The organism is Trinickia sp. Y13 (assembly GCF_029522115.1).
Lineage (GTDB): Bacteria > Pseudomonadota > Gammaproteobacteria > Burkholderiales > Burkholderiaceae > Trinickia.
In genome coordinates this window covers 57,672-115,342 of sequence record NZ_JAKWFK010000006.1, presented here as the reverse complement: position 1 = coordinate 115,342, position 57,671 = coordinate 57,672, and the positions used below count along the sequence as shown (strand labels likewise).

Sequence of the window (57,671 nt, the reverse complement as noted above, 5' to 3'; positions counted from 1 at the left end):
CACGGGCTTCCGTATCCGTCCCACGCTCGCCGTGCTGCGTCATGCCGCGGCGCGGGGCCTGATTTCACCCTCCGTGTGCGCCGATCTGTCCAACGCCTATCGTTTCTTGCGCGAAGTGGAGCATCGCCTTCAATACCGTAACGATGCACAGACGCACGCGCTGCCCGTCGATGACGATGAACGCGCTCGCTTGGCCGCCTCGCTGGGCTTTGCCGATTACGCCGCGCTGCGTGATGTGCTCGACGGCCACCGCGAGCGCGTCGAGGCGCAATTCGATCAGATCTTTGCCGACAAGGCGCGTGCGAACGGACTCGCGGCCGGTGCCGGCGGCCCGGACGCCCGGGCGGGTGAGCTGTGGAATAGCGCGCTCGAGGACGAAACGCAGGACGAAACGGCAGTCGCACGTTTGAGCGCGGCCGGTTTCGGCGATGCAAACGAGGTGTATGCGCGCTTGAGCGCGGTGCGCCGCTCGTCGCGCTACCAGCGGCTGCCCGAGCGCAATCGCGAACGCTTCGACAGAATCGCAGCCCGCGCGCTGGACGCCTCGGCTGCGATGGAGCCGCCCGACAAGCGCGGTTCCACGCTCGCGCGCATGCTCGATTTGCTCGAAGCGGTGAGCCGCCGCGGCGCATACCTGGCTCTGCTCAACGAATACCCGGCCGCGCTCGATCGCGTGCTGGCCGTGCTCTCGGGCTCGCGCTGGGCGGCCGGGTACCTGATCCGGCACCCGCAGTTGCTCGACGAGTTGCTCGACGACGAAGCGATCGGCAGCCCGTTCGATTGGCCCGAGTTCAAGACCTCGCTACGCGCTCGCTTGGCCGCCGCCGACGGCGTCGAGCAGCAGATGGACTTGCTGCGCCATGCGCATCAAGCCGAAGTCTTCCGCATCTTGCTGATCGATTTGGCCGGACGGCTAACGGTGGAGCAAGTGAGCGATCGCCTGTCGGAGTTGGCCGATTCCGTGCTGGATGTGGCGATCGAGACGGTCTGGCAGCAGTTGCCCAAGCGCCATCGCGAGGCGCCTCGCTTTGCCGTCATCGCCTACGGCAAGCTGGGCGGGAAAGAGCTCGGCTATGCCTCCGATCTCGACCTCATCTTTCTGTACGACGACCCCGACGACGCGGCGGCGGACACCTATTCGACCTTCACGCGCCGGCTCATTACGTGGCTGACGACGGCGACGGGCGCGGGCACGCTGTTCGACGTCGATCTACGGTTGCGGCCAAACGGCGAATCGGGCCTGCTGATCACCGATCTCGACGCGTTCCGCCGATATCAATTGCGCGAGGGCGACGCGGCCAACACCGCGTGGGTTTGGGAACACCAGGCGCTGACCCGGGCGCGCTTTTGCGCGGGCGAGCCGGAGATCGGCCGCGAATTCGAGCGAATCCGCGAACGCGTATTGACGATGCCGCGCGAGGCCGCGCCGCTTGCGGCCGAAATCGTCGCCATGCGCGAGCGCGTGGCGGCGGGTCACCCCAACCGCAGCGAGTTGTTCGACGTCAAGCACGACCGCGGCGGCATGGTCGATATCGAGTTCATCGTTCAGTACTGGGTATTGCTGCACGCGGCGCAGGACCGCGAACTCGTGCGCAATACCGGCAACATTGCGCTATTGCGGGAGGTCGCTCGCTTCGGGCTCATGAGTCCGGAGGAAGCCGATACGGTGGGCGCCGCCTATCGGACCTATCGCAAGCTGCAGCACCAATTGCGGCTCGACGGGATGGAGACGGCGCGCGTGCCGCATGCGCTCATCGAGCGTGAGCGCGAGGCGGTGCTCAAACTCTGGCAGCGCGCGTTCGCGTGAAGCGGCATCCAACGATCAAGCCGCGAGCATTTCCTTGGCGTGCCGGCGCGTCGTGGCGGTGATCTCAAGGCCGCCGAGCATACGGGCGACCTCCTCGATGCGGCTCGTGTGATCGAGCGCGACTACGGTCGATAGCGTCGCGCCTCCGTCGTCGGCCGCTTTGACGACTTGGAAGTGATGATCGCCGCGCGCCGCGACTTGCGGCAGATGCGTCACGCAGAGCACTTGCCTATCGCGTCCCAATTGATGCAACAGGCGTCCGACGACTTCCGCCACGCCGCCGCCGATGCCGGTATCGACCTCGTCGAAGATCAACGTGGGCGTGGGGCTAGCGGCGCTGGCAATGACCGCCAGCGCGAGGCTGATGCGGGCGAGTTCACCGCCCGAGGCGACCTTGGCGAGCGGCCGCAGCGGAACGCCGGCATGGCCGGCGACGCGAAACTCGACCTGTTCGAGCCCATGCGCGCTACCTTCGGCGAGCGGCACGAGGGCGACCTCGAAGCTGCCGCCAGCCATCGATAATTCCTGCATGCCGGTTGTAACCGCCGCGCCGAGCGCCTTGGCAGCCTTCGCCCGCGCCTTCGACAACTGCTTGGCCTCGGCCATATAGGCTTGCCGCGCTTTGTCGACGGCGGCGGTGAGCGCGTCGAGATCGGCTGCCGCATCGAGCGCCGCCAGTTGCGCGCGGCGCGCCTCGTGTTCTTGCGGCAATGTTTCCGGTTGCAGGCGGAATTTGCGCGCGAGCGAATGCAGCGCATCGAGGCGTTGCTCGACTTGGGCGAGACGGTCGGGATCGAGGTCAAGGCGCTGCGCGTAGTGCGTGAGCGAATAGACGCCTTCGCGCAGTTGGATTTCGGCCGGCTCGAGCGCGGCCAGGGCATCGCCGAGCGCCGGATCGATCTCGGCCAGATCGCGAAGCTTCGAAATGATCGAGCCAAGCTGGCCCACCATCGCGCCGTCGGCCTCGGACAGCGCGTCGAGCGCGCCGCGCACGCCTTCGATCAGATTGGCCGAATGGGCGAGCCGCCGGTGTTCGGCGCTGATCTCCTCCCACTCTCCGGCTTGCGGCGCGAGCTTGTCGAGTTCGGCGAGCTGCCAGGCCAGGCGCTCGCGCTCGAGTTGCAGTTCCCGGTCGCGCGTGGAGGCGAGTTCGAGCGCTTGCGCCGCGTCGCGCCACGCTCGGTGAGCTCGGGCGACGCCAGCAGCGATCGAGGTCAAGCCTGCATGCGTGTCGAACAGTGCGCGCTGCGCGTCGGGCCGCATCAGCAGTTGGTGCGCATGCTGCCCGTGGATGTCGACCAGCATCTCGCCAACCTCGCGCAGTTGCGCAAGCGTTGCCGGGGTGCCGTTGATGAAAGCGCGCGAGCGTGCGTTGGCGTCCACCACGCGGCGCAGCAGCACGCGGCCCTCGTCGTCGGCGCCGGCCGGCTCGCCGCCGAGTGCGTGATCGTGCAGCCAGCGCGCGACCTCCGGGCCCGTTTCGAACTCGGCCGTCAGATCGGCGCGGGCGGCGCCTGTGCGGATGACGTCGGCATCCGCGCGTGCCCCGAGCGTGAGGGCTAGCGCATCGATGAGAATCGATTTGCCTGCGCCGGTTTCGCCGGAAAACACGGTGAAGCCGCGGTCGAACTCGAGATCGAGCGCGGCGACGATAACGAAGTCGCGTATCGAGAGGTGGCGGAGCATGGGAGTCGGATTAACGGCTTTTTTTTCAGAGAGCGCCAGGCAGCGTCGAGGCGGCGCGGCTACACGGTGTTCGAATCGTTGCCTTCCTCGTCGGAGGGGTGCTCGTTCCAGTGGAGCTTTTGCCGCAGCGTTGCATAGTAGCTGTAGCCGACGGGGTGGAGGAACGGCACCGTATGCCGCGAGCGGCGCACTTCGATCGTGTCGTTGAGCTTGAGCGCGGTGAACGACTGCATATCGAAGTTCACGTTCACATCGCGCCCGCCGATGATCTGAATGCCGACGTTGCAGTCGTCGGGCAGCACGATCGGACGATTCGACAGCGCGTGCGGCGCGATGGGCACCAGCACGAGGCCTTGCAGCTGCGGGTGCAAGATCGGCCCTTGCGACGATAGCGCGTAGGCGGTCGAGCCTGTCGGCGTGGCGACGATGAGCCCGTCCGAACGTTGGTTGTACATGAAACGACCGTCGACCGACACGCGCAATTCGGCCATACCGGAGAAGCCGCTGCGATTGACGACGACGTCGTTGAAGGCGAGCGCGTGATAAATCGGCTCGCCGTCGCGCACGATGCGCGCCTCGAGCAGCGTGCGTTCCTCGCGCTCGAAGCTGCCGGCCAGCATTTGCGGCACGCGCTGGCTCATTTCGGCCACCGGGATGTCGGTGATGAAGCCCAAACGCCCCAGGTTCACGCCGATGAGCGGCGTGCGATACGGCGCGAGCTGGCGGCCGATGCCGAGCATCGTGCCGTCGCCGCCTAGCACGACGGCGACGTCGGCGCGGGCGCCGATTTCGGCAGCCGTGAGCGCCACGTAATCGGTCACCCCGAGATCTTTCGCCGTGTCGGCCTCGAATACCACTTCGAAGCCACGCTTGGCGATGCAGGTGGCGAGCGCCGTCAGCGGCTCGCCGATGCCTGGGGTGTTGCTGCGCCCGACGAGCGCGACGGTCTTGAATTGGCTGCCAATTTCCATGCCGGCATTACACCATAGCTGGGAGTCGAAAAGAACCTTCGTCGTCGGGGGTGTGGCCGGCACAACGGGGCGCTCGTCCCGCACCGGCGATTTGTCGCTAGAATGGCGTTGTCCCGAAAAGACGCCGGCGGCCTGGCGCGCCCGTCGCCGGTGCGGCGTTGCACGCGTGCGGCTCATCGATCGAGCGCGGTGCGCGGGCGAACGTTCGAGCGTCGCCCAACGCTCGCCGGGGGGCACGCCGTTTGGCTAAAATTTTGCGTCATGCTAGAACCCCGCGCACAAACTCTCCTCAAAACGCTGATCGAGCGCTATATTGCCGAAGGTCAGCCGGTCGGCTCGCGCACGTTGTCGCGGTACTCGGGGCTCGAACTGAGCCCGGCCACGATTCGCAACGTGATGTCGGATCTCGAGGAGCTCGGGCTCGTCGCGAGCCCGCATACGTCGGCCGGGCGCATCCCGACGCCGCGCGGCTACCGGCTGTTCGTCGATACCATGCTGACCGTCGAGCCCGTAGCGGACGAACAAGCGGTCGAACGCGTGGTGCGCAAGACGCTCAAGCCTGGCGAGCCGCAGAAGGTGGTGGCGGCCGCCGCGAGCGTCTTGTCGAACCTGTCGCAATTCGCCGGCGTCGTCATGACGCCGCGCCGCAGTCACGTGTTCAAGCAGGTCGAATTCATGCGCCTGTCGGACAAGCGCATCTTGCTCATCATCGTGACCCCCGAAGGGGACGTGCAAAACCGCATGATGGCGACCCAGCGCGACTATTCGCCTTCGCAACTCATCGAGGCCTCCAATTACATCAACGCGCATTTCGGCGGGCTTTCGTTCGACGAAGTGCGCCGGCGCCTGCGTGAGGAAATCGACCAGTTGCGCGGCGATATGACCGCGCTCATGCATGCGGCCGTCACGGCCAGCACGGAGGAAAGCGACGATAGCGAGACCGTGCTGATCTCGGGCGAGCGCAACCTGCTCGAAGTGGCCGATTTGTCCTCCGATATGGCGCGCTTGCGCAAATTGTTCGACGTATTCGACCAAAAAACCAGCCTCCTTCAATTGCTCGACGTATCGAGCCACGCACAAGGCGTGCAGATTTTCATCGGCGGCGAATCGACGCTCGTGCCGATCGAGCAAATGAGCGTCGTGACGGCGCCCTACGAGGTGAACGGCAAGATCGTCGGCACGCTCGGCGTAATCGGGCCTACCCGCATGGCCTATAACCGCGTGATTCCGATCGTCGACATCACGGCGCGCCTGCTTTCCACCGCGCTCAGCCAGCAATAAGCGGCGCTGCGGGCATGCGGGCGCGCCGACACGTTCGGCCGCGCTTCGCCGGCCCTTGCGCCGGTTCGATCTTTGCGTATGGTGCGCTCGTTCGAGCGCGCCGGCCATCGGCCGAACGGCTGAAGGGACCGCGCATAGGGGCGCCGCTATAATGGCCCTCACGTTCACTTGACCAGAGCCGGGCGGCTACATGGCCGCGCGTCGCCTAGCCCTCGGGCGCCTTATATCGCACATGCGTTTCGATCTCGAGTTGCCGTCGCAGCCCGCCACTTCCCATCGCGTCGCGGTGCTATTGATCAATTTGGGCACGCCCGACGCGCCCACCCCGCGTGCCGTGCGGCGCTATCTCGCCCAGTTCTTGTCCGACCCGCGCGTCGTCGAAATCCCCGCGCTGGTTTGGCAGCCGCTGTTGCGGGGGGTGATTTTGCCGCTGCGCGGCCGTTCGTCGGCGAAAAAGTACGCCTCCGTCTGGATGCAGGAGGGCTCGCCGTTGCGCGTGTACACCGAGAAGCAGGTCGAGGCGTTGCGCCAACTGCTCCATGTCAACGGTTACCCGGTGATCGTCGATTACGCCATGCGCTACGGCACGCCCAGCATCGGCGCGATGCTGGGACAGCTCAAATTGGCCGGCGCCGAGCGCGTGTTGTTGATGCCGATGTATCCGCAATACTCGTCTTCCACCACGGCCACGGCTTTCGACGCCGCGTTTGCCGCCCTTGGGCGCATGCGTAACCAGCTCGAAGTACGCACGGTGCGTCACTACGCCGATCATCCGGCGTACATCGCGGCGTTGGCCGAGCAGGTCCGGCGTTACTGGGCCGCGCACGGCCAGCCGGATTTCGCGGCGGGCGACAAACTCGTATTGAGTTTTCACGGCGTGCCCAAACGTACGCTCGACTTGGGCGATCCTTACCACGATCAGTGCCGCACCACGGCGGCGTTGTTGATGGCGGCCCTTGGCCTGACGCCTACCGAGTGCCGCGTGACGTTCCAGTCGCGCTTTGGCCGCGCCGAGTGGCTGCAACCGTACACGGCCCCGACCTTGCGTGAATTGGGCGCGGCCGGCGTGCGCCGCGCCGACGTGTTTTGCCCCGGCTTTACGGCCGATTGCCTCGAGACGATCGAAGAAATCGGCCTGGAAGTGCGCGATGAATTCTTGCACGCGGGGGGGAAGGAATTTCACCGCATCGCGTGCCTGAATGCCTCGCAGGCATGGATTGCCGCGCTGGGGGAAATCGTGCTCCACCAACTGCAAGGCTGGCCGGTGCAGGCGAGCGTTCCGGTCGGGACGCCGGCGTGATCGGCGTCCCGACGCCGAGCGTAAAGAGGGCGGCAGGCGCGATCGCCAGCGGCCGCTCCCATAATTGGGGGCGCGGCGCAGCTCGCCACGGGCGCAGTGCAGGCAAGCTCGTTGCGTGCCATCGCGCGCGCATGGGCGGTTTCCTTTTCGTTCTTGCACTTTCATGAATTACAAGATTTCGACTGAACCCGACGCTCGCATGCGTATAGACAAGTGGCTATGGGCTGCGCGCTTCTTCAAAACGCGCTCGCTGGCGGCCGATGCTGTCGAGAAGGGGCGTGTGCGCATTGCCGGGGCGACCGTCAAGCCGGCAAAGGACGTACGGGTAGGCGATCTCGTTCAGGTCGAGATCGAGCGAATCGTGTGGGAAGTGCGGGTCCTGGGGACCTGCGATGTGCGCGGCCCGGCGGCCGTTGCGCACACGCTTTATGCGGAAACGCCGGAAAGCCAGACCAAGCGAGCCGCGGAGGCCGAGCGGCGCAGGACCTACCGCGAACCCGCAGCGGCGCTGCAGGGACGCCCGACCAAGCGCGACCGGCGCATCATCGACAAGCTTTCGGGTGGGGATTGAACAGGCTGTCGATGGTTGCGTGGGCGCCGCCGTATTCCGTCATACAGTCGGTCAGCGCGCCGGACAGGCAGATGGTCGTGGTTCCCGCAACGAGTACCAATGCGACCACCGCGACGGCAAAGGTCAGTTTCACGGTACTCCCCTTCGGAAGAAGGCGATACGGGCACGCGCGTTTCGGATGGGCGGGGCTGGCGCATTTCGCCGCCGGCTCGGCCAACGCGCGAAACGCTTGAAGCCAGTTTAGGGCAAACCAGGATGGCGCTCAACGCCCATTTGCGGCTGACGCCGTAACCGGTGTTACCGTTCGTTTCCGCCAGGCTCAAATGGTGCAAAAAACGGGGGTAGGGGCTTGAAAAGCCCCGCGGGCGTCCCCACTTGCCCACGCGACGCGCGGTAGTGCGGTTGTTTGCGGTTGTATGTCGGCAACGGTCGTCGGGCATTTGAGCTGCGGCGGCTTGCTCGGCCCGAACCGCGGATCGACCGGCTACCGCTTCGATTTCACTTTTTGGACGATTTCAGCGACATGGAACCTACGCAAGACAATCCGGCCAGCCACTCGCAGCAAGCTCCCGAAGGAGCAGCGCAACAATCGGCGGCCGAGAACGTCGCAGCGCAAACTGCCGCTGCGCAAGGCGAGCCGCTCGACGCTGCCGGCACTGCCGACGCTGCGCTGGCCGATGCCCAAGCGAAGCTCGCGGCGCTCAACGAGGATTTTCTGCGGGCGAAGGCCGAGACGGAAAACGTGCGCCGCCGCGCCGCCGAAGACGTGGCCAAAGCGCGCAAGTTCGCGATCGAGAGCTTCGCCGAGCACCTTCTGCCCGTGCTCGATAGCCTCGAAGCCGCGCTGGCGGACACCTCCGGCGATGGGGTCAAACTGCGCGAAGGCGTCGAATTGACGCTGCGCCAGCTGTCGAGCGCAATGGAAAAAGGGCGCGTCGTTGCGGTCAATCCGCTCGGCGAGAAATTCGATCCGCATCGTCATCAGGCGATCTCGATGGTGCCCGCCGAACAGGAGCCGAACACGGTCGTTTCGGTGCTGCAAAAGGGTTATGTGATCGCCGATCGCGTGCTGCGTCCCGCGCTCGTCACGGTCGCGCAGCCGAAGTAGGTGCGCCGCGCCGGGCCGAAGGACCGATGATGAGCGCGCACGAGGTCGACGCCACCGCTTTCTCGGTATTCGAGATGCGGGAAGTCACGGCGGAGACGATCGACGAGGCGCTCGCCTCGAGCGGCGATGCGCTGGCCGTGGTCTTCTTCTGGGGCGGGGATTGCTTCAATTGCGAGATCGCGAAGAAGGCGATGCTGGCGCAACCGGAGGCGATCCGCTCGCTGGGCCTGACGTGGTTCCACGCCAACGTCTACGAGCATCGCGAGCTGGGGCGCCGGTTCGTGCAGCACGGCGTGCCGATCTGGTTCTTCTTTCACCGGGGCAAGCGGCTGGGGCGTGCGACCGGTTGGCACGGGCTGGCGCAATTTGCGGCGGCCGTGGATGCGGCAAGGGCAAAAATCGAGAAAAACGGATGACCGCCTGGGCCTTAGGGGCTTGAAATCGATGCGGCGGCACTCACCTTGAGTGCAGGTATGAATTGAGCGGGGCGGCTGCGCGAACGAAGCGCCGTCTCGTCGAAGCGATCGGATATCTAGGAGATTACGAAAAATGGGCAAGATTATCGGTATCGACCTCGGCACCACGAACTCGTGCGTGGCGCTGATGGAAGGCAACCAGGTGAAAGTGATCGAGAACTCGGAGGGTGCGCGCACGACCCCGTCGGTCATCGCCTACATGGACGACAATGAAATTCTCGTCGGGGCCCCGGCCAAGCGTCAGTCGGTCACGAACCCGAAGCACACGCTGTTCGCCGTCAAGCGCCTGATCGGCCGCCGCTTCGAAGAAAAAGAAGTGCAGAAAGACATCGGCCTGATGCCGTACAAGATCATCAAGGCCGAGAACGGCGACGCCTGGGTCGAAGCGCACGACCAGAAGCTTGCGCCGCCGCAAATTTCGGCGGAAGTGCTGCGCAAGATGAAGAAGACGGCTGAGGACTACCTTGGCGAGCCGGTCACGGAAGCCGTGATCACGGTGCCGGCCTACTTCAACGACAGCCAGCGCCAAGCCACGAAGGACGCGGGCCGCATCGCGGGCCTCGAAGTCAAGCGGATCATCAACGAGCCGACCGCGGCCGCGCTCGCGTTCGGTCTGGACAAAGCCGAAAAGGGCGACCGCAAGATCGCCGTGTATGACCTCGGCGGCGGCACGTTCGACGTTTCGATCATCGAGATCGCCGACGTCGACGGTGAAATGCAGTTCGAAGTGCTGTCGACGAACGGCGACACGTTCCTTGGCGGTGAAGACTTCGACCAGCGCATCATCGATTACATCATCGGCGAGTTCAAGAAGGAGCAGGGCGTCGATCTGTCCAAGGACGTGCTCGCGTTGCAGCGTCTGAAGGAAGCCGCGGAAAAGGCGAAGATCGAGCTGTCCTCGAGCCAGCAGACCGAAATCAATCTGCCGTACATCACGGCTGACGCTTCGGGCCCCAAGCACTTGAACCTGAAGATCACGCGCGCCAAGCTCGAAGCGCTCGTCGAGGATTTGATCGCGCGCACGGTCGAGCCGTGCCGGATCGCGATCAAAGACGCCGGCGTGAAGGTCAGCGATATCGACGACGTGATTCTCGTGGGCGGCATGACGCGTATGCCGAAGGTGCAAGACACGGTCAAGGAATTCTTCGGCAAAGAGCCGCGCCGCGACGTGAACCCGGACGAAGCCGTGGCTGTCGGGGCCGCGATCCAAGGGCAAGTGCTCTCGGGCGATCGTAAGGACGTGCTGCTGCTCGACGTGACGCCGCTCTCGCTCGGCATCGAAACGCTGGGCGGCGTGATGACGAAGATGATCAACAAGAACACCACGATTCCGACGAAGCACTCGCAGGTGTATTCGACGGCGGACGACAACCAATCGGCCGTGACGATCAAGGTGTTCCAAGGCGAGCGCGAGATGGCCGCGGGCAACAAGCTGCTCGGCGAGTTCAACCTCGAAGGCATCCCGCCTGCGCCGCGCGGCGTGCCTCAGATCGAAGTGACGTTCGACATCGACGCGAACGGTATCTTGCACGTCGGGGCGAAAGACAAGGCGACGGGTAAGGAAAACAAGATCACGATCAAGGCCAACTCGGGTCTGTCCGAAGCCGAAATCGAGAAGATGGTGAAGGATGCCGAGGCGAACGCCGAGGAAGATCACCGTCTGCGCGAGTTGGCCGATGCCCGGAACCAAGGCGATGCGCTCGTGCACAGCACGAAGAAGGCGCTGACCGAGTACGGCGACAAGATCGAGGCTGGCGAGAAGGAGAAGATCGAGTCGGCGCTCAAAGAGCTGGAAGAATCGCTCAAGAGCAGCTCGGCCGATAAGGCCACGATCGAGGCGAAGATCGAAGCCGTCGCCACGGCGTCGCAAAAGCTCGGCGAGAAGATGTACGCCGACATGCAAGCGCAAGGCGCCGCGGGTGCGGCGGCCGGCGGAGCGTCGGCGGGTGCGGCCGGCGCGGCCGGTGCGAGCGCGGGCCAAGGCGCGGGCAAGGCCGAAGACGATGTCGTCGACGCCGAGTTCAAGGAAGTGAAGAAGGACTGACCGACGGCTGCGGTATCGCGCCGTGAGGCGGCGGGCGCTTCATTCTCGATTCGTTCTCGATCGAGAGAAGCGCCTGCCGGACCAACGCCTGGCGGGCCTTCGGGTTCTCCGGGCACATTTGTTTTATGGAGGGCGGGGCTTGAGGCCGGTGGATGCGGCCGCGTGGCGCCCGCCTAACGAGTCGCAAGACTCCACAGTATGCAAAAGGAGCGGTCGCGCCCCAAAGCGCGAGCCGGCGGTATACCGATGGCGAAACGGGATTACTACGAGGTTCTGGGCGTTGCGAAGAACGCGAGCGACGACGAGATCAAGAAGGCGTATCGCAAGCTCGCGATGAAGTACCACCCCGACCGCAACCCGGACAACAAGAATGCGGAAGAGCATTTCAAGGAGGCGAAGGAAGCCTATGAAATGCTCTCCGACGCGCAAAAGCGCGCAGCGTACGACCAATACGGCCATGCGGGCGTCGATCCGAACATGGCCGGTGCGGGTGCGCAGGGTTTTGGCGGCTTCGCGGACGCGTTCGGCGACATCTTCGGCGACATCTTCGGCCAGGCGGCCGGTGGCGCGGGGCGCGGCCGTGCCGGCCCGCAGGTGTATCGCGGCGCCGATCTGCGCTACAGCATGGAGATCACGCTCGAGCAAGCTGCGCACGGTTGCGAAACGCAGATCCGCGTGCCGAGCTGGGTCTCGTGCGAGATTTGCCACGGCTCCGGCGCGAAGCCAGGCACGAAGCCCGAGACTTGCCCGACCTGTGGCGGCTCCGGGGCGGTGCGCATGTCGCAGGGCTTTTTCAGCATTCAGCAAACCTGCCCGAAGTGCCACGGCAGCGGCATGTACATCCCCGATCCCTGCACGAATTGCCACGGCGCGGGCAAGGTGAAAGAGACGAAGACGCTCGAGGTCAAGATTCCCGCCGGGATCGACGATGGCATGCGCATTCGCTCGTCGGGCAACGGCGAGCCGGGCGTGAACGGCGGGCCGCCGGGCGATCTGTACGTCGAAATCCACATCAAGCAGCATTCGGTGTTCGAGCGCGACGGCGACGATCTGCATTGTCAAATGCCGATTCCGTTTACGACGGCGGCGCTTGGCGGCGAGATCGAAGTGCCGACACTCGCCGGGCGTGCGACTTTCACGGTGCCGGAAGGCACGCAATCGGGCAAGACGTTCCGCTTGCGCGGCAAGGGCATCAAGGGCCTGCGCGCGAGCGTGCCGGGCGATTTGTACGTCCATGTGCAAGTCGAAACGCCGGTGAAGCTGACCGAGACGCAGCGCGACCTGCTCAAGCAATTCGAGAAGTCGCTCGTCGAAGGCGGCCCGCGCCACAGCCCACAGAGCAAGAGCTGGTTCGATCGCGTAAAGAGTTTCTTCGATTGACGGGTTTATCGACCGAGCGAGCCGTTGCATGATGCGCCTTCGCACAGCGCCGATGGAAGGGTAGATGAACGCAGGAACACGCAGCGCGCTTTTCGCGCTGCTCGACGATTGCGATGCGAGCGAGGCGGCCGCCACGAGCCGCCTTTACACGGGGTTCGTCCGCGAGCACATCTGCACCGACATCGCGATGCTCGATGCCGTCTGCGCGGCGGCTGAAGGCGACATGCGCGCGGGCCTGCACGCGGTCGTGTTGGGGGACTACGAATTCGGGCGCGATCTCGAATTCGGCGGGCGAACCGCCGCACGTGGGGCCATTCCCGGGCAGCGGGGCGATGCCTCGCTACGCTTCTTGTTGTTCGAACGGTGTGAAAAGCGCTCGCGCGATGAGGTCGATGCATGGCTGGCCCGGCTCGACGCGCAGGCGCAGCACGCTCTCGATACCGCCCAGTCAGCCCCTACGGCTCCATCCACGCCGGCGCCCGACGATGCGCCATTGGCCGCGCCGTCGGTGGCCGGTGCGGGCAATATCGTCGAAAGCGTGACGCCGGAAGCGTTCACCGCCGCAATCGCCGCAGTGCATGACGCGCTGCGTGCCGGTGAGTCCTACCAAATCAACTACACCTATCGCCTGACGTTCGATGCATTCGGATCGCCCGTCGGGCTGTATCGGCGGCTGCGTGCGCGGCAACCCGTGCGCTATGGCGCGCTCATCGCACTGCCGGGCGACGAGTGGGTGCTCTCTTGTTCGCCCGAACTTTTCGTGGAGAAAGCAGGCGAGCGCTTGCGCACGCGGCCGATGAAAGGCACCACGGCGCGCGGGTCGTCCCCTGCCGACGATGCGCGAGCGAAGGCGTTCCTCGGCGCTGACGCGAAAAACCGCGCCGAAAACCTGATGATCGTCGACCTGCTGCGCAACGATGTTTCGCGCGTCGCCCAGACGGGCTCGGTTTGCGTGCCGGCGCTGTTTTCGGTCGAAGCGTATCCATCGATCTGGGCGATGACGTCGACGATCGAAGCCAATCTGCGCGAACGGACCTCGTTTGCAGACATCTTGCGGGCGCTGTTCCCCTGCGGATCGATTACCGGTGCGCCCAAGCATCGGACGATGCAACTCATCGACGAAATCGAGACGACGCCGCGCGGGCTCTATACCGGGATGATCGGCTGGGTCGAAGCGCCGGGCGCATCGCCCGAGGGCGAGCCGTGCTGTGGCGATTTCTGCCTATCGGTTGCAATCCGCACGCTCACGCTCGGCGGCGCGCCGCACGACGATGCCGGTGGAACGCGGCGCGGGACGATGGGTGTCGGCGGCGGCATCGTGCTCGATAGCGTGGCCGCGGACGAATACGCGGAATGTCGGCTCAAGGCAACCTTTCTGACCGCCGCCGACCCGGGCTTCCAGATTTTCGAGACGATGCATGGGACCCATGAACACGGTGTTCGCTATCGGGATCTCCATCTCGCTCGGCTGGGCCGCAGTGCGGCCGAGCTCGGGTTTGCGTTCAACGCCGATTCGCTGCGCGAACGCCTCGCCGTGCATTGCGGGAATTTGCCCAAAGGCACGGCGCATCGCGTGCGGCTCGCACTGAGCAAGAACGGCGAGGTCGAGATCACGGGCGGCCCGCTCGGCGCCGTAGCGCGCCTTGCGCAATCGGCTGCAGGGCGATTCGATGAATCGGCGCCGGTCGGGGTCCTACTCGCGTGCGATCACGGCTTCGCCGCGACGCGCTCGCGGGAGTTTTTGCTGCGGCACAAGACCACCGCGCGCGCCGAATACGACCGGGCGTGGCGGCTAGCGGAAGCCAAGGGCGGCTTCGACATGCTGTTCTTCAACGAGCGGGGAGAGCTGACCGAGGGCGGGCGCTCCAATATTTTCATCAAGCTCGACGGACATTGGTACACGCCGCCGCTTGGCGCCGGGCTGCTGCCGGGTGTGATGCGGCACGTGTTGCTCGAGGATCCAGCCATGCAGGCGCGCGAGCGAACGCTGAGGCGCGAGGACTTGCTATCCGCGCAAGCGCTCGTGATTTGCAATGCGCTGCGGGGTGCATTGCCCGCGCGACTCATCACCGGCCGCGCGTAGCTGCACGGCCATCCGGCGCCACGCCCCGAAGGCGTTTGGGTGTTCCTGCGCGAGCGTCGCCGCGGCAAGCGCGCGGCGACGCCGTTCTAACAGCCTTAGAAAACGTGCTCAGGCCCGGGGAACGTGCCGTCTTTAACCGCCTTCACATAGGCCTCTATGGCGGCTGCGATGCTCGGTGCGCCCGCCATGAAATCCTTTACGAAGCGAGCCGGCTTGCCGGGAAAGATGCCGAGCATGTCGTGCAGCACGAGCACTTGGCCGGAGCAGTCGACCCCCGCGCCGATGCCGATCGTCGGAATGGCGATGGCGTCCGTGACGTTCGCCGCGACGGCCGGCGGCACGGCTTCGAGCACGAGCAACTGCGCGCCGGCGTCTTGCATCGATAGGGCGTCGGCGAGCAGGCGCTTCGCCCCTTCGTCCGTTCTGCCCTGCACTTTGAAGCCGCCGAACGCATGCACCGATTGCGGCGTGAGGCCCAGATGCGCACACACGGGCACGGAGCGCTCGACCAAGAAGCGGACGGTTTCAGCGAGCCATTCACCGCCCTCGAGCTTGACCATATGCGCGCCGGCCCGCATGAGTTCGACGGAGCTGGCGAACGCGTCTGCCGGCGTGCCGTAGGTGCCGAACGGCAAGTCGGCGACGATCAGGCCGCGCGGCTGCGCGCGTGCGACACAGGCGGTGTGATAGGCGATATCGGCGAGCGTCACGGGCAGCGTCGTGCTTTGACCTTGCAAGACGTTGCCGAGCGAATCGCCGATCAGCAGAACGTCGACGCCGCAGCGGTCGAGCAGCGCCGCGAAGCTTGCGTCGTAGCAGGTGAGCATCGCGATCTTTTCGCCGGCTTCACGCATTGCTTGCAGTTTCGGCACGGTGATTTTCGGCCGATTGGAGTCCTGCAAATAAGTCATCGGAAGTCTCGTATTCGGGAAGAGGACATCGGCGCGGGCGCGCCCTCGGGCCGGATATTACTCGGCTTTGACGAAGCTCGTCTTGCGCCCGCGCATCGTCTCGATCTGCTCGAGCAGCAGCGCGAAGTCGGCGTCCGATTCGAGCAAGTTCAGATGCTCGGTGTTGACGGTCAACACGGGGCTTTCGTCATAGTGATAGAAGAACAGGTCGTAGGCGTCGCTCAATTGGCGCAGGTACGCTTCGGAAATTCGACCTTCTTCGGCACGGCCGCGCTTTTCCACGCGGGCGTGCAGCGTCGGCGCGCTCGCTTGCAAATGGATGACGAGATCCGGGGCGCCCGCCGCGGTCGTATCGATCCGCGCCGTCAGCGACTGATAGAGCCTCCATTCGTCATCCGAGAGCGTAAGACGCGCGAATACGGCGCTTTTCTGAGGAATGAAATCGGTAATGACGGCCACGCCCTGGGCGAGCAAGTCCGCCATTTGGCGGCTTTCTTCGGCGCGCTGCAACGCAAATTGCAACTCGGTCGCGAGTGCGTAACGCGGCATGTCGCCGTAAAAGCGCGCTAGGAACGGATTGGCCTCGGGGCGCTCGAGCAGCGTGCGCACCGGCCAGCGTTCGGCGAGCCGGTGCGCGAGCGACGTCTTGCCCGCGCCGATCGGCCCTTCGATCGCGATGTAGCGGTGCAAGGCGCGCAGATCTGGCGCGGTCACGGTCACAGGCGTTGCGTTCATCGACCCCCCGTCTTGCCGGCGCCCGTTGCGGCCCCGCTCGTCACCGCATCGATCTTCGGGCAGCAACAGGTCTTCACTTTCTCGATGCGCTGATGCGCCACCGCGGGCAGCAGCGCATCGGCGCGCCCGCGGCCGGGGATCGAAATGTCCGGATCGATCTCGACCAGCGGCACGAGCACGAACGCACGCTCGAACGCACGCGGATGCGGGACGACGAGATCGGGGAAGTCGATGCACGCGTCGCCATAGAGGACGATATCGAGATCGAGCGTGCGCGGCGCATTATGGAACGGGCGCTCCCGCCCGAATTGATGTTCGATGCGATGACAGAGCGCGAGCAGCGCTTGCGCGCTGAGCGAGGTCTCGAGCTTGACGACGAGGTTGTAGTAATCGTCGCCGCCCGCATCGATCGGCGCGGTGCGGTAAAGGCTCGATTTCGCGAGCACGGTGATGGTGTGCTGCTGGGCGAGGCAGACGACCGCATCCTTCAGGGATTGGCGAGCATCCCCGAGGTTCGCGCCTAGACCGAGATAAGCAACCGTCATGGCATGGCTTCCTACGACTTCATGACTTGGCAATTCTTCGCAATCGCCCGGCGCGCCGCCGCCGGGTCAGTCCTCTTGCTGGCGCGGCGCGCTCTCTGCGCCCGCCGGTTCCGCTTCCCCGGCCGAGCGAGCGCGTCCACCGCGCCGCCGCCGTTTGCGCGGCGCCCGCTCGCGGCCGCCTTGCGATAGCAGTGCTTCGCGTTCGGCCGCAGTGCCTTCGATGAAGGCGCCCCACCATGCTCCGATTGCGGGATCGAGTTCTCCCGATTCGCACCGTAATAGGAGGAAATCATAACCCGCTCTAAATCTTTGGTGTTCGATGAGCTTGAGCGGGCTGCGTCCGGAGCGTTTTTCGAGGCGCGACTGCAAACCCCAGATTTCGCGCATGTCGGCCGAGAAACGCTTGTGGATCGCAAGCTTCTCGGTCTGCATCTCGAGGACGTCGTCCATGGCGTGATGGAGCGCGGGCACCGCATATTCGCCACCGGCCTCGTATTGCTGCGCGCGCTGCTGGACGTCGTGCCAGAGCAGCGTCGCGAAAAGGAAGCCCGGCGAGATCGGCTTGCCGGCCTTGACGCGCGCGTCGGTGCTGTTCAGTGCCAGCGTAATGAACGATTCGCCATGCGGCTGCTCCAGCACGACATCGAGCAGGGGCAGCAGGCCGTGATGCAGCCCTTCCTTGCGAAGCTGCTTCAGGCAGGCCAACGCATGACCCGACAGTAGCAACTTGAGCATTTCGTCGAACAGGCGAGCGGCCGGCACGTTGTGGACGAGATCGGCGAGCGGTTGGATCGGCGCACGCGTGGCCTCGTCGATTTCGAAGCCAAGCTTGGCCGCGAAACGCACGACGCGCAGCATCCGCACCGGATCCTCGCGGTAGCGCGTGGCCGGATCGCCGATCATGCGCAACACGCGGGCGCGCATATCGGCCATGCCGTTGTGATAATCGAGCACCGTTTGCGTCGCAGGATCGTAATACATGGCGTTGATCGTGAAGTCGCGGCGCGTGGCGTCTTCATGCTGCTCGCCCCAGACGTTGTCGCGCAGCACGCGCCCGCTCGCATCGACGGCATGGGTGCGGCGATCGAGCTCTTCGCGGCGCAGGCGCTTGGGCGGCGCCGCCGCCGCTTCGCCCTGCTCGGCGGGGGCCTGCTTCGGCGCATCCATGAGCGCGCGGAAGGTCGAGACCTCGATGATCTCTTGCCCGAACTGCACGTGCACGATCTGAAAGCGCCGGCCGATCAACCGCGCGCGGCGGAACAGGCGCTGCACTTGTTCGGGCGTTGCGTCGGTGGCGACATCGAAATCCTTCGGCGCGATGCCGAGCAGCAAATCGCGCACGGCCCCGCCGACGATGAACGCGCGGTAGCCCGCCTGTTGCAACGTATCGGTCACGCGTACGGCGTTGCGCGAGATCAGCGAGGGATCGATGCCATGAATGTCGGACGACAGAATGACGGGTGCATCGGGGCCAGGCGCGGCTGCGCGCTTGTCGGTGCGGGCCTTTTTGCGGCGCGGCGGCTCGGGCGCTTGATCGGCGAGTTCGGCGGCGGCGTCGGTCCAAACCGCTTCCTCGGCGAGCGAGTCGTCTCGGGCGGCCGCATCCGTGTCTTGGCCGAATAGCTTGCGAATGAGTTTCTTGATCACGACGGTTGGAAAAGATCGAGGATGCGCCAGCCCTTTGCTTGCGCGTGGGCGCGGAGCGTGGCGTCGGGGTTGGTCGCGATCGGATCGGTGACTTTCTCGAGCAACGGGATGTCGTTGTGCGAATCGCTGTAGAAATAGCTGTGCTCGAAGTCGGCCCAGGTCTTACCCAGCGAGGCCAGCCACGACTCGACGCGCACGATCTTGCCTTCGCGGTAGCTCGGCGTGCCCATGCCACGCCCCGTGAACGCCGAATGCGGCTGGCCGTCGACGGTTTCGACTTCGCAGGCAATCAGCATGTCCACGCCGAAGGCATCGGCGATCGGACGCGTGATGAACTCGTTCGTCGCCGTGACGATGCAGCACAGATCGCCCTTGTCTTGGTGCTCGCGCACGAGTTCGAGCGCGACGGGGACGAGGGCGGGCCGGATGACCTCATGCATGAATTGCTCGTGCCAGGCCGCGAGTTCTGCGCGAGAGCGGTGCGCGAGCGGCGCGAGGATCGTCTCGAGATAAGCATGGATGTCGAGCTGGCCACGCTTGTAGTCGGCATAGAAGCGATCGATGTCCCGCAGATAGCTTTCGGCATCGACGATGCCGAGCTTCACGATGAAGCGGCCCCATTCGTGGTCGCTGTCGGTCGGGATGAGCGTGTGATCGAGGTCGAAGAGTGCAAGGTTCGTCATGGAGCGCATTTTACTTGAAGCGGCTCGGCGCGGTCGGCGAGCCTTCGGGGGCGGCGTCGGCGCCCGGCAAAGCGAGCATCGTACGCAGTAGCGGCAGCGTAATGGCGCGCTTTTGCTCGAGCGAGAAGCGGTCGAGCGCGTCGAGCAGCGCCATGAGGCTCGGCATGTCGCGCCGGAAGTGGGTGAGCAGGTAGGCCGGGACGTCGTCGGCGAGCGCGATCCCGCGCTCCTTGGCCGCGTGCTTGAGCACCGCGCTCTTGCGCTCGTCGGGGAGCGGCGCGAGGTGAAACACGAGGCCCCAGCCAAGGCGCGTGCGCAAATCTTCGCGCACGGCGAGCCCGATCGGCGCGGCGTTGCCGGTGGCGACGAGGGCGCTCGTCGGATGGGCGCGCACCTCGTTGAACAAATTGAACAGGGCGATTTGCTGCGCGCCCGAGAGTTTGTCGCAGTCGTCGACGGCGTAAATGGCCACGCTCGGATCGAACGCGAACGCCGTCAACGCGCTTTGCGGCCCAAGGAACGAGGCGCGCCCGGGGGCGGCGCTATGCACGAGCGCCGACAGCAAATGGCTGCGGCCGCTGCCGGGCTCGCCCCAGACGTAGAAGGTGCGATCGGCGAGCGGACCCGCCGCGAGCGCGCTGTCGAGCTCGGCGAGCCGCGCCACGAGTTCGGCATTGGCGCCGGCGAAGAAATTGTCGAATGTCGACGGCGGCGGCGTGCCTAGGTCGAGCGTCAATTGGCGATGCACAGTCACGATGAAAAACGCAATCGGTCGGTTTTTTTCGAATCAGTTCTTGTAGAGCGCGCTCGCGAGGTATCCACGGCGCATCTCGCGCAGCGCGGTGGAAATGATCGCGCTGACGGGCAGAGCGAGCAGCACGCCGAAAAAGCCGAATAGTTGGCCGAACGCGAGCAATGCGAAGATCACGGCGAGCGGATGCAGGCCGATGCGTTCGCCGACGAGCCGCGGCGTGAGAAACAAGCTCTCGAGGATCTGCCCGACGCCGTAGATGATCGCCACGGCGACGAACCCGTAGAGACTGCCGAACTGCAGCAGCGCCGCGAGCAGCGCGAGCGCGAGCCCGGTCGCGAAGCCCACGTAGGGGATGAATACGGCGAGCCCCGTGAAAATACCGATCGGCAGGGCGATCTCGAAGCCCGCGATCGTCAACGTGAGCGCGTAGAACACGGCGAGGACGGCCATCACGAGCAACTGGCCGCGCAGATACTGCGACAGCGTGCGGTCCATTTCGACGGCGAGTTCCAAGGTCTTGGGCAGCCAGCGTCGCGGGACGATGGCGGCGAGCCGCGCGAGCATCTTGTTCCAGTCGTAAAGCAGGTAGTAGAGCACGAGCGGCACCATGACGACGTCGCCGATCACGGTGATCATGACGTTGCCGCTCGTGCGCAGCGACTTCCATGCCGCCAGCGCGACGGTTTGCGCGCTGCTTTCCAATTGCGTCGTCAGCATGTCGCGCAGGCTCGAGAAATCGAACACGTCGGCAAACCCGAGCAAGGCGAGCTTGGGCTGGGCCCAGTCGTGCAGATGCGAGATCAGCGCGGGAATTTGCGCTTTCAACTGCGGACCTTCCTTTTGCACGACCGCGAACACGAGCAGCGCGAGCAGCGAGACGAGGATCGCGAACAGCAGCATCATCAGCAGGGCAGCGAGGGCGCGCGGGACGCGATGGCGCACGAGCCAGGCGACGCCCGGCTGCAGGATGTACGCGAGGATCGCGCCGAGCAAAAACGGCGTGAGCACGGGGCTGAGCAGCCAGAGCAGGATGCCCAGGCTGAGCGCGACGGCGCCCCAAAAGAGGGCTTGGCGCTGATAGGGCGTAAGAAGCGGAGAACTCTGCGACAAGGGGTGTCCCTGGTGTTATCGGATCGACGGAGAGGGAGCCGGCCGCCCGGCTGCGCTGTGTCGAGCGCGGGAAGCGAGCGGCCGCGCGAGCGCCAACTCTGGATCGGCAATCGACATCGGTTAAAATCGCATTTTACCGACCTTCTCGCCCTTCCCCATGAATCAACCGAAATCCGCTCCGGACGCCCAGGCTGGCGCCCAGGGTCTGTCCTACCGTGACGCGGGCGTCGATATCGACGCCGGCGATGCGCTCGTCGACGCCATCAAGCCGTTCGCGAAAAAGACGCTGCGCGAAGGCGTGCTCGGCGGTATCGGCGGTTTCGGCGCGCTGTTCGAAGTGCCGAAGAAGTACCGCGAGCCCGTGCTCGTGTCGGGCACGGATGGCGTCGGCACGAAGCTGAAGCTGGCGTTTCATCTGAACAAGCACGATACGGTCGGCCAAGATCTCGTGGCGATGAGCGTGAACGATATCCTCGTTCAAGGCGCCGAGCCGCTGTTCTTCCTCGATTACTTCGCCTGCGGCAAGCTCGACGTCGGCACGGCGTCGACCGTCGTCAAAGGCATTGCGCAAGGCTGCGAGCTGGCCGGGTGCGCGTTGATCGGCGGCGAAACGGCCGAAATGCCGGGCATGTACCCCGACGGCGAATACGACCTCGCGGGCTTTGCGGTGGGCGCGGTCGAGAAGAGCAAGATCATCGACGGCAGCACGATCGGCCCGGGCGACGTCGTGCTCGGGCTCGCATCGAGCGGCATCCATTCGAACGGCTTCTCGCTCGTGCGCAAGATCATCGATCGTGCGAACCCCGACCTATCTGCCGACTTCCATGGGCGCTCGCTGGCCGACGCGCTGATGGCGCCCACGCGCATCTACGTGAAGCCGTTGCTGGCGTTGATGCAAAAGATCGCCGTCAAAGGGATGGCGCACATCACGGGCGGCGGCCTAGTCGAAAACATTCCGCGCGTGCTGCGGGAAGGCCTCACGGCCGAGTTGCAGCAATCGGCTTGGCCGATGCCGCCGCTGTTCGCCTGGTTGCAGCAGCACGGCGGCGTTGCCGATGCCGAGATGCATCGCGTCTTCAATTGCGGCATTGGAATGGCCGTCGTCGTGGCGGCGGCCGATGCCGACGAAGCAGTGCGCGAGTTGACGGCGGCAGGCGAGCAAGTCTGGAAGATCGGCGTCGTGCGTGCGAGCCGCGAAGGCGAGGCGCAGACCGTGGTGGTGTAAGGATGTAAGCGCTCCGACTACCGGCGAGGGCGCGCGCCCTCGGTTCGATAGACACGTTTGCGTTGCCCTCGAAGAAACCGCTTGGTATAGCGCCTAGCGGTTTTTTTATTCGGTTCGATGCGATGCGGATGCGCTGCCCGCGTTTTCCTGGACGATGGCTTCCAACGCCCGCACCGCGTCGTCGGTCGCGCCCGGCGCGCAGCAGTCGATCGGAATCCGTTCGGGCATCGAGCGCAGCCACGTCAGTTGCCGCTTGCAGAGCTGGCGCGTGGCGAAGATGCCTTTATCGCGCATCGTCGCGTAATCGATCGAGCCGTCGAGATACTCCCAAACCTGCCGGTAGCCCACGCAGCGCATCGAAGGCAGGCGCGGATTCAAATCGCCACGCGCGCGCAACCGGCGAACTTCATCGACGAAGCCCGCCGCGAGCATGGCGTCGAACCGCTGGGCGATGCGCTCGTGCAGCACGGCGCGATCGCTCGGCTCCAACGCCACCGGCACGAAGCGGTAGGGCGTATCGGCGCCGCGTTCGTGCGCGGCCAGCAGGACCGACATCGGTTGGCTCGTCAGCATGAAGACTTCGAGCGCGCGTTGAATCCGCTGCGCGTCGTTCGGCGCCAAACGCGCGGCCGTCGCGGGGTCGACCCCCGCCAGCCGGGCATGCAGCGCCGGCCAACCGTCGCGCGCGGCATCGGCCTCGAGCGTGGCCCGAACCTCGGCATTGGCACAGGGCAAGTCGTTGAGCCCTTGCGTCAGCGCTTTGTAGTAGAGCATGGTTCCGCCGACGAGCAGCGGCACGCGGCCGCGTGCGAGGATCGCCTCGACAGCCGCGAGCGCATCGGCGCGAAAGTTCGCCGCGCTATACGCTTCGGTCGGATCGCGGATGTCGATGAGGTGATGCGGCACGCGCGCGCGCTCGTCGAGCGTCGGCTTGGCGGTGCCGATGTCCATCTCGCGGTAGACGAGCGCCGAATCGACGCTGACGATCTCCGAAGCATGCTTGGCCGCGAACGCGAGCGCGGCAGCGGTTTTCCCCGATGCGGTCGGGCCTAGCAAGCAGGCGATGGCGGGGCGGCGCGACGCAATCACTCGCTTACTGCCCACGCAGGAAGAGCCGGTCCAGATCGGCCAGCGTCAATTGATACCAGGTGGGCCGCCCGTGATTGCATTGGTCGGCGCGCTCGGTCGCTTCCATTTGGCGCAGCAGCGCGTTCATCTCGTCGAGCGTCAGGCGCCGGTTCGCACGCACCGCGTGGTGGCAGGCCAGCGTGCCCAGCAATTCGTGCTGGCGCTCGGTTAGCACGCGCGAGCCGCCGTAGGCGTGCAGATCGGCCAGCACCGCGCGCGCCAGCGCGGGTAGGTCGGCGTCCTTGAGCAGCGCCGGCACCGCGCGGATCGCGAGCGTCGTCGGCGAGAGCGGCGCGAGATCGAAGCCGAGCGCATCGAGCGCCTCGCGTTCTTCCTGCGCGGTGCCGATTTCGACCGAATCGGCGGTCATCGATACGGGAATCAACAGCGGCTGCACGGCGATCGTGCGTTCGGCGAGCGCCCGCTTGAACTGCTCGTAGAGAATGCGCTCGTGAGCGGCGTGCATGTCGACGATGACAAGGCCGCGCGCGTTCTGCGCGAGTACGTAGACGCCATGAATCTGGCCGATGGCGAAGCCGAGCGGATGATCGACATCGGCCGGCAGCGCATGCGGCGATGTCATCCCGTAGCCGGGAGCGGCGCTCTCGCGCGCTTCCAACGTCGAGGCGCCGCCGTCGGCACGGGCGGCGTCCTTGCGGCCGAACAGAGCGTCGTATAGCGCGAGCGGTTGCGCGACGGGCAGCGTGCCTTGCGTCATGCGCGAGTCGCGCATCCAGGTGGAGCCGCTGCGATTTGCCGCCGAAATCGACGCATTGCCGTGTGCAGGGGCGGCGCTTGCCGCGCCGCTCGCGTTCGCCGCGCCTTCGCCGAAGGCGGCGCCCGCGCGCGGCTCGATCTGGGCGGCGTGACCTAGCGCGGTCGTCTCGGGCGACGCGCCCGCGTGGCGAGCGAGCGCGCGCTGCAGCGCGTGGAACACGAACTGATGGACGGCGCGCGAATCGCGAAAGCGCACTTCGATCTTCGACGGATGCACGTTGACGTCCACCGCTTCGGGCGGCAAGTCGAGAAACAACACGTACGAGGGATAGCGATCGCCATGCAGGACGTCTTCATAGGCGGCGCGCACCGCATGCGTGAGCAGCTTGTCGCGCACGAAGCGGCCGTTGACGAAGAAGTACTGCTGGTCGGCGCGGCCGCGGCTTGCCGTGGGCAGTCCGGCACAGCCGTACAGGGCGATTTCGCCGGCGACTTCCTCGAGCGGCAAGTGAGCGCTCGCGAACGCTTCGCCCAGGATCTTGGAGACCCGCACGGTCGGTTCGCTCGCGTTCCAATGCTCGAGCGCACGGCCGTTGTGCATCACGGAGATGGCGACATCGGGACGCGCCAGTGCGGCGCGCCGAATCATCTCGACGCAATGGCCAAGCTCCGTTTGTTCGCTTTTGAGGAACTTCCGGCGCGCTGGCGTGTTGAAGTAAAGCTCGCGTATCTCTATCGTCGTGCCTACGCCGCCCGCCGCCGGCGTCAATGCGCCCGTTTGCGCATCGATGCGGGTGGCATGCGCAGCGTCATGGGTGCGGCTCGTAATGAACGTTTCGGCCACCGAGGCAATCGAAGCGAGCGCTTCGCCGCGAAATCCGAGTGTGGCGACCGCTTCGAGCTCGGCCAGCGAGCGGATTTTGCTCGTGGCGTGGCGCATCAGTGCGAGCGGCAGTTCGCTGGCGGGAATGCCGCAACCGTCGTCGGCGATCGAAATGCGTTTCACGCCGCCCGCGTCGAGCAGAATGCGCAGCGTCTTGGCGCCCGCGTCGAGCGCGTTTTCGAGCAATTCCTTGACCACCGAGGCCGGGCGCTCGACCACCTCGCCGGCGGCGATCTGGCTGATCAGTTGGTCGGGCAGCGGCGCAATGGCGCGGCGCGCACTCGCCCTGGCTGGCGTGGCGCGCTCGGCGCCGGCTGGCGATTCGGGGAATTGGGACATGGCGGGATTATAGCGATTCGGCGCGCCCCCAAGACCGTCGGCTCAGGCTCGCCCCGGGTCGTTTCGAGATCGGTCATGGGGTTTCGGTATGATGGCGCGATGGCGCCCCGGGTGGGCAGGCGCGGCCGCGCGCAATCTTGAGACGTTTTGCTCGTTGCTACTTTTTTTGTAAGGAAAGCCTTTGGACACGCTGCTTCATTTCATCGCCTTGATTTTGCACATCGACAAGTTTCTCGGCGATTTCGTCCATCAATACGGCGCTTGGGTGTACGCAGTGCTGTTCGCGATCGTGTTTTGCGAGACGGGCCTTGTGATCTTGCCTTTTCTGCCTGGCGATTCGTTGCTGTTCATCGGCGGCGCGTTTTGCGCGACCGGCCAGATGAGTCTGCCCTCGCTCATCGCACTGTTGCTGGTCGCGGCTGTCGGCGGCAATACGGTCAATTACATCGTCGGCCGCGCGATCGGACCCAAAGTGTTCAATACACACGTTCCATTCTTGGAGCGCTTTCTCGATCGCGCGGCATTGCAAAAGACGCACAATTTCTACGAGCGGCACGGCGGCAAGACGATCGTGCTCGCACGCTTCATCCCTGTCGTGCGCACCTTTGCTCCGTTCGTGGCGGGCGTGTCCGAGATGCGCATGGGACGGTTCCAGTTGTTCAATGTGACTGGCGCCGCACTATGGGTGCTGCTGCTAGTGCTGGCCGGCTATTTCTTCGGCAATATTCCGTTCATCCGGCAATATCTGAACCTGATCGTGCTGGTCGGTGTGGGCGCCGCCGTCGTGCCCGTCGCGCTCGCTGCGCTTTGGAAGCTCATGCGCAAGAAGTCGGCGGCCGGTGTGCCGCGCAACAGCGGCACGCATTAGCGGCACATTCGCCGCGCTATTTGCGATACGCGCCGGGTTGGCCGAGCCTGCGCACCGGTCGCGCGGCCGATCGAGGAAAACGAAGAGGGGTGCACGGTGAATGGTCCGACCGCTGACGTCCGCTTGATCTCGGCCAAGCTCGAAGCGCTTCGGTCCACACAGATCACGGTGGGCTATCACGAGGTGCGCGCCAAGCGCGCCCATTGGCGATCGCTCGGCAAGAGGGCGCGCGGCGAGGCCATTACGACGCACGGGTTTGCGGTCGTATTGGGGCCGGGCTGGTCGGGCGAGTGGCCGGCGGGTTAAGCGCGCTCGACGCTATGACGATCGATACCGGACACGCGGCCGCCGCTCACCTGCAAGACCCGGCGCACTACGCCACGAGCCGCCCGCCGAAGCCACCCGCGCTGCGCGCCGCGAGGGATGCGCTTGCCGGCATATCGATCGCGGGCCTGCTGCTGCCGGAGGCCGTCGCCTATGCGGGCATCGCCAATTTGCCTCCGCAGGCAGGCCTCGTCGCTTTGCTGGCAGGGCTCACCGTCTACGCCATCCTCGGCAGCAGCCGCTTTGCCATCGTCTCGGCCACGTCGTCGTCGGCAGCCGTGCTCGCTGCGACCGTCAGCGCACAGACCGGCGGGGACGGCGCGCAACTCGCGTATGCGGCGGCGCTCGTCGCGGCGACGGGCATCTTGTTTGCACTGGCCGGCTTTGCCCGCCTCGGCGGAATGTCGGATTTCGTCGCCAAGCCCGTGCTTCGCGGCTTCGCGTTCGGCCTCGCCTTGACGATTGCCGTGAAGCAACTGCCGAGCATCCTAGGCGTGACGCCGCACTTTGCCGACGTGCCTCGCATCGCATTCGATCTTGCCCGCCAATGGGATCGATGGAATGTGCATAGCGTTGCGCTCGGCGGTCTTGCGCTGACGATCCTGTTCGCGCTCGGCCGTCGTGCGCGCATTCCCGCGACGCTCGTCGTGATCGTGCTCGGCATCGGCGCCGGGTACTTCGTCGATTGGCATCGTTGGTCGATTGCGATGGTCGGGACGATCGACGTGCGCGACGTGCGCGCCGGGCTGCCCGCGTTGGCGCGCACGCAATGGCTGCAAACGGTGGAACTTGCTTTCGCGCTGATGCTCATCCTCTATGCCGAGTCCTACGGCTCCATCCGTAGTTTCGCGCTCAAGCATGGCGACGCGGTATCGGCCAATCGCGATCTCGTGGCGCTCGGCGGCGCGAACATCGTTTCGGCATTGCTGCAGGGCATGCCCGTGGGCGCCGGTTACTCGGCGACATCGGCCAACGAAGCGGCCGGGGCGCAAACGCGTTGGGCGGGGCTGGTCGCCGCGGCGGTCGTCGCGCTGATCGTTGCCTTCTTGCGTCCGCAGCTTGGACGCATCCCGGAGCCGGTCTTGGCGGCGATCGTGATTTACGCCGTCAGCCATTCGCTGCATCCGGACGTGTTTCGGCCGTACTGGCTATGGCGACGCGATAGGCTCGTCACCGTCGCATCGCTCGCGGGTGTGTTGCTGCTCGGCGTGCTGCATGGCCTGCTCGTCGCGATCGGTGTGAGCCTGCTCGTCACGCTGCGCGATTTTTCCGAGCCGATGGTGAGCGTGCTTGGTCGATTGCGCGATAGTCACGATTTCGTCGATCTATCGGCACATGCCGATGCGCAGCCGATCGAGGGCATCATGATCGTGCGGCCAGAGGCGCCGCTATTTTTCGCCAACGCCGACCGCGTGTTGGGCGAGGTGAGCAAGCTTGCGGCCAGCCAGACGAGCACGCCAGGTACGATCATGCTGAGCTTGGAGGAGACGCCCGATGTCGACGGTACGGCCATCGAGGCGCTGCGCGTCTTCGCCGCCGAATTGCGGGCGCACGATCAGAGGCTCGTGCTGGTGCGCCTGAAGCCGCGCGCGCTCGCGGCGCTCAGGCGAGCCGTCGACGATACGCTGCCGCTCGACGCGCTGCGCGAACTGAGCGTCGACGAATGCGTGCAATCGGTCCTCGCAGACTTGCAGCATTCGCGATAGCGCCGCCGCGATGCTTCCGGCCGGTTTATAAGAGAAGCGGATTGCGCGCGGCGTCGTTCGTCGCTATGGTCATGCGAGCGACGCGTGTCGTTTCCCCGATTTAAACAGGACCTCGCCTTCAATGAAAATAACCGAGACTCCGTTTGGCGTGACCGATTGGTCCGACGTCGAACCGCAAGCGCATCCCGGCGAGACGGGCACGGCCTTCTGGCGTGCGCGTCAATTCGGCGATATTCGCGTCCGCCAGGTCGAATACACCCCCGGCTACCTCGCCGATCATTGGTGCGTGAAAGGTCACATCCTGTATGTGCTCGAGGGCGAACTGCATACGGAGCTCGAGGATGGTCGCCGATTCGTGCTAACGGCCGGCCAGAGCTATCAGGTCGCGGACGCCGCCGAGCCCCATCGTTCGAGCACGCCCGTTGGCGCGAAGCTCTTTATCGTGGATTGACCATGGTTGGATGCGGCCCAAGGGCGGCAAGGCCGTGGACGCCAGGTACTGACTTCGAGGCTTGGATCCGGGCCCGCTCTATTCGCGGGCCGTGTTTTACGGCAGCGAAATGGTGAGATTGGCCGATTCCGCTTCGGGCTTGACGAGTTGCGAATAAGGCGCGAGCGTGCGCAGCGTAGAGTCGCGCAGGTAAGTGTTCAGTCCCAAGTACGCCAATAGCCCGACGAGTGCGAAAACGGCGCCGATCGTCCACAGCGGCAGCTCGTGCTTGAGCCGATGCGCGATTTGATCGGGCAGCGGCCAGTGCGGTGCGAACTGCGCTCGCTTGCCTTTCATTTGCGCGATTTCATCGCCGAGCCGCCCCGTTAGATAGGCGAGCTTTTCAGGCCCCTCGAGCAAGTACTTGCCTTGGAAGCCGAGCAACAGGCACATGTGGAAGACTTCGAGCGACTGCAGTCGCGCGGCGCCTTGCGCGCGACACTGTTCCAAAAGTTCGAAGAATTTCTCGCCCGCGAGTTGTTCGCCAAACAGCACGAGTTGCAGCGGGCGGCGCTCCCATTCGGCGCGGATCGTGAACGAAGAAGCGAGCACGGCTTCGTCGATCGCGGCGCAAAACGCGAACTTCGAGGCATAGACATCGTCGGCGGGCACATTGAGCTTTTTGGCGCCGCGTTCGAAATCGGCGAGAAACGCTTGCACGCGCGAGACGAACTCGCCGGCGCCCTCGGGCTCCCGCCCCTCTTTGAGCAGGAACAGCATGAAGAAGCCGTCGTAGAGCAAATCGCGCAACGAACGCGCCTGAAAGCCTCCCTCGGCGGGCGCCGAGGCGAGGGACGGCGTGGACGGCGCGTTGGCGCCGAACAGCGAAGGCATTTGAGTCATGACGTGACCGCGATGAGTTCGAGTTTGAGATCGTTGATGCCCGACGGCGCGTAAATCATGGCCGACTGCGCTTGCAGCATTCGGTCATACAGGCCGCTGCGCGATTCGAACGCGAAGTAGCACGCGCCGGGACGCACGGGCACTGCCGGAGGCACTTGCGGCGTGTAGACGAGCCGCACGCCCGGCATGGCAGAGAGCACGAGCTTGTCGACATCGTCGGGTGCGCCCACCTTGAAGCGCGCGGGCACGGCTTCGACGAGTTCCACCGCGGGCATGTCGGCCGACACGGCCAAGAAGAACGTGGTTTTCTCGTCGATCTTGCCCGAGTCGAGCCGTCCGGCATAAAACGACGGGCGAACTTCTTCGAGGGCGATCGCGAAGTAGCGCGTCGAGATCACGGTTTCGAGCAGGTCGCGCACGATGGTGTCGAGTTGGGAGAAACCGGGCCCGGGATCGTCGTGGCGGTAAGCCGGTAATTCGGCGAGCGTATAGCGCTTGGAGAACGTCATCAGTTGCCCGGCGAGCCGCAGCAATTCTTGAAAGAGCCGCTCCGGGTGTAGCGTGGGCTGCTGCAGCAAGTGGACGAGGGAGGCCACGGCGCCGTTGGCCGTATGCAGCAGCCAAAACGAGGCGATGTCTCCCGAGCGGAATTCGATGATGTTCTTCGTCGGTTCGCGATGAAAGCCGTAGAGCGCGCTCACTTTCGCCTGCAGCGCATCGATCAGTTGCCGCAGCCGCTGATGCAGAACGGGCGATGCTTCGACGGCAAGGCACGGCGGCACGAAGTTTTCGTCGAGCTCGAAACCCGACGTGGCCGTGCGCCGCAGACGCGCGAGCGGGACCGCCAACAATTGCGCGCGCGGCTCCGTGTGGCTGATCAGCTTCACGCGCGTTTTGAGAAACGTCAGATTGGCGACGGCCGCGTCGGTGAATTGATCGGCGACGTTCTGCTGCTTGGGTGCATAACGCGAGACGAAGGCATCGGCCGATTCGTTCGCATAGTTGCCGCCCGTTTCACGCAGCGGATGCAGCGCGAGATAAAAGATGAATTCGCCGACGCCTTCTGGCAACGTGTCGAGCGCGACGGGCTGCGGCAGCTCGTCGGCGAGCGGCGCCGCGTAGAGCGTGCCGTCGGGGAACACGAGCGAGAGCTCGGTCAGCCGCAGCAGGTTGTTGCCGAGCGAATCGATATCGAAGCGCACGCTGCGCACGCCCCAGTTGAACGGCTGGATGGCTCGTATCGACTCGAACAGCCGCGCCTCGTGATAAGCGTCCTGTTGCTGGAAATGCTGGGGCCGCAAAAATAGGCCCTCGCCCCAAAGCAATTTCGCCGAATAACTCATCTCAATTTCACTATCTAGGTTTTGTGTATCCGCGAGCGAGTGGCCATGACGCCGGCATTGGCTGGCGCCTTATGGCGCAATGGCCATGCGCTAGCCGCAACTGATGGACGAAAGCATATTGAGCTGCTGCATCGGCAATCGCGGATCGGGCGCAATGACCGCACCGCTCGTAACGGTCATCGCACAGTTGTGAAGGCCGATCATTATGCCGGATTTCTCGGATTTAGCCGGATCGAAGGCGAATTTCCAGCGCTGCAGCGCCGGGTCGCGAAACAATGCGACGACACCGAATGCTTGTGCCTCGCGGGTGACTTTCTCGGTCATCTGGTAATGCTGCCCAGGAATTAGAGTAACCTCTCGCACACTGAGCAAGTCGGCGCCGAGCGCCGTTTTTTCCTTGGCCGGATCGGTAAAAGTGTCGAACGGCGCTTGCTGGAACGAGGTCGGATCCTTGAGCGCATAGAGCCGCACCACGAGCGCGAGCGGATGATGGTCCTCGGCCGCATTGAGATTGGGTGCGGCCGCGAGCGTAAGCGGGATGTCGCGCGGCGGCTTTTGCGAATCGGGCACGGGCGGTTTGCCGATGCCGGTGGCTTGCAGCGCGGTCGAGGCGGCGGCGCCCAGCAGGGAGATGCCCGCCGCACACCCGCTCAGCAGCAACGACAGCACGAGCGGCCAGACGAGGCGCGCTAGAAACGAATAACCCAAAGCTCGACGACTCACACTGCACCCCGTCCAAGATGACCCATTGCTCGAATGCTCGATTCCTCGACGCGCGATAACGACTGGCGACGCTCATAAGGGTCGCTGCGCGGCGGATAATGTACAAGTTTGTCTAGTTCGTTATCGGGAAATTTTCCCGCTATTTAATCGCTCTGTCATCGAATCGGAAATTATTTCAGCATTGCTTCCTTGGGTATCAAACGTTTTCAAAACAGGACGAATCCGATTCGAACTCAGCCCTGTTGAATTATGGAAAATTGGCCGGTACTATACGCCGCACTCGCCGCAAAGCAAAGTTGCGGTTTCCCTCGGCGAATTAATAAACGGCTTCGCTGTAAGAAGAAAGAAACGATGAAACAACGACTTTTCCAATTTTCCGCGGCGGTGCTCGTGTGTGCCGCTATGGTTGGCTGTGCGACGCAAAACGGCAACCCGGCCGCTTCTTCTCCCGAAGCCTTCAACAAAGCGTTGGCCGACGCCGACGCAGTGGCGAAGGGTGGCGACCAAACGCGCGCGCTTGCGCTCTACGATCAACTGACGAAGGCCGATCCCACGCGTGAAGAGCCGTGGTCGCGCATGGCCCAGATCCAATTCTCCCAAGCGCATTACGGTCAGGCGATCGTTGCCGCGCAGGAAGCGCTGTCTCGTGACCAGACCGATCGCGCGGCCAAGAGCGTGCTGGCCGTGAGCGGCCTGCGCGTGGCTACCGAATCGCTCGGCCAACTGCGGCAGGACGCGGGGCTGACTGGCGATGCGAAGGCCGATGCGTCCGTGCTCGCGCACCAACTGCGCGACACCCTCGGCGAGAGCACGCTCTTTCCCGAGGAAGTCGAAGCGAAGAAACCGGTGGCAAAGAAGCGGCGCGTGGTGCGCCGCCCTGTCGCCGCTGCGCAAAGACCGGCTGAAAAAGCCGCGGAAGGCGCTGCGGCTGCCGCGCCGAGCGCGCATGCGCCGGCTCAGGCTGCGAAAAGCGGCGGCGCGGCGGATCCTTTCAGTGCACTTCGCTGATCGGCCCGTGTGATTCAGATTCCTTAGGGAGCCATCGATGGCGAAGAAAGAAAGCATCCAGAAGCGCCTGCAGAAGGTGCGGCCGCCGCGCGTCCAACTGACCTACGAGGTCGAGCGAGGCGATGCGATCGAAGTCAAGGAGCTGCCGTTCGTGGTCGGCGTCATCGCCGATCTGGCTGGGCAGTCCGAGATCGAGCAACCGAAGCTGCGCGACCGCAAGTTCGTGAGCGTCGATCGCGACAATTTCGACGATGTCATGAAGGGCCTCGAGCCGCGTGCCGCTTTCCAAGTCAAGAACGAGCTGACCGAGACGAGCGGCTCCTTCGGCGTCGACTTGCGGTTCCGTTCGATGGAGGACTTCGGGCCCGATGCGGTGGTCCAGCAGATCGAGCCGCTGCGGCGCTTGCTCGATGCGCGCTCCAAGCTCGCCGATCTACGCAACAAGCTGGCCGGCAACGATCAGCTCGAGAGCCTGCTCAGCGAAGTGCTCGCCAATACTCAGCAATTGCAAACGCTGGCGGGTGAAACGGGCGCGCGCAGCGACGGCGAAGACAAGCAAGGCGAATAACGTAAGCGGGGTGTGAGGATGAATCAGCAAACGGCCGCGGCCCCCGTCGGGGCGGCGCAAGCAGGCGCCGCACCGACGTTGCTCGACGAAATCGTCGAAAAGAGCAAAGTTGCAAAATCCGAGTCCGAGCACGCGCGTGCCAAGGATCTGATCGGCGAACTCGTGCATCAAGTGATGGACGGCACGGTCGTTGTCTCCGACAACCTGTCGGCGACCATCGACGCCCGCATAGCCGAGCTCGACCGCCTACTATCGGCGCAATTGAGCGAGGTCATGCATGCGCCCGAGTTCCAGCGCATGGAAAGCACCTGGCGCGGGCTCAACTACCTGTGCAAGGAGAGCAATACCGGCTCCACCATCAAGATCCGTGTGCTCAACGCGGGCAAGCGCGAGATCGTGCGCGATTTCAAGGCTGCCTCCGAATTCGATCAGAGCGCGCTGTTCAAGAAGATCTACGAAGAAGAGTTCGGCACGTTCGGTGGTGCGCCGTTCGGCGCGCTGATCGGCGATTTCGAGCTGACGCGCCAGCCCGAGGACATGTATTTCATCGAGCAGATGTCGCACGTCGCGGCGGCCGCGCATGCGCCGTTCATCGCGTCGACTTCGCCCGAATTGCTCGGCCTCGAATCGTTCGCCGATCTCGGCAAGCCGCGCGATCTCGCCAAGGTGTTCGATACCGTCGAATACGCCAAGTGGAAGTCGTTCCGCGAATCCGAAGATTCGCGTTACGTGGGCTTGACGCTGCCGCGCTACCTGGGCCGGCTGCCGTTCCACCCGCGCGACGGGCTCGTTGCCGATACGTTCAATTTCGTCGAGAACGTCGATGGCTCCGACCACAGCAAATATCTGTGGTGCAACGCCGCTTGGGCATTCGCTGCGCGGCTGACGGCGGCGTTCGACGATTTCGGCTGGTGCGCAGCGATTCGGGGCGTGGAAGGCGGCGGGCTCGTGGAAGACTTGCCCACGCATACGTTCAAGACCGACGACGGCGAAATCGCGCTGAAGTGCCCAACCGAAATCGCCATTACCGATCGGCGCGAGAAGGAGCTGAGCGATCTCGGCTTCATTCCGCTCGTGCATTGCAAGAATTCCGACTATGCGGCGTTCTTCGCCGCCCAGTCGGTGCAAAGGCCGAAGAAATACAACACCGACAGCGCCAACGCCAACGCCGTGCTGTCGGCTCAGTTGCAATACATTTTTTCGGTCTCGCGCATCGCTCACTATTTGAAGGCGATGATGCGCGACAAGATCGGCAGTTTTGCTTCCGCGCAAAACGTCGAGCAGTTCTTGAACCGTTGGGTCGCGCAGTACGTATTGCTCGACGACAACGCCACACAAGAACAAAAGGCGCAGTTTCCGCTGCGCGAGGCGTCGATTCAGGTATCCGAGATTCCCGGCAAGCCGGGCTCGTACCGGTCCGTCGCCTTCCTGCGCCCGCATTTCCAGTTGGACGAGCTGTCGATTTCGCTGCGGCTCGTTGCCGATCTGCCGAAAACTGCTGGCGCATAACCACAAGTTATTCCGAGCGCGGCTCGGGCCGACAGCTCGAGCCGCATATAACCGCTACCTGGGAGTCGCGAAGTCATGAAAGACATCTATCTGAAGTTTGGCAATCCGGCCATCAAGGGTGAATCTGCCGATAAAGATCACAAGGACTGGATCGAAGTCAGCTCGTGGAATCACTCGATCACGCAGCCGCGGTCGGCTACGTCGGGCACTGCTGGCGGCGCCACGGCCGAGCGTTGCGAACACGGCGATATGGCCTTCTCCAAGGACATCGACCTCGTCAGCCCGCTGCTGTATCAGCACGCGTCGGGTGGCACGACGTTCGACGAAGTGACGGTCGACTTCATGCGCGCGGACGGCGAAGGCAATCGCGTCAAGTACCTCGAGATCAAGATGAAGTACGTGATCATCTCGTCGGTTGCTCCGAGCGTGGTCGGCGAAGGTTTGCCCACCGAGGAGTTCTCGCTGAAATACGCCGCCATCCAATGGAAGTACACGCAGCAAAAGACGGCCGGCGGCGTGGCAGGTAATGCGCAAGGCGCATGGAGCCTGACGAAGAACGACAAGACGTACGCGGTCTAAGACCTAGGCCCCGCGCCGCCCGCTTCGATTGCGAAGCGGGCGGCGCGTTCGTTCTCCATCAGCATGATTCGCCCCTTTTCACGGCCCCATGAAGCGCTTTGAACCGAGCTTGCTCGATAAGCTCTTCGATGACGATCCACGCTCGCCGGCGCCCGCCGCAATGCGCCAGTGGTCGCTCGACGAACTCAAGGGCCGAGTAGCGCGGGATGTCGAAGCGCTGCTCAATACGCGGATCGCCCTGACGGAGCACGACTTGGCCGCGCTGCCGGAGTGCCATCGCTCCGTGCTGACCTACGGTCTGAACGATTTCTCAGGCCTGAGCCTCGCGAGCCATGTCGATCGCACGTTCATTTGCGATTCCATCACGCAGGCGATCGCGCGGCACGAGCCGCGCTTGCGCGACGTGCGCGTTTCGCTGGAAATCAACGAACAATCGACGAACGTACTGTATTTCGTCATTCGCGCCAAGCTAGTCGTTCATCCAGCCGAAGAGCCGGTCAGCTTCGACGCGATGCTGCAAGCCTCTACGTTGCAATATTCGGTCACGCGGTCGCGGCGTGCGACGGATGCCACCCGCTCCCGCGTACGCGAACCCGGACTTAGCTAGTTCAGATAGCGAGAGAAGAGCGAGCACGCTCGGGGAAGATTGATGGAAGCGTTGCTGCCTTACTATGAGCGCGAGTTGGCGTTTCTGCGCCGCTATTCGCTCGATTTCGCCGAGCGGTATCCGAAGATCGCCTCCCGCCTCGCGCCTCAGGGCGAGCACGGCGACGATCCTCACGTCGAGCGCATGATCGAAGCGTTCGGATTGCTCACCGCTCGGGTCAACAAGAAGCTCGACGACGACCTTCCCGAATTCACCGAGGCGCTCGTCGAAGTGTTGTATCCGCATTATCTGCGGCCGTTTCCATCATGCTCGATCGCGCAGTTGAGCGTGCCCCGCGATGCGCTAGCGGCGCAGCCCGTCACGATCGCGCGCGGCACGCCGCTCGCCGCCCGTGAAATCCGCGGCGTTCGGTGCCAGTTTCGCACGGCCTACGAGGTCACGCTGGCTCCGGTGCGGTTGGCACATGCGCGGCACACGCCGCTCGCAGAGGTGCCTGCTTCCGCCGTCACGCTGCCCGGAGAGGCGTCCGCGTTGCTCTCGTTCACCTTCGAGGCGACGGGTCAGGACGCGACGCTGGGCGCGCTAAACCTGGGTGCGCTGCGCGCGTATCTGCATGGCGAGCAGTCGTTTATCGCGGCGCTCACCGATTCGCTGTTCATGAAGGCGATCGGCGCCTATATCCAAACGGACGAGAGCCGCCTTTGGCGCCCGCTCGCCGATATGCCGATTGCGCCCGCCGGTTTCAACGAAGCCGATGCGCTCATCGACTATCCGGCCAAGTCGCATCCGGCCTACCGCGTGCTCACCGAGTACTTCGCCTTCCCCGAAAAATTCGATTTCGTCGATTTCGATATTCGCGAGATGGTTCGCGTCGCGGGACGTTGCCGGCGCTTGACCTTGCACGTGGCGCTCGGCGAATTGCGTGACGAGCCGCATATCGAGCGGCTCGTCGAATCGCTGAGCGCCAATCACATACGGCTGTTCTGCACGCCTGTCGTCAATCTGTTCGAACAGCGCGGCGAGCCGATCCACGTCAGTCACGAGACCGTCTCCTATCCGGTCGTTGCAAACGCGCGCCATGCGCGAGCATACGAGGTCTATTCGATCGACGATGTGCGCTGTGTGCGGACGCGCGAGCAAGGGCAGACCATTACCGAATTTCGGCCCTTTTATTCGCTTCACCACGACGAAGCGGGCCGCGTGGGCCGTTACTGGTTTGCGCGTCGCAACGATTGGGTCGCGCGGCATAGCCCTGGCTACGAGACCGAGATTTCCGTCGTCGATGCCGACTTCGACCCGCTCGAAGCCCGAACGGACACGCTGAGCGTTGCACTGACCTGCACGAACCGCGATTTGCCGGCGCAGTTGGCCGTCGGTCTCGAGGGCGGCGATTTGTTCGCAGCGTCCGACGTGCGCGTCGGTCCGATTGCGCTCCTGTCCCGGCCTAGCCCGACGCTTCGTGTGCCGCGGGGCGCCGCGTTGCGCTGGCGGCTCATCTCGCACTTGGCGCTCAATCGCGTCTCGGTATCTTCCAACGGGCTCGCCGCGCTCAAGGAACTGCTCGCGCTCTACGACGCGCGCCGCACGGCCGTTTCGGCTCGGCACATCGCGGGCATCGTCGGCATCGAGCAACGGCCGGCCGTGCATTGGCTGGCCGGCCGGCCCTTCGCCACGTTCGTGCGCGGCGTCGAAATCCGCTTGACGTTCGACGAGGCACATTATGTCGGCACGAGCCTCGCCACCTTCGTGCGCGTGCTCGATACGTTCTTCGGCCTGTTCGTACGCTTGAACAGCTTTGTGCAACTCGTGGCCGTGGCAGGTCGCACAGGCGAGGAGATCTTGCGATGCAAGCCGCGCAGCGCGGAATCGACGCTGGCGTAGTCGAGCGGCTGCTCGACGAGCCGTACCGGTTCCAATTCTTTCAAGCGGTCAGGGTGCTCGACACTTGGTTCTCACGCGAGCGCGTGAACGCGGGCGGGCGCCGCGCCGGCGAGCGCAGCGCGACTTCCGTCGCTTTCCGCAACAGCCTGGCCGTGACCTTTCCGCCAAGCGAGATCGAGCGGGCCGTGCCGTACGACGAAGCCGGCGAGGCCTTGGCCGAGCCCGATGCCCGGCGCGCCGCGCTCGTGCAGCGCAAGGTCGAGCGCGTCGAGCTCACGCCCGCGTTCTTTGGCTTGCTGGGCGGGCAGGGCGCGTTGCCGTTGCATTACACCGAGCAGTTGATCGGGCGCGCTCAACTACAGCGCGATCATGCGGCACGCGAGTTTTTCGACGTCTTCGCTAATCGCGCGACCGCGCTGTTTTACGCGGCGTGGAAGAAGTACCGGCTGCCGCTTCACTACGAACTGAATCGGGACGAGCGCTATGTGCCGCTATTGCTTGCGCTGGCGGGTGCGCCCGACGCGCCGACGCGCGCGCGCCTGCAAGGCGGCAGCGGCGCACTGATCGACGAAGCGCTCGCAGGCTATGCGCTGCCGGCCCGCCACCGGCCGATGTCGGCAGCCTTCCTCGAACGCGTGCTGGCCGACTACTTTCGCGTTAGGGTGCGCGTCGATCAATTCGCGGGCCGGTGGTACGCGGTGCCGCAAGAGCGCATGACGGTGCTCGGGCGCGTGAACGCGATGCTCGGCGCAACGGCGTTGGCCGGCGAGCGCGTGTGGCAGCGCGATATGCGTGCGCGCATCGTCGTCGGCCCGCTGACCAAGCGCGATTACGAAGGCTTCTTGCCCGGCGAAGCGCGCGCCATTGCGCTCGAGCGCATGCTGACGCTGCTCGCGGGCACGACGATCGAGTACGAAGTGTCGCTCGTCCTCGCACGAGAAGAGGTCGGGGCGAGCTGTCTCGGCGCGGGCGCACGGCTTGGTTACGACGCCTTTCTTTGCACGCGCGAAGCCGAGCGCGATCGCGACGACGCGCGCTACGAACTGAACGTCATTCACTGAACGAACGCTGGCCCGCGCGACGCGCGGAGCGATATCCGGAACTCCAATCCAAAGCGAGAAGCGACCGAACATGAGCACCCCACTGAAGACTCTCATCGCCAAGCTCGATACCTTGTGCTTGAACGCCGCAACGCGCGCGGCGAGCCTTTGTCTCGGACGCGGCCATTACGAGGTCGATCTCGAGCACTTGCTGCTGGCGCTCATCGAGCAAAGCGCCTGCGACCTATGCGTGGTCTTGCGCAGCAACGGGCTGAGCACGGAAACCTTGCGTGGCGATCTCGAACGCGAACTCGGCCGCATGAAGACGGGCAACACGCGTACCCCCGTGTTTTCGCAGCACCTGATCGCGCTGTTCGAGCAAGCGTGGCTCATTGCGTCGCTCGATTCGCACGTCGCGCGCATTCGCTCGGGACACCTGTTGCTCGCGCTGCTGGCTTCGCCTGAACTCGCCCAATTCGCCGAGCGCATGTCGCCGGTTTTCGCGCGGGTGCCGCTCGAGCAACTCAAGCATCGATTCGACGAGGCCACGGCCGGTTCGATCGAGGTCGAGCGCGTCGCGAACGAGCCCGCGGCGAACGCGGTAGGGGGCGACGCCGCGCAGACCGCGCTCGATCCGAGCGCCGCCGCGCCGTCGAAGACGCCTGCGCTCGACACCTACACCACCAATTTGACGCAACGCGCCCGCGACGGTCACGTCGACCCGGTCATCGGCCGAGAGGCCGAGATTCGACAGACGATCGACATCCTCATGCGCCGCCGCCAGAACAATCCGATCCTGACAGGCGAAGCGGGTGTGGGCAAAACCGCCGTGGTCGAGGGGCTCGCGCTGCGCATCGCGTCAGGCGACGTGCCGCCCCCGCTCGTCGGGGTGGCGTTGCATGTGCTCGATATGGGCTTGCTGCAAGCCGGCGCGAGCGTGAAAGGCGAGTTTGAAAATCGCCTGAAGAGCGTCATCGACGAAGTCAAGAAGAGCGCCGTGCCCATCATTCTCTTCATCGACGAAGCGCACACGATCATCGGGGCGGGCGGGCAAGCGGGGCAGAACGACGCCGCGAACTTGCTCAAGCCGGCGTTGGCGCGTGGCGAATTGCGTACGATCGCGGCGACGACATGGAGTGAATACCGCAAGTATTTCGAGAAAGACGTCGCGCTCGCTCGCCGTTTCCAAGTGGTGAAGATCGACGAACCGAGCGAGGCGCTCGCTTGTGCGATGGTGCGGGGCCTTGCCGCGCGCATGGAGTCGCATTTCAACGTGCGCATCCTCGACGAAGCGATCACCGAAGCCGTGCGTCTGTCGCATCGGTATATTACCGGCCGTCAGTTGCCCGACAAGGCGATCGGCGTGCTCGATACCGCTTGTGCGAAGGTGGCGCTGGCGCAAGGTTCGACGCCGGCGCTCATCGACGACACGCGCAAGCGGATCGAGCGGACCGACGTCGAGATCGCGGCGCTCGAACGAGAGCAGGCGACGGGCACCGGCGCTTCGGCGCACGATGAGCGACTCGCACAATTGCGCTCGGCGCGCGAAGCGGACGTCGCGGCGCTGGCGGCCGACGAGGCGCGCTACGAGCAAGAACGGACGCTTGCCCAGCGGATCGAGCGCCTGCGTAGCCAGCTCGCGTCCGCAAAGGCCGGAGAAGCGGGTGAAGGCGGCCGAGGCGACGAAGGCGCTGAAGGCACTGAAGGCACTGAAGGCGCTGAAGGCGCTGAAGGCGCTGAAGGCGATGAAGGCGCTGAAGGTGGCGCTATGCGTGAGCAGGCGAGCGCCGTCGACACCGGCGCGTTGCGCGACGAACTTGCCCGCCTCACTGCTGAACTGCAAGCGCTGCAACAACCCAGCCCGATGGTGCCGCTGCAAGTGGACGGGCACGTCGTGGCGGAAATCGTTGCGGCGTGGACCGGCATTCCGCTGGGCCGCATGATCAAAGACGAGATCGACACAGTCTTGTCCCTGAAGGATCTGCTTGCCGCGCGCGTGATCGGCCAGGACCACGCGCTAGAGGCGATCGCGCAACGCGTGCGCACGGCGAGCGCCAATTTGGAGGACCCCAACAAGCCGCGCGGCGTGTTCCTGTTCGTAGGGCCGTCGGGCGTCGGCAAGACCGAGACCGCTCTCGCGCTGGCCGATATCCTCTATGGCGGCGAACGCAAGCTCATCACCATCAACATGAGCGAGTACCAGGAAGCGCACAGCGTGTCGGGCTTGAAAGGCTCGCCGCCGGGGTACGTCGGTTACGGAGAGGGCGGCGTGCTCACGGAGGCCGTGCGGCGCAATCCCTATTCGGTCGTGCTGCTCGATGAAATCGAGAAGGCGCACCCCGACGTGCTCGAGATGTTTTTTCAGGTGTTCGACAAAGGCACGCTCGACGACGCCGAAGGACGCGAGATCGATTTTCGCCATGCGTTGATCATCCTCACGTCGAACGTCGGATCGGCCGCCGTCATGCAAGCCTGTTTGAATCAAGAGGCCGACGCGCTGCCCGATGCGCAGGCGTTGACCGAGCTGCTGCGACCGCAACTCTACAAGGCGTTCAAGCCCGCGTTCCTCGGACGTGTCAAAGTCGTCCCTTACTATCCGATCTCGGACGACGTGCTTGCCGAAATCATCGAGTTGAAGCTCGAGCGAATTCGCGCACGGGTTGCCGCGAACCATCGCGCCGCGTTTGCGTGGGACGAATCGCTCGTCGATGCGGTGCACGCTCGGTGCACGGAGGTCGACTCGGGGGCTCGCAACGTCGACCACATTCTCAACGGCACGCTCTTGCCCGAACTCGCGCAGCATGTGCTCGGCCATATCGCTCAAGGCGAACGGATCGAGCGCATCGATGTGCGTGCGCTGGAATCGGGCGACTTCGAATACAAGGTTTGCTGACATGCCGATCGACCTCGCACCGCTTATTGCCCCGCTCCAAGGCCCATCGCCTTGCGGCGACGACCTGCTGTTTTCTTCCGACTTCGATGCGATCCAGCACGCGCGCCGCTTCGACGATCCGTCGCTCGATCAGGGGGAATGGGTCACGGATATCAAGGAAGCCGATTGGAGCTTCGTGATCGAGCGTTGCACGCTGCTGCTGAAGACGCAGACGAAGGACCTGCGTCTGGCTGCCTGGCTGACCGAAGCGTTGGCGATGAAGCAGGGCTTGGCCGGGCTCTCGCAAGGTTATGCGCTGCTTGCGACGCTGAGCGAACGCTATTGGGACAGCGTGCATCCGCTTCCGGAGGGCGACGACGCAGAATACCGGCTCGGTAATGTCGCATGGCTCGTCGGCCGCACGTCGCAGTTGTTGCGCGAAGTGCCGCTCACGCAGTCGTCGAGCGGCGCGTTCACGGGGCTCGATTGGGAGGTGGCGACGAACGTTGCGCAAGCGATCCGTCGCGATCCGGACCGAGCCGACGATATCGCACGCGGCAAGCCGTCGATCGAGCAGATCGATGCGGCCAAGCGCGCGACGCCGCCCGCGTTTTACCTCACGCTGGTTACGGACCTCAAAGCGTTCGAGGCTGCGATGCTCGCACTCGAGCGCGAACTGGACACGCGCGCCGGCACGGCGGCGCCCAGTTTTCGGCAAGTCAAGGATGCATACGAATTCGTCTTTACGCTTGCCGAGCGATTCGCGCGCGACGTGGGCGCGAAGACAGAACCCGTGGCGGAGCAACCCGCGCCTCCCGCCGAGCGCGCCGAGCCCAGTTTCAAGACGGCCCCTTCTCTCGAGACCTCGATGCTAGCCAACGCCGATGCACCCGTGGCCGTGCGCCCGACAGGGCCGATCCAAACCCGTGCCGACGCCGTGGCGCAACTGCGCGCGGTCGCGCGTTTCTTTCGCGCGACCGAGCCCCACAGCCCCGCTGCCTACCTTGCCGAGAAAGCCGCCGAGTGGGCCGACATGCCGTTGCATCAATGGCTGTCCGCCGTGGTCAAGGACGACGGCTCGCTCGCGCATATTCGCGAGTTGCTGGGGGTCAAGCCGGACGACGCGAGTTGAGCGGCCGCTATTGGCCGATACGGAACTCGATGCGGCGGTTGCGCGCCCGGCCGTCGTCCGTGTCGTTCGATGCGATGGGCTGGTCGGGGCCGACGCCCATCGTCGTCATCGAGCGCGGCGCCACGCCCTTCGTGACGAGATAGCCCTTGACGGCATCGGCGCGCGCCTGGCTTAGCGTAATGTTCGACGCGCGATTGCCGGAGTTGTCGGTGTGGCCGATGATCTCAACCGTCTTGCCCGAGAATTTGGCGAGCACCGTGGCCATCTGGTCGAGGATCGCACGGCCCTGCGGCGTCAAGGTCGCGCTACCGGTTTCGAATTCGATTGTGCGATTCGCCAGCGTGTTGTCCAGCACGCCCTGCTCCGACGCGCTCACACGCAACCCGTTGCGGATCGTATAAGTCGGGTTCAGCGCATTAGCCATGTCGCTCGCGATTTGCTGGCGCTGGGATTCGTTCGACACCTCGCCCTTCACCTCGATTTGCGTGCCGTCGATCTTCAGTTGTCCTTTGCTGATCTGCTTCAACTGCGGACCAAGCAGCTTCTGCACATTTGCGCTCCAATTGGGCGGGGTGGCGACGCCGCCGACCTCGATCTGGTCGAGCACATGGCCCGCGCCGTACGTCTCGCGCAACCGCTGCAGGACGGCGCTGTGCGTGGCTTCGTCGGGCACCTTGCCGCTCGCGACGACTTGGCCGGGGGCGGCATCGGCCGGGGCGGGCACGTGTGTGGGACCGCTCGTCGGGCCTAACGCGCTCGCGGCTCCCATTTGTTGCCCCTGCGCGGGCAGCGCCGTGACGCGAACGCGCATGCCGTTGTTGTCCACCGGCGAGACCGTGGCCGGGCTGCTGTTGTCGGCATAGGCGGCGCCAGCCGCAAAGCAGCCGCTCGCCGCGATCAGCGCGGCCGCCACGCTGTGCGCGAAGCGGCTCAAACCCGTGCGAAGCAACCCGCTCCCGAACTGTCGAGAAGCGCGGCGCCGCTCGCCGATCAATGCGTTCGTGCGCACGTCACGCCCCGACATACGCTTCGCGGAACGTATCGATCGCAATGCGCAGCGACAGTTGCGGCTGTTCGAGATAGCTGACGAGCTTGCTGATTCCATGTTCGTTCTGGGCGTGGTCGTCGACCCATTCGGGGTCGTCGATGTCGATGTTGTGAGCCGAATAAGCTTGCGGATCGATGACGCTGTGCAAGGTCTTCGCCGAGGCGCCGTTGAAGCCGACGACGAGCCGCTCTCGCTCGGCGATCGTGCCGATGAATATCGCCAATTCGAAATCGGCCTGCGCGAGGAACGGCGCGATGAGTTCGAGCCAAAACGCGGCGACGAGACTGCGGTAGAACATGTCGTTCGGCAGGGGCAGCGTGAGGCCGCGCTCGAGGTTTGGCGCATGGCTGAGCATGACGGGCTTGAGCAGCGAGCCGAGCGCGAGCATCGCGCCGCGCAGCCGCACGGGATGGCCGCTTGCGAGCAGCATCTGCTCGAGACCGGCGAGCGTTTGATGCTCGACGAAATCGGAAAACGTGCCGTCATGCGAGTTCGCGGTGCCGACATCGATCGGCACCTGGGTATCGCCCAGCGCTTGCAGCGCGGTGGCGGGTTCCTCGCAGTCGTAGACGGTGCGCATTTGCGTCGAGGCGCGCGCCCACAGCCGCGCGAATGCGAGCGGGCTGCGTGCGAGAAAGGCGAGGGGGCGCTCGACTTCTAGCGCCGTCGCGGCGAGCAGCGGAAAGCGCCGCGAGGAGACGTCGTGGCTCGACATCATGTGACCCGCGATCGCCAGCCGGCTTTGTGAGCCGAGGAACGCGAAATGCATGGGCTTGGCGTTCTCGTAGACGATCTTCCAGCGTGGATCTTCGGCGAGCAACTCCATGGCCTGCGCGACCCACTGGTCGAGCGTCTGCAGCAGTTGCGAATTGTGCGTGCTCTTGACGAAGTCCCCGCGCGAAGGAATCTTGCCGAAGTAGGCGAGTTGCGCCTGCACGGTTTGCGTCATTGCGCGGCTCCTGTATTCGAGACGGCCGTGTTCATGGCCGAGGGCGTGAGAGTGTTCGAAGGCGCCGCGGCTGCTGCGCCCGACGCGGCGAGCGCCGGAGCCGCGCCGCTTGCTTGCGCGGCGGCCGTGCGCGCCGCCGCGGCGTCGGCGACCGATTCGGGTAGGCGCGTGCCCCGCAGGCTCTGCTGTTGCGGGGCGTCGCCGCCACCGCCACCGCCGCCGCTCGACGGCTGCGACGTGCTGATGATCCGCATGCTGAGCGCCACCGTCACGCTGCCTTGGGTCCACGTCAGCGAGAACGTGCCGTCGGGGTTCCGCGTGCGCTTGGCCGAATTGATCAGCTTTTCGAGCCCGTAGCGGCCCGGTTCGTTGACGAGTTCGATCGTTCGGCCGTCGAACGAGGTGGCCGTCAGCGTGGCCCCGGGGGCGCCTTGCGGGTTCGGCCAGACGAAGTTCGTCCATTGCGGCGGCGTATTGCGGTAACGCAATTGCTGACCGTCGATGGCAATCGTGTACTCGGTCGTGCCCTGGCCCGGCTGCGGCAGGATCTGGAACACCGTTTGCGGTTCGGCCGCCGCGCCGCCGCTGGCGGCAGCCGCCCCCGAGAGGGGAGCGACCCAGCGAGCGAAGCCGCTCGTGAACTCGGGCGAGAGCACGATGCCCATGCCGCCCCAAGTGCGCGGCGAAAGCGTATCGCCGCGCCGCACGGCGAGCGGCCCGAGCGTCGTGCCGACGAACTTGGAAATCGCGCCATCGGGGCCGAACACCTGCGCAATCTCGCTCGCGCCGGCTTCGACCTTCGCATCGCCCGAGAACGGATACTTGTTCGCGAGCGAAGTTTGGAAGGTTTGATAGACCTGCGCGTTCCAGACTTTATTGACTTCGTTGCTGGCCGGTTCGATCGCGACTGCGAATGCTTGCATCAGCGGCCGCACGAGCAAGGGGCGTAGCGCCTTGCGCTGATCGTCGGTCAGCCCCGTGAGCATTTGCTCGTCGACGAACTTGAGGGAATCGGCCAGCTCGGAGCCGTTGCCGTCGAGCGTCTGCTGGATGAGCTCGCGCGCGCCGGGGCCGGGGTCGCCCTGGTTCTTGAGGACGTTGAAGCGCGTGCGCACCTTCGAAAGCGTCTCCATATAGCCGTTCAGCAACGATGCGTTGTCCTGCTTTGCGACGATGCGTGCGAGCCCGCTGAAGGCAATGCCGACGGGGCCTGCCGTGGTCGAGCCGCCGCCGAGATCGACTTCGATGCCGGCGTTTTGCGCCGCTTGCGTCTTCGACGAGAACAGCCGCTTGAACCATCCCGTGACGCCGTTCTGTGCCTTTTGCAAGGTGGTGGATGCGAGCGCCGGATTGTCCCAAGCCGTTTGGGCGTAGGCCGTTTCGAGGATCTTGCGGATGGGCGAATCCTGCGGATCGCCGAGGCGGTTCATCGCATCGACGGCCTGGCCGAAGCTGCCGAAGTCGCGCACGGCGATGCCTTGCATGAAGCGCTGCCAGTGCTGGGCGTACTCGGTCTTGTACATGCCGACGAGCGCCTTTTGGATCTGCTCGGGGCTGCCTTCGAGCGTGAGGTCGTCTTGAGAAGACGTGTTCAGCACCCAATCCTTCGCCTGCAGCTCCTTCGTGGCGGCGTCGCGAATCGCGGGCTTGACGTAGTCGAACCACGCTTCGCGCGTGAAGGTGCCGGGTATCGCATAGCTGCCGCCGACGAGGCCGGTGTTGTTCTCGCCGACGATGCGCGCGATCGTCATCGGCGCATAGCGCGTGGAGGCGCGCGCCTTGATTTCCTCGTAGACGCGCTGACGCGCCGGCATGCCCCGCACGACGCGCCGCAAGTTCTCTCGGGTCTGATCGATCAACGAGAGGTTCGCGTCGATCATCGGCCAATCGTCGTCCGAGACGCGAGCGAGATAGAACGTGATCATGCGCTCGGCGCTCTTGATCATTTCGTCGCGCGACATGTTTCCGCGATTGGTTTCGAGCCAACCGCGCCAGAAGCGCGCGAGCTGATCGGTGAGGTGCGCCGCTTCGACATGGCGCTTGTCCGACAGCATCAGGTAGGTCTTCAGTGCGTTGTACGCGTCTTCGACGTTGGTCGGCGACGCATCGCTATAGAGACCGCCCTGTGCGCGGTTCGCGGCCGGTGCCGCCGTGCTCGCGCGCGCCGAGACGGGAATGGCCCCCGATTCGGGCGGCCGCGTGAGCGGCGCGAGCTGATCCGGATGCGCGTCGACTTCCTTGAGGAAGGCGGCCAGATTTTGCGACACCGGGTCGAGCATCAACTGTTTGACGCCGCGGTAGTACTCGGCCAGCAGGCGCTGCTCGATCCGGTCGCCTTGGTACAAGCCGAGCGATACCGAGATGGGGCGGTCGTGGCGGAACTGTTCGAGCTGCGTGATCCGGTCTTCGAGAATATCCATCGCTTGCAGCCGCGACTGCAGATCGTTGCGGTTCTGCTGCAGCCGCACGATGTTGTCGAGGTCGGCTTGCACGTTCGAGGCAAGCTGTTCGTTGCCGAGGGTGGACCAGGTCCATCCCCCGAGCGCCAGCGCGAGCGCGGCGACGAACGCGAAGAACGTGCCGTAGCGGAAACGCGTTTTCGCCGGGCTGGCGAATTGGCGCACGGTCTGGCGATCGGCGAAGATGACCTTCGAGAACAAATCGCGCAAGAAGAAACCGTTCTTGGACGAAGCCGCCTGGGGCTTGGGCAGGTTGTCCACCGCAACGCCGAAGCGGGCGCCGATGCGCTGCGCGGCGGCGCTGCTCGTCTCGCCTTCCTGCAAGGCGCTCGTGAAGTAGAAGCCGCGCAGGATCGGCTTGTATTGGAACGGGTTGTTTTCGAACAGCGTCGCCAGGAATACGCGCAGTGCGGGCTTGATGGCGAGAAATTCGAGCGGGAAGCTCAACTGCCCGGGCGAGAGCATATTGCCGCGGTTGATCGACATCTGCGCGACGCTGATTTCCTTCAGGCCCTCGTAGAGCTCCTCGAAGCGCTCGTCGAACAGGCCGACGATATCTCGCTTCTCGTCGGGCTCGTAAGGCAGCGTGGCGCCCCAAACGCGTTCGTACTCGTGGCGCTCGCCGCCGCTGAAGAATTCGGCGAAGCCCGTGATCAGATCGGCCTTCGTGAACATCACGTAGACGGGTGCGAACACTTCGAGCTTCTCGGTCAACTCCTGGACGCGCTGGCGCAGGCTGCGCGCGAGGTTGATCGTGGCGTCGGGACGGCTGCTCGTGAGCTCGGCGATGCTGGCCGTCACGATGATGCCGTTGATCGGCGCCTTCGGCCGGTAGCGCTTGAGCAGATTCAAGAAGCCCAGCCACTCGGTGCGATCTTCCTCGTGCACCGAATAGCGGCCGGCCGTGTCGAGCAGAATGCCTTCTGTCGTAAAGAACCAGTCGCAATTGCGCGTGCCGCCGATGCCGTGCACGACGGCGTCGTTCTTTTCCGCGAACGGAAACTGCAGCCCCGAATTGAGCACCGCGCTGCTCTTGCCCGCCGCCGGATTGCCGATGACGATGTACCACGGCAAGTCGTAGAGCGCCGAGCCTCCCGATGCCTGGCCGATTTTCGAGGTCTTGATCGTGCGCACCGCCTCGGTCAGCCGCGTGCGCAGGACGTCGAGATCGGCCGGCTTGGCGCCGGCGGCCTGAGGCGCTTTGCCCGTCTCCGCTTGTTGCTCGAGCATATCGCCCAGCTTGCTGCTGGCGCGGCGCGCGGCAATGCGGCGCCAGAGCCAGGCGACGAACAGCAGGACGAGCAAGCCGGTCACCGCGAGCGCGGGCCAAAGTGGAGGGAGGTCGAGCCAAGCGGCGAGCGCGAACAGAATCGCGGCGATGACGACCACCCCGACCACGGTCATCGTCCGTTTGCTGATCAGCGCATTAAGGAAGCGTTGCATAAGGCTTTAACTTTCTCGAGTCTTCGAATGGCCCGGCGCACGGCGGCGAAAGGCATTGCGTGTCGGTGCTCGGCGGCCGAGCTTCTCATTATTGCCGGGCGATCGTACCGCTTGGCGGCCGTCCTAGGACGAATCCCGGCTTGTGATATTCAACGTGTCCGAAATCCATCAATTTCCATCGTCCGCCCCATGTCAAGCCGACTTGCTCGGCCGTTTTCCCATAAAGCTCATAGCCTCGCATGGCCCAGGGATCTTTCTCGGAAATGACGATCTTGCCGTCGCGCAAAAACGCGTTGTCGGCGGCAAGGCCGTATTGGTGATAGCTCTGAAATGCTGCCGCATTGGTCACGCCCCCCAGCTGCGCGAGTCGGTTTTGCCTCTCCGGGCTTCGATATCCTTCCAACAACGCCATTTCGTAGCCGTACTGCTCGCGCATGATCTTATAGACGAGCAATAGGCGTGTTCTGAAATCGGCATCAAGCAAATTCCAATCGCGGCTGGCGTCGCGCAATGCTGGACGGACCTGTTCGACTTCCTGCGTCGCAAAAACCTCGGGCGGCAGCGGCGGCGGTGGAACGAGCTGCTCCCCATTGAGCAAGGCGGCGATTTTCTCGTCCGGCACGCGGGCTTCGCCATCAAACTGAAATAATTGGCGGCCGCCCAACGCAATTGCGATCAACGGAGGCGCCGCAAGGATACCTGCCGTAATCAAAATCAGCAAGCGTTGCCGAATCAGTATTTTTTTCGCGTCTTTAAATGTGCCGTGGGAAATTCTTACTGATTTGTCGATGCCGTTACGCGCATGCGAGATGCTGCGGGCGGCTCGCTTCGATATGCGCCGGTGGAATTGGAGGGCCGCCGACATTAGCGCGGCGCGTGCTGGCGGCAATAGGAACAACGCCGCGATGGTGACGGCGACGGCGAAATAAGCGGCGAGTGCAACGGCAATCAAGATCGGCCCCGGGAGGGAAATAAATTGTATTTTGTAATGCTTGCTCTTAGAATCTGGCCTGCTTGCAAGGGAGGCCGGATCGCATTATCGCGGCGAATTAAACAAAGAGCTAACGAGATACTGAATGAGTGCGCCGGAAAGTTCCAGTTCCAAAGGGCGGCCGAGCTTGCTTTCCGAGACGGCCCCCGGGTCCGTAGACAACAACTCTCGCATTTTGGCGAGCCTGGAAGGGCGCGTCGTCGCGCAGCAGCCTCCCCGCCGCCGCTCGAAGAAGCCGGTGCTCGCCGTTGGCGCGGCTGTCGTGGCCTTCTCGGCGCTCGGCGCGTGGCAGTGGTTGCGCGGGCAACAGAATGACGTGTCCGTTGCTACGGCGGCGCCCGCGGCTACCGTTGCGGCGAAGGCTTCTCCCGCTAGCGGCGCTGCGACGGGCGCCGCTTCGTCGGTGCAGGTCGCCCAGGTAGCGGCTGCGTCGGCGCCGCAGGCTGCCGTGATCGTCGCCGACGATACGGTTCGAGGCGACGATGCTAGCGCCAGCGCGGGCGCTTCTTCGCCGCGCGGCGCCGATGCGGACCGGCTATCGCAGGCGCTCGCGAGCGGCGCGGCGCCTGTCCAGAATGGCGATAAACCGGTCTCCGCTGCGGTGGCTGCGGCAGCGACGAGCGCGCCCGCCGCCCAACAACAGGCGCCGGTCAAAACGATGGCTGCGCGCACGCAACGCGAGAGCGCCAAACAGAACCCGAGAGAAAGCGCCAAGACCCGTCATGCCGAGAGGCTGGCCGGTGCGCATGCGAGGAAGCATGTCAAAGGGCGGTCGAGAGCAGTCAAGGACGATCCGGACGTCGATCTGCTAGCCGCGCTCGTCGCGCGCACGAAGCCCTACGACGCCAAGCCGGCCAAGGCGGCCAGCGCGCCCGTGGGCGCGAGCAAAGCGGCCGCGTCGAAGGCCGGCGCAGCGAGCCTGGCCGATCAAGTGAAGGCATGCGATAACGGCAATTTCTTCGAAGTGCAACGTTGTCGCTGGCGTGCGTGCTCCGGCCATTGGGGCAAAGATCCGGCTTGTCCGAGCACGGCTGCCGCAGCGCAGGCGCAACAGCAGGCCCAGTCGCGGTAGCAATGGCCGTAGCAGTAGCAGTAGCAATAGCGGGCGCGCGTTGCCTTGCTCGGCGTCGAGCAACCGATGCGATGCAATGCCCGAGCAAAGGCCGACGCAATCCGGTTCGCGCCACGCCCGCAAGTCTTGTCGATGCCGCCGCAGCGCGTTCGGCTTGCTGCGCCGGCTTGGCGTGAGGAGCGTCTTTTGCTAGCGTGAGCGGATGCGCATCGATCCGCCCCTTCCCGATATCTTATTGATCACGCCCGAGCCGCCGGAGCCAGCGCGGTTCGACGTGTTTCTCGAACGTTTGCGTGGCGCGGTTTCGTCGGGCATGTCGCTCGTGCAACTGCGCGCCAAGCACCTCGATGCCGCGGCCTACGGCGAGCTCGCCGAGCGCGCGTGCGCGATATGTCACCGCTACGCTGCACGCCTCGTCCTGAACGGTCCGCTGGAAGAGGTGCCGGGCGTCGACGCCGACGGCGTACATTTGCCAAGCGCGCGGCTTATGCAATGTCAAGCGCGCCCGAGCGGCGCGCGCCCCAAGCTGTTATCGGCGGCATGCCACTCTCGCGAGCAGCTTCTGCATGCGCAGGCTATCGGCGTCGATTTCGTCACGCTCTCCCCCGTCTTGCCGACTACGAGCCACCCCGGCGAGCCCACGCTCGGCTGGTCGCAATTCGAAGCGCTTACCGCGCAGGTGTCGATGCCCGTTTTCGCGCTGGGCGGCATGACGCGAGAGACGTTGTCGACGGCTCGCGCTCGCGGCGCCTACGGCATTGCGGGGATTTCGGCCTTTTGGTGATCGGCTCGTATTCCGGCGCTGCTTGATGTCGCTGGCCGCCCGTATCGGCGGGAGCTCGAGAAAGTTAATCGGGGTATCTACGTAGGCATCAATCACTAGGTTCGGTTGCTGGCGCCCATTGTCTAGACTAATATTCACGGGCGATTACAAAATTTTCATAAGCTGATCGACACGGCATTGATCGATTGGTCCCTTCCGTTTCGCAAGGACACGAGATTTCAAATGGCCAACGGGTGCAGCCCCGCTTTCGATGCGCAATGCGCTCGCATCGAGAGTGCAGGCAGTAGTGTGCGTCTTCGGGCTGCATCCGAAAGCGACCGGGCCTTTCTGCTGGCGGTTTTCGAAAGCACGCGTGCCTACGAGTTTGCTCAATCGGGGTGGGATCGCGAGCGTATATCGACGCTGTTGGCGGAACAGTTCGCCATGCAGGATGCGTATTACCGGCAGCATTACCGCCATGCTCGATTCGACGTGATTATGTCGCGCGAGGTAGCGATCGGCCGGCTGTATCACGACTGGCATGGCGATGAAGCGCGCTTGATCGATATCGCGCTGTTGCCCGCTTATCGCGGCGCCGGCATCGGAACGCGGCTTTTGCATGCGTTTGTCGCACAAGCGGTAGCGCGTGCTATGCCGATCGTGCTTTACGTCGAAATGAATAATCCGGTGCAAGCGCTTTATCGCCGGCTCGGGTTCGAATCGATCGGCGAAAACGGCGTGTATCTGAAGATGCGCCGTCCCGCGGCAGCCTTCGAAGATGAAAGCGGTGTGACGATCGAAGGACTGGGATCGAGCAACTAGGATCTGCGAGTTGGCGCGCGGCGATCGCGACGCGACGATAAGGCGGTAACGATAGAGACCATGGTCGGCAGCATCGACCCAACAGAATGAAGAATGAACCACGCGCGGGGGCTTGCTTGCTGTCGATTCCCACCCAAGAAGAATTGCTCGAAGCGATCGGGCAACGATTCACCTTCGGCTTGGCCGACGGCCGCACCGTCGAGGCCGTGCTCGCGCACGCGAGCGCCGGCACGCCCATGAATGACAGTTTCGTTTGCTATGCGGCGACTTTCGAGTTGCCCAGCGGCGTCTTTCTGCCCCAGAACGTTTATCGCATCGGTTCGCCGGCGGGCCGAGCGTGGGATCTGCTCGCCACGCCCACGCGCCCCACCGCGGATGGGCGATCGACGCTCACTGTCGTGATTCACACTCGTGCCGACGAACTAGCCAATGCGGCCGGCTCCTCGGAAGTGATGTAAAGCGGTTTCCTTTTCTTCGACAGGAGGCGTTTGATGAGCGATCCGTTCTTGGGCGAAATCCGTATGGCGGGTTTCGACTACGCACCGACCGGCTGGGCGCAGTGCCAGGGGCAGTTGTTACCGATTTCGCAGAACCAGGCGTTGTTCGCTTTGCTCGGCACCTACTACGGCGGCAACGGCGTGTCGAATTACCAATTGCCGAATCTGCAAGGGCGCACACCGGTCGGCATCGGGCAAGGCTTGGGACTTTCGCCGGTGGTCATCGGCGAGACGGGGGGGACCGAGAACGCGTCGTTGACGATTCAAAACCTGCCGCAGCATACGCACACGGCGACGGTGATGGGCGGTAGCGGGACGGTGTCGATCGCGATCCCGGCGTCGACGTCCACGGCTTCGGGCTCGGAATCGGCGGCGCCCAGCAACACGTCGGTGTTGGGGCCGGTCAGCGCCGGCGGTCGCCCGGGCGCGATTTACAGCACGGCGACGGCCGACACGACGCTCAAACCTTTCGAAGCCGCTCTGAACGGCGCCCCTCCCACGGTTCAGAACAGCACGACCGGTGGCAGCCTGCCGTTTTCCGTGCGCAACCCGTACCTCGGCATCAACTTCATCATCGCGTTGGAAGGGGTTTTCCCCTCGCGCGGATGACGAACGCGTGCCGTGAGAGCGGCACGCTTTCAAGGACGACAAGCGATGAAATTCGCCGCCAACCTCTCCAAGCTCATCGCCGCGATGCGCATGCCGGAACGTCGAGCGCGCAATGCGGGCGCACTGCCTGCGCCGCTCATCGTCGCGCTCGAGCCGCGGATCGTCTATGACGCATCGGCCGCTTCGATTGGGGCGGCGGCCGTCGCGCCCGAACATCACGCCAGCGTGGATGTGCCGGCTCCGGGCGGCGCGGCACCGGCTGCACATGCGGGCGCCGATTCCGCGGCGTCGGCGCGGGCGGTTCATGGCTACACCACGGCAGCCGTAACCGGCGAAAGCGGGGCGGGCTCGTCCACTATGCGGGCGGTGCATGGGTTCACCGATACGGTGGCACAGACGACCGATCGTCAGGTCGTCTTCGTCAATTCGAACGTCACCGATTATCAAACGCTCGTCGCGGGTCTGCCGCAAGGCACGCAGGTTGTCATCCTCGATTCGACGAAAGACGGCCTCGCTCAAATCGATCAGTATTTGGCGCAGCATCCGGGCGTGGGGGCGATCCACCTCGTCTCCCACGGGTCCGAGGGCAACGTGCAGATCGGCAGCACTTGGCTCAACGCGGGCGATATCTCGGCCTATCGCGCCGAGATATCGCAGATCGGCGCCGCCATGAAGCCGGGCGGCGACTTTCTGATTTACGGCTGCAATGTGGCCGAAAACGCCGACGGCAAGGCGCTCGTGCAGCAAATTGCGTCGATCTCAGGATTGAACGTCGCGGCATCGACCGATGCCACCGGTGCGGCGGCGCTCGGCGGCGATTGGGCGCTCGAGTACGACGCCGGCGCCGTGCATACGTCGGTGATCTTTTCGCACGCCGCAGAGCAGCAATACAGCGCAGTGCTGGCCGTCAGCGATGAAACGTATGACGGTCAGATCGGATACGACACGCCCGGCGGGGCGACGGGCGTGACCTCCTTCACGCTGGACGGCATCACGTACACGATGGATCAGGCTGCGGAATTCGCCGTTGACAGCACCACCGTCAATCAATTCGGCCCTCCACCGTTGAGCACCGGCCCAAGCGACGGGGTGCTGTTCGGCAACGTGCAAGGCACGTCGCTGAATTCAGTGACGATGACATTGGCCGACGGCAACAACATGGCCGTCGAGAGCTTCGACATCGATATCAACCTGCCCTCTAAAGTTGCGATCGAGGCACTGAATGGCGCTGGAACGGTAATCGGGACGATGACGCTCGATACCTCGGTAAGCGGCAGCTCTGTGTTTCATGTCGATGTGTCGGGCAACTCGGCGTTTGCGGGCATCAAGAGCCTGAGAATTCGCGAGACCGACTCGGCGTTTCTGACGCCGACGTTGAACAACTTCACCTATGTCGATCTGTCGTCACCGCCAGTTGTGACCGCGAGCGGCGGCAGCACTGCTTTCGTCGAAGCGGACAACGCCACCTCCACGCCGGTCGCGGTCGACAGCGGGTTCACCTTGACCGATGGCGATGCGACCACCGCCAAGCAAGGCACGGTCAGCATCGTCGGCAACTTTTCGAGCGGCCAGGATGTGCTGGCGTTCACGAACACCAGTTCCGCGCTGTACGGTGACATTTCAGGCTCCTACAGCAGCGGCAGCGGAGTGTTGACGCTGACGTCGGCAAGCGGCACCGCGACGATCGCGCAATGGCAGAGCGCGTTCCGGGCCGTAACCTATACCGATACGGCGGTGTCGCCGAGTACCGCGACGCGCACGGTCAGTTTCACATTGACGAGCGACGCCTATTTCTCGTCAAGCAATACCTCCACGAAAAGCATCACCGTGACGGCAACCGATCAAACGCCGATTGTTACGACCACGGGCAGCACGGCGACGTATTACGACGGCGGTGCCGCCACGACGATCGACGGCAGCGTGCAAGTGACCGATCTCGATAACACGACGCAAGCGTCAGGCTCGGTCACGATCAGCGGTGGTTTTCATAGCGGAGATACGCTCAATTTCACGAACGACGGCTCGACGATGGGCAACATCACCGCGTCATTCAACGCAGCGACCGGTGTCATGACGTTGAACTCGTTGGGGTCGACGGCTACCGACGCGCAGTGGGCGCACGCGTTATCGGCGGTGACGTTCTCGAGCTCGAGCACGACGCTCGGCAATCGCACGATTTCATTCGCTACCAGCGACGGCACGAAGACCAGCACCGCGGCGACCGACACGGTCAATGTCGCCAACCCGCTGCAGATCACGACCGACTCCGGTTCGGCCGCATTCGTGGCCGGCGACAACACGGCTTCGACGCCGGTTGCGATCGATTCCGGCCTGACTATCACCGATGCGATCACGACGACGCTGGGATCGGCGACCGTCGCGATTACGGGCAACTACATCAACGGCGAGGACTTCCTGGCGTTCACGAACGACGGGTCGACCATGGGCAATATCACCGGGTCCTATCAGCAGGCGACCGGCGTGCTGACGTTGACCTCGGCCGGTGGGACCGCGACGGTTACACAATGGCAGAATGCGCTGCGCTCGGTGACCTACACCGATACGATAGTCACGCCTGATCCCTCGACGCGCACGATCAGTTTCAGCGCGACGGACAGTCTGTCGAACACGAGCGCGGCGGCGACGCGCACCGTGACGGTGACCGATACCGATCAATCGCCGATCGTGACCACGACTCATGGTACGACGAACTACGCGGGCGCGACCTCGGCGGTGACGATCGACAGCGGCATCACGGTCAGCGATCTCGATAACGCGACGCAGTTGTCGGGGACGGTATCGGTGAGCGGCGGCTTTCATAGCGGCGATACGCTCGGTTTCACGAACGACGGCTCGACGATGGGCAATATCGTGGGCTCGTACAACGCAGCGACAGGCGTGCTGACGTTGACATCGTCTGGAGCGTCGGCCACCGATGCGCAGTGGGCAAACGCGCTGAAGTCGGTCACGTTCTCGAGCACGAGCACGACCTACGGCAATCGCACGATTTCGTTTGCGACGAGCGACGGCACGAAGACGAGCACGGCGGGAACGGATACGATCAACATGACGGCGCCGCCGACGATCACGACCGATTCGGGCTCGGCGGCGTTCGTCTCCGGTGATAACGCGGCATCGACGCCGGTGACGATCGATTCCGGGTTGACCGTGTCCGACGGCAGCGCGACGACGCTCGGAAGCACGACGGTGGCGATCACGGGCGGCTTCCATTCGAGCGAAGACGTGCTGGCGTTCACGAACAACGGCACGACGATGGGCAACATCACGGCTTCGTACAACGCAGCGACGGGCGTGATGACGCTGACGTCCGCGGGCGCGACGGCCACGCTGGCGCAATGGCAAAGCGCGTTGCAATCGATCACGTATACGGACACGCTCGTCACGCCGAACACGGCGACGCGCACGATCAGCTACACGGCGGTGGACGGCGCGGGCAACACGAGCGCGACAGCCACGCGCACGGTGACGGTGACGGCGACGGATCAAACGCCGATCGTGACGACGACGGGGGGCACGACGAACTATGTGGGCGGCGCCTCCGCTGTGACGATCGATGGCGGGATTGCCGTCAGCGACCTGGACAACACGACGCAAATGTCGGCGACCGTGGCGGTGACGGGTAACTTCCATAGCGGCGACACGTTGAGCTTCACGAACGACGGCTCGACAATGGGCAACATCACGGCTTCTTATAGTGCGGGCTCGGGTGTTTTGTTGCTCTCGTCAGTGGGCGGAACCGCCACCGATGCACAGTGGGCCAACGCGCTGAAGTCGGTGACGTTCTCGAGCACGAGCACGACGTACGGCAGCCGCACGATTTGGTTCCAGATAAACGACGGCACGAAGAACAGCGCGCAAGCCGCCGATTCGATCAACATGACGGCGCCGCCGACGATCACGACCGATTCGGGCTCGGCGGCGTTCATCTCCGGTGATAACGCGGCATCGACGCCAGTGACGATCGATTCCGGGTTGACCGTGTCCGACGGCAGCGCCACGACGCTCGGAAGCACGGCGGTGGCGATCACGGGCAACTTCCACTCAGGGGAAGACGTGCTGGCGTTCACGAACAACGGCACGACGATGGGCAACATCACGGCTTCGTACAACGCAGCGACGG

The 57,671-nt window shown here is 64.5% G+C and carries 47 protein-coding genes and 1 pseudogene (2 of these 48 cut by a window edge); 29 read left to right on the top strand and 19 right to left on the bottom strand.

Going from position 1 to position 57,671, the window contains the following annotated elements:
* Positions 1 to 1,807: the 3' portion of a bifunctional [glutamate--ammonia ligase]-adenylyl-L-tyrosine phosphorylase/[glutamate--ammonia-ligase] adenylyltransferase gene (gene glnE / locus MMB74_RS13195; RefSeq protein ID WP_277429089.1), read on the top strand. It extends 980 nt beyond the left edge of the window; 1,807 of the gene's 2,787 nt are visible here — the last part of the coding sequence; the start codon falls outside the window, past its left edge; its stop codon occupies positions 1,805 to 1,807.
* Positions 1,808 to 1,822: 15 nt separating this feature from the next.
* Here the strand turns inward: glnE and recN are convergent, their stop codons facing one another.
* Together recN and MMB74_RS13185 are read right to left on the bottom strand one after the other, a co-directional pair.
* Positions 1,823 to 3,493 (bottom strand): DNA repair protein RecN, encoded by a 1,671-nt coding sequence (gene recN / locus MMB74_RS13190; protein ID WP_277429088.1) that lies wholly within the window; start codon positions 3,491 to 3,493, stop codon positions 1,823 to 1,825.
* A gap of 59 nt (positions 3,494 to 3,552) precedes the next feature.
* Positions 3,553 to 4,464 (bottom strand): NAD kinase, encoded by a 912-nt coding sequence (locus MMB74_RS13185; RefSeq protein ID WP_277429087.1) that lies wholly within the window; start codon positions 4,462 to 4,464, stop codon positions 3,553 to 3,555.
* Positions 4,465 to 4,725: 261 nt separating this feature from the next.
* Between MMB74_RS13185 and hrcA the strand changes: the two genes are divergently transcribed.
* The 3 genes from hrcA to MMB74_RS13170 all read left to right on the top strand — a co-directional run bounded on the left by hrcA (position 4,726) and on the right by MMB74_RS13170 (position 7,616).
* On the top strand, positions 4,726 to 5,745 hold the full coding sequence (gene hrcA, locus MMB74_RS13180; protein ID WP_277429086.1) for a heat-inducible transcriptional repressor HrcA: 1,020 nt from the start codon (positions 4,726 to 4,728) through the stop codon (positions 5,743 to 5,745).
* 232 nt (positions 5,746 to 5,977) lie between these two features.
* Entirely contained in the window at positions 5,978 to 7,045 is a 1,068-nt protein-coding gene (gene hemH, locus MMB74_RS13175) for a ferrochelatase (protein WP_277429085.1), read from the top strand.
* Between the two features lie 163 nt (positions 7,046 to 7,208).
* Positions 7,209 to 7,616, top strand: a complete 408-nt coding sequence (locus MMB74_RS13170; RefSeq protein WP_277429084.1) for an RNA-binding S4 domain-containing protein — start codon at positions 7,209 to 7,211, stop codon at positions 7,614 to 7,616.
* On the opposite strand, the gene MMB74_RS13165 is transcribed toward MMB74_RS13170, so the two are convergent.
* Complete coding sequence (locus MMB74_RS13165) at positions 7,588 to 7,749, bottom strand: hypothetical protein (RefSeq protein WP_277429083.1); 162 nt, start codon at positions 7,747 to 7,749, stop codon at positions 7,588 to 7,590. The genes MMB74_RS13170 and MMB74_RS13165 overlap by 29 nt on opposite strands.
* A gap of 390 nt (positions 7,750 to 8,139) precedes the next feature.
* On the opposite strand from MMB74_RS13165, the gene grpE reads away from it, so the two are divergent.
* The 5 genes from grpE (at position 8,140) to pabB (ending at position 14,707) form a co-directional block, all read left to right on the top strand.
* The gene (gene grpE / locus MMB74_RS13160) at positions 8,140 to 8,724 is read left to right on the top strand and encodes a nucleotide exchange factor GrpE (RefSeq protein ID WP_277429082.1); all 585 of its coding nucleotides are present in this window, start codon (positions 8,140 to 8,142) and stop codon (positions 8,722 to 8,724) included.
* A gap of 29 nt (positions 8,725 to 8,753) precedes the next feature.
* A complete protein-coding gene (locus MMB74_RS13155; RefSeq protein ID WP_277429254.1) occupies positions 8,754 to 9,140 on the top strand; it encodes a thioredoxin family protein in 387 nt (128 codons plus the stop codon).
* A gap of 133 nt (positions 9,141 to 9,273) precedes the next feature.
* A complete protein-coding gene (gene dnaK / locus MMB74_RS13150) occupies positions 9,274 to 11,244 on the top strand; it encodes a molecular chaperone DnaK (RefSeq protein ID WP_277429081.1) in 1,971 nt (656 codons plus the stop codon).
* Between the two features lie 246 nt (positions 11,245 to 11,490).
* Positions 11,491 to 12,624: a molecular chaperone DnaJ gene (dnaJ, locus tag MMB74_RS13145; protein ID WP_277429080.1), complete on the top strand. Its 1,134-nt coding sequence runs from the start codon at positions 11,491 to 11,493 to the stop codon at positions 12,622 to 12,624.
* 64 nt (positions 12,625 to 12,688) lie between these two features.
* Positions 12,689 to 14,707, top strand: a complete 2,019-nt coding sequence (gene pabB, locus MMB74_RS13140; RefSeq protein WP_277429079.1) for an aminodeoxychorismate synthase component I — start codon at positions 12,689 to 12,691, stop codon at positions 14,705 to 14,707.
* Between the two features lie 95 nt (positions 14,708 to 14,802).
* Here pabB and panB read toward each other — a convergent pair whose 3' ends face one another.
* From panB to MMB74_RS13105, 7 genes are all read right to left on the bottom strand, one after another.
* The gene (gene panB / locus MMB74_RS13135; protein WP_277429078.1) at positions 14,803 to 15,618 is read right to left on the bottom strand and encodes a 3-methyl-2-oxobutanoate hydroxymethyltransferase; all 816 of its coding nucleotides are present in this window, start codon (positions 15,616 to 15,618) and stop codon (positions 14,803 to 14,805) included.
* Positions 15,619 to 15,675: 57 nt separating this feature from the next.
* Positions 15,676 to 16,353: a deoxynucleoside kinase gene (locus MMB74_RS13130; RefSeq protein WP_277429077.1), complete on the bottom strand. Its 678-nt coding sequence runs from the start codon at positions 16,351 to 16,353 to the stop codon at positions 15,676 to 15,678.
* The gene (gene folK / locus MMB74_RS13125; RefSeq protein WP_277429076.1) at positions 16,350 to 16,898 is read right to left on the bottom strand and encodes a 2-amino-4-hydroxy-6-hydroxymethyldihydropteridine diphosphokinase; all 549 of its coding nucleotides are present in this window, start codon (positions 16,896 to 16,898) and stop codon (positions 16,350 to 16,352) included. The genes MMB74_RS13130 and folK overlap by 4 nt, the downstream gene beginning before the upstream one ends.
* Positions 16,899 to 16,964: 66 nt before the next feature.
* Positions 16,965 to 18,545, bottom strand: coding sequence for a polynucleotide adenylyltransferase PcnB (pcnB, locus tag MMB74_RS13120; RefSeq protein ID WP_277429075.1), 1,581 nt, complete (start codon positions 18,543 to 18,545; stop codon positions 16,965 to 16,967).
* Entirely contained in the window at positions 18,542 to 19,228 is a 687-nt protein-coding gene (locus MMB74_RS13115) for an HAD family hydrolase (RefSeq protein WP_277429074.1), read from the bottom strand. Before MMB74_RS13115 ends, pcnB begins: the two co-directional genes overlap by 4 nt.
* 10 nt (positions 19,229 to 19,238) lie before the next feature.
* Complete coding sequence (gene hda, locus MMB74_RS13110) at positions 19,239 to 19,982, bottom strand: DnaA regulatory inactivator Hda (RefSeq protein WP_277429073.1); 744 nt, start codon at positions 19,980 to 19,982, stop codon at positions 19,239 to 19,241.
* A 33-nt stretch (positions 19,983 to 20,015) separates the two neighbouring features.
* On the bottom strand, positions 20,016 to 21,092 hold the full coding sequence (locus MMB74_RS13105; RefSeq protein ID WP_277429072.1) for an AI-2E family transporter: 1,077 nt from the start codon (positions 21,090 to 21,092) through the stop codon (positions 20,016 to 20,018).
* A 157-nt stretch (positions 21,093 to 21,249) separates the two neighbouring features.
* On the opposite strand from MMB74_RS13105, the gene purM reads away from it, so the two are divergent.
* Entirely contained in the window at positions 21,250 to 22,317 is a 1,068-nt protein-coding gene (gene purM / locus MMB74_RS13100; RefSeq protein WP_277429071.1) for a phosphoribosylformylglycinamidine cyclo-ligase, read from the top strand.
* Positions 22,318 to 22,422: 105 nt separating this feature from the next.
* Here purM and miaA read toward each other — a convergent pair whose 3' ends face one another.
* Complete coding sequence (gene miaA / locus MMB74_RS13095) at positions 22,423 to 23,421, bottom strand: tRNA (adenosine(37)-N6)-dimethylallyltransferase MiaA (RefSeq protein ID WP_277429070.1); 999 nt, start codon at positions 23,419 to 23,421, stop codon at positions 22,423 to 22,425.
* Positions 23,411 to 25,384, bottom strand: coding sequence for a DNA mismatch repair endonuclease MutL (gene mutL / locus MMB74_RS13090; protein WP_277429069.1), 1,974 nt, complete (start codon positions 25,382 to 25,384; stop codon positions 23,411 to 23,413). The genes miaA and mutL overlap by 11 nt, the downstream gene beginning before the upstream one ends.
* A gap of 181 nt (positions 25,385 to 25,565) precedes the next feature.
* Between mutL and MMB74_RS13085 the strand changes: the two genes are divergently transcribed.
* The 4 genes and pseudogenes from MMB74_RS13085 (at position 25,566) to MMB74_RS13070 (ending at position 28,733) form a co-directional block, all read left to right on the top strand.
* Positions 25,566 to 26,252, top strand: a complete 687-nt coding sequence (locus MMB74_RS13085; protein WP_277429068.1) for a DedA family protein — start codon at positions 25,566 to 25,568, stop codon at positions 26,250 to 26,252.
* A 96-nt stretch (positions 26,253 to 26,348) separates the two neighbouring features.
* Positions 26,349 to 26,546: pseudogene (locus tag MMB74_RS13080) on the top strand (ParB-like protein); the annotation flags it as partial.
* Between the two features lie 26 nt (positions 26,547 to 26,572).
* Positions 26,573 to 28,282, top strand: a complete 1,710-nt coding sequence (locus MMB74_RS13075) for a SulP family inorganic anion transporter (protein WP_277429067.1) — start codon at positions 26,573 to 26,575, stop codon at positions 28,280 to 28,282.
* 121 nt (positions 28,283 to 28,403) lie between these two features.
* The gene (locus MMB74_RS13070; RefSeq protein ID WP_277429066.1) at positions 28,404 to 28,733 is read left to right on the top strand and encodes a DHCW motif cupin fold protein; all 330 of its coding nucleotides are present in this window, start codon (positions 28,404 to 28,406) and stop codon (positions 28,731 to 28,733) included.
* 96 nt (positions 28,734 to 28,829) lie between these two features.
* Here the strand turns inward: MMB74_RS13070 and icmH are convergent, their stop codons facing one another.
* The 3 genes from icmH to tssJ all read right to left on the bottom strand — a co-directional run bounded on the left by icmH (position 28,830) and on the right by tssJ (position 31,666).
* Positions 28,830 to 29,615 carry a type IVB secretion system protein IcmH/DotU gene (icmH, locus tag MMB74_RS13065; protein WP_277429065.1) on the bottom strand — a complete coding sequence of 262 codons (786 nt, stop codon included), beginning with the start codon at positions 29,613 to 29,615 and terminating at the stop codon, positions 28,830 to 28,832.
* On the bottom strand, positions 29,612 to 30,958 hold the full coding sequence (tssK, locus tag MMB74_RS13060) for a type VI secretion system baseplate subunit TssK (protein WP_277429064.1): 1,347 nt from the start codon (positions 30,956 to 30,958) through the stop codon (positions 29,612 to 29,614). The genes icmH and tssK overlap by 4 nt, the downstream gene beginning before the upstream one ends.
* 90 nt (positions 30,959 to 31,048) lie before the next feature.
* Entirely contained in the window at positions 31,049 to 31,666 is a 618-nt protein-coding gene (tssJ, locus tag MMB74_RS13055) for a type VI secretion system lipoprotein TssJ (RefSeq protein WP_277429253.1), read from the bottom strand.
* A 366-nt stretch (positions 31,667 to 32,032) separates the two neighbouring features.
* On the opposite strand from tssJ, the gene MMB74_RS13050 reads away from it, so the two are divergent.
* The 9 genes from MMB74_RS13050 to tssA all read left to right on the top strand — a co-directional run bounded on the left by MMB74_RS13050 (position 32,033) and on the right by tssA (position 42,877).
* Positions 32,033 to 32,689, top strand: a complete 657-nt coding sequence (locus tag MMB74_RS13050; protein ID WP_277429063.1) for a hypothetical protein — start codon at positions 32,033 to 32,035, stop codon at positions 32,687 to 32,689.
* 37 nt (positions 32,690 to 32,726) lie between these two features.
* Complete coding sequence (tssB, locus tag MMB74_RS13045; RefSeq protein WP_277429062.1) at positions 32,727 to 33,257, top strand: type VI secretion system contractile sheath small subunit; 531 nt, start codon at positions 32,727 to 32,729, stop codon at positions 33,255 to 33,257.
* Between the two features lie 18 nt (positions 33,258 to 33,275).
* Positions 33,276 to 34,766 carry a type VI secretion system contractile sheath large subunit gene (gene tssC, locus MMB74_RS13040; RefSeq protein WP_277429061.1) on the top strand — a complete coding sequence of 497 codons (1,491 nt, stop codon included), beginning with the start codon at positions 33,276 to 33,278 and terminating at the stop codon, positions 34,764 to 34,766.
* Positions 34,767 to 34,841: 75 nt separating this feature from the next.
* Positions 34,842 to 35,345 carry a type VI secretion system tube protein Hcp gene (locus MMB74_RS13035; protein ID WP_277429060.1) on the top strand — a complete coding sequence of 168 codons (504 nt, stop codon included), beginning with the start codon at positions 34,842 to 34,844 and terminating at the stop codon, positions 35,343 to 35,345.
* A gap of 88 nt (positions 35,346 to 35,433) precedes the next feature.
* Positions 35,434 to 35,952, top strand: a complete 519-nt coding sequence (tssE, locus tag MMB74_RS13030) for a type VI secretion system baseplate subunit TssE (RefSeq protein ID WP_277429059.1) — start codon at positions 35,434 to 35,436, stop codon at positions 35,950 to 35,952.
* A gap of 42 nt (positions 35,953 to 35,994) precedes the next feature.
* Positions 35,995 to 37,833 carry a type VI secretion system baseplate subunit TssF gene (gene tssF / locus MMB74_RS13025; RefSeq protein WP_277429058.1) on the top strand — a complete coding sequence of 613 codons (1,839 nt, stop codon included), beginning with the start codon at positions 35,995 to 35,997 and terminating at the stop codon, positions 37,831 to 37,833.
* A complete protein-coding gene (tssG, locus tag MMB74_RS13020) occupies positions 37,797 to 38,894 on the top strand; it encodes a type VI secretion system baseplate subunit TssG (RefSeq protein ID WP_277429057.1) in 1,098 nt (365 codons plus the stop codon). The genes tssF and tssG overlap by 37 nt, the downstream gene beginning before the upstream one ends.
* A 70-nt stretch (positions 38,895 to 38,964) precedes the next feature.
* On the top strand, positions 38,965 to 41,766 hold the full coding sequence (tssH, locus tag MMB74_RS13015) for a type VI secretion system ATPase TssH (protein ID WP_277429056.1): 2,802 nt from the start codon (positions 38,965 to 38,967) through the stop codon (positions 41,764 to 41,766).
* A gap of 1 nt (position 41,767) precedes the next feature.
* Positions 41,768 to 42,877: a type VI secretion system protein TssA gene (gene tssA, locus MMB74_RS13010; protein WP_277429055.1), complete on the top strand. Its 1,110-nt coding sequence runs from the start codon at positions 41,768 to 41,770 to the stop codon at positions 42,875 to 42,877.
* 7 nt (positions 42,878 to 42,884) lie between these two features.
* Here tssA and MMB74_RS13005 read toward each other — a convergent pair whose 3' ends face one another.
* The 4 genes from MMB74_RS13005 to MMB74_RS12990 form a co-directional block, all read right to left on the bottom strand.
* On the bottom strand, positions 42,885 to 43,901 hold the full coding sequence (locus tag MMB74_RS13005) for an OmpA family protein (protein ID WP_277429054.1): 1,017 nt from the start codon (positions 43,899 to 43,901) through the stop codon (positions 42,885 to 42,887).
* The gene (gene tagF / locus MMB74_RS13000; RefSeq protein ID WP_277429053.1) at positions 43,888 to 44,874 is read right to left on the bottom strand and encodes a type VI secretion system-associated protein TagF; all 987 of its coding nucleotides are present in this window, start codon (positions 44,872 to 44,874) and stop codon (positions 43,888 to 43,890) included. Before tagF ends, MMB74_RS13005 begins: the two co-directional genes overlap by 14 nt.
* Entirely contained in the window at positions 44,871 to 48,776 is a 3,906-nt protein-coding gene (gene tssM, locus MMB74_RS12995) for a type VI secretion system membrane subunit TssM (RefSeq protein WP_277429052.1), read from the bottom strand. Before tssM ends, tagF begins: the two co-directional genes overlap by 4 nt.
* A gap of 88 nt (positions 48,777 to 48,864) precedes the next feature.
* Positions 48,865 to 49,728 carry a M15 family metallopeptidase gene (locus tag MMB74_RS12990; protein WP_277429051.1) on the bottom strand — a complete coding sequence of 288 codons (864 nt, stop codon included), beginning with the start codon at positions 49,726 to 49,728 and terminating at the stop codon, positions 48,865 to 48,867.
* A 124-nt stretch (positions 49,729 to 49,852) separates the two neighbouring features.
* On the opposite strand from MMB74_RS12990, the gene MMB74_RS12985 reads away from it, so the two are divergent.
* From MMB74_RS12985 to MMB74_RS12960, 6 genes are all read left to right on the top strand, one after another.
* A complete protein-coding gene (locus MMB74_RS12985) occupies positions 49,853 to 50,839 on the top strand; it encodes a phage tail protein (protein ID WP_277429050.1) in 987 nt (328 codons plus the stop codon).
* A 202-nt stretch (positions 50,840 to 51,041) separates the two neighbouring features.
* The gene (locus MMB74_RS12980; protein ID WP_277429049.1) at positions 51,042 to 51,623 is read left to right on the top strand and encodes a thiamine phosphate synthase; all 582 of its coding nucleotides are present in this window, start codon (positions 51,042 to 51,044) and stop codon (positions 51,621 to 51,623) included.
* A gap of 222 nt (positions 51,624 to 51,845) precedes the next feature.
* Positions 51,846 to 52,424 carry a GNAT family N-acetyltransferase gene (locus MMB74_RS12975; protein ID WP_277429048.1) on the top strand — a complete coding sequence of 193 codons (579 nt, stop codon included), beginning with the start codon at positions 51,846 to 51,848 and terminating at the stop codon, positions 52,422 to 52,424.
* Between the two features lie 86 nt (positions 52,425 to 52,510).
* Entirely contained in the window at positions 52,511 to 52,882 is a 372-nt protein-coding gene (locus MMB74_RS12970) for a hypothetical protein (RefSeq protein ID WP_277429047.1), read from the top strand.
* Between the two features lie 33 nt (positions 52,883 to 52,915).
* Complete coding sequence (locus MMB74_RS12965) at positions 52,916 to 53,530, top strand: tail fiber protein (RefSeq protein WP_277429046.1); 615 nt, start codon at positions 52,916 to 52,918, stop codon at positions 53,528 to 53,530.
* 45 nt (positions 53,531 to 53,575) lie between these two features.
* Positions 53,576 to 57,671: the 5' portion of a DUF4347 domain-containing protein gene (locus MMB74_RS12960; RefSeq protein ID WP_277429045.1), read on the top strand. It continues 3,044 nt past the right edge of the window; the window shows 4,096 of its 7,140 coding nt (coding positions 1-4,096); it begins with the start codon at positions 53,576 to 53,578; the stop codon falls past the right edge of the window.

What these genes read in the sequence shown, in the direction of transcription:
- recN (WP_277429088.1), bottom strand. Translation starts at nt 3,493, where the DNA reads ATGCTCCGCCACCTCTCGATACGCGACTTCGTTATCGTCGCCGCGCTC.
- MMB74_RS13185 (WP_277429087.1), bottom strand. Translation starts at nt 4,464, where the DNA reads ATGGAAATTGGCAGCCAATTCAAGACCGTCGCGCTCGTCGGGCGCAGC.
- hrcA (WP_277429086.1), top strand. Translation starts at nt 4,726, where the DNA reads ATGCTAGAACCCCGCGCACAAACTCTCCTCAAAACGCTGATCGAGCGC.
- hemH (WP_277429085.1), top strand. Translation starts at nt 5,978, where the DNA reads ATGCGTTTCGATCTCGAGTTGCCGTCGCAGCCCGCCACTTCCCATCGC.
- MMB74_RS13170 (WP_277429084.1), top strand. Translation starts at nt 7,209, where the DNA reads ATGAATTACAAGATTTCGACTGAACCCGACGCTCGCATGCGTATAGAC.
- grpE (WP_277429082.1), top strand. Translation starts at nt 8,140, where the DNA reads ATGGAACCTACGCAAGACAATCCGGCCAGCCACTCGCAGCAAGCTCCC.
- MMB74_RS13155 (WP_277429254.1), top strand. Translation starts at nt 8,754, where the DNA reads ATGAGCGCGCACGAGGTCGACGCCACCGCTTTCTCGGTATTCGAGATG.
- dnaK (WP_277429081.1), top strand. Translation starts at nt 9,274, where the DNA reads ATGGGCAAGATTATCGGTATCGACCTCGGCACCACGAACTCGTGCGTG.
- dnaJ (WP_277429080.1), top strand. Translation starts at nt 11,491, where the DNA reads ATGGCGAAACGGGATTACTACGAGGTTCTGGGCGTTGCGAAGAACGCG.
- pabB (WP_277429079.1), top strand. Translation starts at nt 12,689, where the DNA reads ATGAACGCAGGAACACGCAGCGCGCTTTTCGCGCTGCTCGACGATTGC.
- panB (WP_277429078.1), bottom strand. Translation starts at nt 15,618, where the DNA reads ATGACTTATTTGCAGGACTCCAATCGGCCGAAAATCACCGTGCCGAAA.
- MMB74_RS13130 (WP_277429077.1), bottom strand. Translation starts at nt 16,353, where the DNA reads ATGAACGCAACGCCTGTGACCGTGACCGCGCCAGATCTGCGCGCCTTG.
- folK (WP_277429076.1), bottom strand. Translation starts at nt 16,898, where the DNA reads ATGACGGTTGCTTATCTCGGTCTAGGCGCGAACCTCGGGGATGCTCGC.
- MMB74_RS13115 (WP_277429074.1), bottom strand. Translation starts at nt 19,228, where the DNA reads ATGACGAACCTTGCACTCTTCGACCTCGATCACACGCTCATCCCGACC.
- purM (WP_277429071.1), top strand. Translation starts at nt 21,250, where the DNA reads ATGAATCAACCGAAATCCGCTCCGGACGCCCAGGCTGGCGCCCAGGGT.
- mutL (WP_277429069.1), bottom strand. Translation starts at nt 25,384, where the DNA reads ATGTCCCAATTCCCCGAATCGCCAGCCGGCGCCGAGCGCGCCACGCCA.
- MMB74_RS13075 (WP_277429067.1), top strand. Translation starts at nt 26,573, where the DNA reads ATGACGATCGATACCGGACACGCGGCCGCCGCTCACCTGCAAGACCCG.
- MMB74_RS13070 (WP_277429066.1), top strand. Translation starts at nt 28,404, where the DNA reads ATGAAAATAACCGAGACTCCGTTTGGCGTGACCGATTGGTCCGACGTC.
- icmH (WP_277429065.1), bottom strand. Translation starts at nt 29,615, where the DNA reads ATGACTCAAATGCCTTCGCTGTTCGGCGCCAACGCGCCGTCCACGCCG.
- tssK (WP_277429064.1), bottom strand. Translation starts at nt 30,958, where the DNA reads ATGAGTTATTCGGCGAAATTGCTTTGGGGCGAGGGCCTATTTTTGCGG.
- MMB74_RS13050 (WP_277429063.1), top strand. Translation starts at nt 32,033, where the DNA reads ATGAAACAACGACTTTTCCAATTTTCCGCGGCGGTGCTCGTGTGTGCC.
- tssB (WP_277429062.1), top strand. Translation starts at nt 32,727, where the DNA reads ATGGCGAAGAAAGAAAGCATCCAGAAGCGCCTGCAGAAGGTGCGGCCG.
- tssC (WP_277429061.1), top strand. Translation starts at nt 33,276, where the DNA reads ATGAATCAGCAAACGGCCGCGGCCCCCGTCGGGGCGGCGCAAGCAGGC.
- MMB74_RS13035 (WP_277429060.1), top strand. Translation starts at nt 34,842, where the DNA reads ATGAAAGACATCTATCTGAAGTTTGGCAATCCGGCCATCAAGGGTGAA.
- tssE (WP_277429059.1), top strand. Translation starts at nt 35,434, where the DNA reads ATGAAGCGCTTTGAACCGAGCTTGCTCGATAAGCTCTTCGATGACGAT.
- tssF (WP_277429058.1), top strand. Translation starts at nt 35,995, where the DNA reads ATGGAAGCGTTGCTGCCTTACTATGAGCGCGAGTTGGCGTTTCTGCGC.
- tssG (WP_277429057.1), top strand. Translation starts at nt 37,797, where the DNA reads ATGCAAGCCGCGCAGCGCGGAATCGACGCTGGCGTAGTCGAGCGGCTG.
- tssH (WP_277429056.1), top strand. Translation starts at nt 38,965, where the DNA reads ATGAGCACCCCACTGAAGACTCTCATCGCCAAGCTCGATACCTTGTGC.
- tssA (WP_277429055.1), top strand. Translation starts at nt 41,768, where the DNA reads ATGCCGATCGACCTCGCACCGCTTATTGCCCCGCTCCAAGGCCCATCG.
- MMB74_RS13005 (WP_277429054.1), bottom strand. Translation starts at nt 43,901, where the DNA reads ATGTCGGGGCGTGACGTGCGCACGAACGCATTGATCGGCGAGCGGCGC.
- tagF (WP_277429053.1), bottom strand. Translation starts at nt 44,874, where the DNA reads ATGACGCAAACCGTGCAGGCGCAACTCGCCTACTTCGGCAAGATTCCT.
- tssM (WP_277429052.1), bottom strand. Translation starts at nt 48,776, where the DNA reads ATGCAACGCTTCCTTAATGCGCTGATCAGCAAACGGACGATGACCGTG.
- MMB74_RS12985 (WP_277429050.1), top strand. Translation starts at nt 49,853, where the DNA reads ATGAGTGCGCCGGAAAGTTCCAGTTCCAAAGGGCGGCCGAGCTTGCTT.
- MMB74_RS12980 (WP_277429049.1), top strand. Translation starts at nt 51,042, where the DNA reads ATGCGCATCGATCCGCCCCTTCCCGATATCTTATTGATCACGCCCGAG.
- MMB74_RS12975 (WP_277429048.1), top strand. Translation starts at nt 51,846, where the DNA reads ATGGCCAACGGGTGCAGCCCCGCTTTCGATGCGCAATGCGCTCGCATC.
- MMB74_RS12970 (WP_277429047.1), top strand. Translation starts at nt 52,511, where the DNA reads ATGAAGAATGAACCACGCGCGGGGGCTTGCTTGCTGTCGATTCCCACC.
- MMB74_RS12965 (WP_277429046.1), top strand. Translation starts at nt 52,916, where the DNA reads ATGAGCGATCCGTTCTTGGGCGAAATCCGTATGGCGGGTTTCGACTAC.